Source organism: Paenibacillus sp. ISL-20 (genome assembly GCF_018613005.1).
Classification (GTDB): Bacteria; Bacillota; Bacilli; order Paenibacillales; family Paenibacillaceae; genus Paenibacillus_AQ.
Genome location: NZ_JAGGRD010000037.1, coordinates 1 through 56,851, shown reverse-complemented (window position 1 = coordinate 56,851; position 56,851 = coordinate 1). Strand labels below are relative to the sequence as shown.

The 56,851-nt window shown below is 51.5% G+C and carries 58 protein-coding genes, 1 pseudogene and 1 riboswitch (1 of these 60 cut by a window edge); of the genes and pseudogenes, 33 read left to right on the top strand and 26 right to left on the bottom strand.

Annotation, left to right across the window (positions count from 1 at the left end):
* The 4 genes and pseudogenes from J7E85_RS22555 to J7E85_RS22545 all read right to left on the bottom strand — a co-directional run.
* Window positions 1-652: the 5' end (the start) of a DUF4179 domain-containing protein gene (locus J7E85_RS22555; protein WP_215161711.1), read on the bottom strand. 995 nt of this gene lie to the left of the window's left edge; 652 of the gene's 1,647 nt are visible here — the first part of the coding sequence; its start codon is at window positions 650-652; its stop codon lies beyond the left edge, outside the window.
* Entirely contained in the window at window positions 639-1,172 is a 534-nt protein-coding gene (locus J7E85_RS22550) for an RNA polymerase sigma factor (RefSeq protein ID WP_215161709.1), read from the bottom strand. Before J7E85_RS22550 ends, J7E85_RS22555 begins: the two co-directional genes overlap by 14 nt.
* 272 nt (window positions 1,173-1,444) lie before the next feature.
* Window positions 1,445-1,735, bottom strand: coding sequence for a carbohydrate-binding protein (locus tag J7E85_RS34205; RefSeq protein ID WP_251035956.1), 291 nt, complete (start codon window positions 1,733-1,735; stop codon window positions 1,445-1,447).
* Window positions 1,719-3,020: pseudogene (locus J7E85_RS22545) on the bottom strand (glycoside hydrolase family 3 protein); the annotation flags it as partial. The gene J7E85_RS34205 and the pseudogene J7E85_RS22545, both read right to left, overlap by 17 nt.
* Window positions 3,021-3,347: 327 nt before the next feature.
* Here J7E85_RS22545 and J7E85_RS22540 point away from each other — a divergent pair.
* Window positions 3,348-3,863, top strand: a complete 516-nt coding sequence (locus J7E85_RS22540) for a hypothetical protein (RefSeq protein WP_215161707.1) — start codon at window positions 3,348-3,350, stop codon at window positions 3,861-3,863.
* Window positions 3,864-3,978: 115 nt separating this feature from the next.
* Here the strand turns inward: J7E85_RS22540 and J7E85_RS22535 are convergent, their stop codons facing one another.
* Together J7E85_RS22535 and J7E85_RS22530 are read right to left on the bottom strand one after the other, a co-directional pair.
* The gene (locus J7E85_RS22535; RefSeq protein WP_215161705.1) at window positions 3,979-4,728 is read right to left on the bottom strand and encodes a Crp/Fnr family transcriptional regulator; all 750 of its coding nucleotides are present in this window, start codon (window positions 4,726-4,728) and stop codon (window positions 3,979-3,981) included.
* Window positions 4,729-4,750: 22 nt separating this feature from the next.
* The gene (locus J7E85_RS22530; RefSeq protein WP_215161703.1) at window positions 4,751-5,815 is read right to left on the bottom strand and encodes an FAD:protein FMN transferase; all 1,065 of its coding nucleotides are present in this window, start codon (window positions 5,813-5,815) and stop codon (window positions 4,751-4,753) included.
* A 159-nt stretch (window positions 5,816-5,974) separates the two neighbouring features.
* Between J7E85_RS22530 and J7E85_RS22525 the strand changes: the two genes are divergently transcribed.
* Genes J7E85_RS22525 through J7E85_RS22505 form a run of 5 tightly spaced genes read left to right on the top strand, consistent with a single transcriptional unit; the run spans window position 5,975 to window position 9,410 of the window.
* Window positions 5,975-6,355 carry a NusG domain II-containing protein gene (locus tag J7E85_RS22525; protein WP_098741548.1) on the top strand — a complete coding sequence of 127 codons (381 nt, stop codon included), beginning with the start codon at window positions 5,975-5,977 and terminating at the stop codon, window positions 6,353-6,355.
* Window positions 6,339-6,884 carry a Gx transporter family protein gene (locus J7E85_RS22520; protein WP_098741549.1) on the top strand — a complete coding sequence of 182 codons (546 nt, stop codon included), beginning with the start codon at window positions 6,339-6,341 and terminating at the stop codon, window positions 6,882-6,884. Before J7E85_RS22525 ends, J7E85_RS22520 begins: the two co-directional genes overlap by 17 nt.
* Window positions 6,885-6,900: 16 nt before the next feature.
* The gene (locus J7E85_RS22515; RefSeq protein ID WP_215161701.1) at window positions 6,901-7,776 is read left to right on the top strand and encodes an energy-coupling factor transporter ATPase; all 876 of its coding nucleotides are present in this window, start codon (window positions 6,901-6,903) and stop codon (window positions 7,774-7,776) included.
* Entirely contained in the window at window positions 7,725-8,582 is an 858-nt protein-coding gene (locus J7E85_RS22510) for an ATP-binding cassette domain-containing protein (protein WP_215161700.1), read from the top strand. Before J7E85_RS22515 ends, J7E85_RS22510 begins: the two co-directional genes overlap by 52 nt.
* Window positions 8,583-8,618: 36 nt before the next feature.
* Entirely contained in the window at window positions 8,619-9,410 is a 792-nt protein-coding gene (locus tag J7E85_RS22505; protein ID WP_215161698.1) for an energy-coupling factor transporter transmembrane component T family protein, read from the top strand.
* Between the two features lie 63 nt (window positions 9,411-9,473).
* Here J7E85_RS22505 and J7E85_RS22500 read toward each other — a convergent pair whose 3' ends face one another.
* The 8 genes from J7E85_RS22500 to J7E85_RS22465 all read right to left on the bottom strand — a co-directional run bounded on the left by J7E85_RS22500 (window position 9,474) and on the right by J7E85_RS22465 (window position 16,608).
* Complete coding sequence (locus tag J7E85_RS22500; protein ID WP_353049548.1) at window positions 9,474-9,755, bottom strand: hypothetical protein; 282 nt, start codon at window positions 9,753-9,755, stop codon at window positions 9,474-9,476.
* Between the two features lie 183 nt (window positions 9,756-9,938).
* Window positions 9,939-10,241 carry a PCYCGC motif-containing (lipo)protein gene (locus J7E85_RS22495; RefSeq protein ID WP_251035955.1) on the bottom strand — a complete coding sequence of 101 codons (303 nt, stop codon included), beginning with the start codon at window positions 10,239-10,241 and terminating at the stop codon, window positions 9,939-9,941.
* 168 nt (window positions 10,242-10,409) lie between these two features.
* On the bottom strand, window positions 10,410-11,414 hold the full coding sequence (locus tag J7E85_RS22490; protein ID WP_215161697.1) for a polyprenyl synthetase family protein: 1,005 nt from the start codon (window positions 11,412-11,414) through the stop codon (window positions 10,410-10,412).
* A gap of 31 nt (window positions 11,415-11,445) precedes the next feature.
* The gene (locus J7E85_RS22485) at window positions 11,446-11,883 is read right to left on the bottom strand and encodes a hypothetical protein (protein WP_098741555.1); all 438 of its coding nucleotides are present in this window, start codon (window positions 11,881-11,883) and stop codon (window positions 11,446-11,448) included.
* Window positions 11,884-12,002: 119 nt separating this feature from the next.
* Entirely contained in the window at window positions 12,003-13,877 is a 1,875-nt protein-coding gene (locus tag J7E85_RS22480; RefSeq protein ID WP_215161695.1) for an FAD-dependent oxidoreductase, read from the bottom strand.
* Window positions 13,878-13,926: 49 nt separating this feature from the next.
* Entirely contained in the window at window positions 13,927-14,835 is a 909-nt protein-coding gene (locus J7E85_RS22475; RefSeq protein ID WP_215161693.1) for an FMN-binding protein, read from the bottom strand.
* Between the two features lie 158 nt (window positions 14,836-14,993).
* Window positions 14,994-15,926 carry a dihydroorotate dehydrogenase gene (locus J7E85_RS22470; RefSeq protein ID WP_215161691.1) on the bottom strand — a complete coding sequence of 311 codons (933 nt, stop codon included), beginning with the start codon at window positions 15,924-15,926 and terminating at the stop codon, window positions 14,994-14,996.
* Window positions 15,907-16,608, bottom strand: a complete 702-nt coding sequence (locus tag J7E85_RS22465; protein ID WP_215161689.1) for a dihydroorotate dehydrogenase electron transfer subunit — start codon at window positions 16,606-16,608, stop codon at window positions 15,907-15,909. The genes J7E85_RS22470 and J7E85_RS22465 overlap by 20 nt, the downstream gene beginning before the upstream one ends.
* Before the next feature lie 162 nt (window positions 16,609-16,770).
* Between J7E85_RS22465 and J7E85_RS22460 the strand changes: the two genes are divergently transcribed.
* From J7E85_RS22460 to J7E85_RS22450, 3 genes are all read left to right on the top strand, one after another.
* Complete coding sequence (locus J7E85_RS22460) at window positions 16,771-17,307, top strand: NAD(P)H-dependent oxidoreductase (RefSeq protein ID WP_215161687.1); 537 nt, start codon at window positions 16,771-16,773, stop codon at window positions 17,305-17,307.
* Between the two features lie 462 nt (window positions 17,308-17,769).
* Window positions 17,770-18,099, top strand: coding sequence for a PadR family transcriptional regulator (locus J7E85_RS22455; RefSeq protein WP_009595865.1), 330 nt, complete (start codon window positions 17,770-17,772; stop codon window positions 18,097-18,099).
* 1 nt (window position 18,100) lies between these two features.
* The gene (locus tag J7E85_RS22450) at window positions 18,101-19,420 is read left to right on the top strand and encodes an FtsW/RodA/SpoVE family cell cycle protein (protein WP_215161685.1); all 1,320 of its coding nucleotides are present in this window, start codon (window positions 18,101-18,103) and stop codon (window positions 19,418-19,420) included.
* A gap of 127 nt (window positions 19,421-19,547) precedes the next feature.
* Here J7E85_RS22450 and J7E85_RS22445 read toward each other — a convergent pair whose 3' ends face one another.
* The 4 genes from J7E85_RS22445 to nikC all read right to left on the bottom strand — a co-directional run bounded on the left by J7E85_RS22445 (window position 19,548) and on the right by nikC (window position 24,266).
* Window positions 19,548-20,552: an ABC transporter ATP-binding protein gene (locus J7E85_RS22445; protein WP_215161683.1), complete on the bottom strand. Its 1,005-nt coding sequence runs from the start codon at window positions 20,550-20,552 to the stop codon at window positions 19,548-19,550.
* Complete coding sequence (locus tag J7E85_RS22440; protein ID WP_215161681.1) at window positions 20,549-21,562, bottom strand: ABC transporter ATP-binding protein; 1,014 nt, start codon at window positions 21,560-21,562, stop codon at window positions 20,549-20,551. Before J7E85_RS22440 ends, J7E85_RS22445 begins: the two co-directional genes overlap by 4 nt.
* An 864-nt stretch (window positions 21,563-22,426) precedes the next feature.
* Window positions 22,427-23,350 (bottom strand): ABC transporter permease, encoded by a 924-nt coding sequence (locus J7E85_RS22435; RefSeq protein WP_215161679.1) that lies wholly within the window; start codon window positions 23,348-23,350, stop codon window positions 22,427-22,429.
* Window positions 23,351-23,369: 19 nt separating this feature from the next.
* Entirely contained in the window at window positions 23,370-24,266 is an 897-nt protein-coding gene (gene nikC / locus J7E85_RS22430; protein ID WP_215161677.1) for a nickel transporter permease, read from the bottom strand.
* A gap of 160 nt (window positions 24,267-24,426) precedes the next feature.
* Between nikC and J7E85_RS22425 the strand changes: the two genes are divergently transcribed.
* The 4 genes from J7E85_RS22425 to J7E85_RS22410 all read left to right on the top strand — a co-directional run bounded on the left by J7E85_RS22425 (window position 24,427) and on the right by J7E85_RS22410 (window position 28,126).
* Window positions 24,427-26,076, top strand: a complete 1,650-nt coding sequence (locus tag J7E85_RS22425) for a glutathione ABC transporter substrate-binding protein (protein WP_215161675.1) — start codon at window positions 24,427-24,429, stop codon at window positions 26,074-26,076.
* 293 nt (window positions 26,077-26,369) lie between these two features.
* On the top strand, window positions 26,370-26,702 hold the full coding sequence (locus tag J7E85_RS22420; RefSeq protein WP_076322685.1) for an ArsR/SmtB family transcription factor: 333 nt from the start codon (window positions 26,370-26,372) through the stop codon (window positions 26,700-26,702).
* A 75-nt stretch (window positions 26,703-26,777) separates the two neighbouring features.
* Window positions 26,778-27,284, top strand: a complete 507-nt coding sequence (locus tag J7E85_RS22415) for an SRPBCC family protein (RefSeq protein WP_215161673.1) — start codon at window positions 26,778-26,780, stop codon at window positions 27,282-27,284.
* A gap of 17 nt (window positions 27,285-27,301) precedes the next feature.
* Complete coding sequence (locus J7E85_RS22410; protein WP_215161670.1) at window positions 27,302-28,126, top strand: alpha/beta fold hydrolase; 825 nt, start codon at window positions 27,302-27,304, stop codon at window positions 28,124-28,126.
* A gap of 73 nt (window positions 28,127-28,199) precedes the next feature.
* Here the strand turns inward: J7E85_RS22410 and J7E85_RS22405 are convergent, their stop codons facing one another.
* The gene (locus J7E85_RS22405) at window positions 28,200-29,057 is read right to left on the bottom strand and encodes a LysR family transcriptional regulator (protein WP_215161668.1); all 858 of its coding nucleotides are present in this window, start codon (window positions 29,055-29,057) and stop codon (window positions 28,200-28,202) included.
* Between the two features lie 124 nt (window positions 29,058-29,181).
* Between J7E85_RS22405 and J7E85_RS34200 the strand changes: the two genes are divergently transcribed.
* The 8 genes from J7E85_RS34200 to J7E85_RS22370 all read left to right on the top strand — a co-directional run bounded on the left by J7E85_RS34200 (window position 29,182) and on the right by J7E85_RS22370 (window position 36,823).
* Complete coding sequence (locus J7E85_RS34200) at window positions 29,182-29,685, top strand: DMT family transporter (protein ID WP_251035954.1); 504 nt, start codon at window positions 29,182-29,184, stop codon at window positions 29,683-29,685.
* 15 nt (window positions 29,686-29,700) lie between these two features.
* Window positions 29,701-30,093, top strand: coding sequence for a DMT family transporter (locus tag J7E85_RS34195; RefSeq protein ID WP_353049547.1), 393 nt, complete (start codon window positions 29,701-29,703; stop codon window positions 30,091-30,093).
* A gap of 233 nt (window positions 30,094-30,326) precedes the next feature.
* Window positions 30,327-31,286: a LacI family DNA-binding transcriptional regulator gene (locus J7E85_RS22395; protein WP_215161666.1), complete on the top strand. Its 960-nt coding sequence runs from the start codon at window positions 30,327-30,329 to the stop codon at window positions 31,284-31,286.
* A gap of 164 nt (window positions 31,287-31,450) precedes the next feature.
* A complete protein-coding gene (locus J7E85_RS22390; protein ID WP_215161664.1) occupies window positions 31,451-32,704 on the top strand; it encodes an ABC transporter substrate-binding protein in 1,254 nt (417 codons plus the stop codon).
* A 162-nt stretch (window positions 32,705-32,866) separates the two neighbouring features.
* Window positions 32,867-33,742, top strand: a complete 876-nt coding sequence (locus J7E85_RS22385; RefSeq protein WP_215161662.1) for a carbohydrate ABC transporter permease — start codon at window positions 32,867-32,869, stop codon at window positions 33,740-33,742.
* The gene (locus J7E85_RS22380) at window positions 33,742-34,578 is read left to right on the top strand and encodes a carbohydrate ABC transporter permease (RefSeq protein WP_076322448.1); all 837 of its coding nucleotides are present in this window, start codon (window positions 33,742-33,744) and stop codon (window positions 34,576-34,578) included. The genes J7E85_RS22385 and J7E85_RS22380 overlap by 1 nt, the downstream gene beginning before the upstream one ends.
* Window positions 34,575-35,336, top strand: coding sequence for a polysaccharide deacetylase family protein (locus J7E85_RS22375; protein WP_215161660.1), 762 nt, complete (start codon window positions 34,575-34,577; stop codon window positions 35,334-35,336). The genes J7E85_RS22380 and J7E85_RS22375 overlap by 4 nt, the downstream gene beginning before the upstream one ends.
* A gap of 59 nt (window positions 35,337-35,395) precedes the next feature.
* Window positions 35,396-36,823, top strand: coding sequence for a serine hydrolase domain-containing protein (locus tag J7E85_RS22370; RefSeq protein ID WP_251035953.1), 1,428 nt, complete (start codon window positions 35,396-35,398; stop codon window positions 36,821-36,823).
* A gap of 72 nt (window positions 36,824-36,895) precedes the next feature.
* Here the strand turns inward: J7E85_RS22370 and pruA are convergent, their stop codons facing one another.
* Entirely contained in the window at window positions 36,896-38,443 is a 1,548-nt protein-coding gene (pruA, locus tag J7E85_RS22365; RefSeq protein ID WP_215161656.1) for an L-glutamate gamma-semialdehyde dehydrogenase, read from the bottom strand.
* A 202-nt stretch (window positions 38,444-38,645) separates the two neighbouring features.
* On the opposite strand from pruA, the gene J7E85_RS22360 reads away from it, so the two are divergent.
* A complete protein-coding gene (locus J7E85_RS22360) occupies window positions 38,646-39,566 on the top strand; it encodes a proline dehydrogenase family protein (protein WP_215161654.1) in 921 nt (306 codons plus the stop codon).
* Window positions 39,567-39,624: 58 nt separating this feature from the next.
* On the opposite strand, the gene J7E85_RS22355 is transcribed toward J7E85_RS22360, so the two are convergent.
* Window positions 39,625-40,089, bottom strand: a complete 465-nt coding sequence (locus J7E85_RS22355; protein ID WP_215161652.1) for a hypothetical protein — start codon at window positions 40,087-40,089, stop codon at window positions 39,625-39,627.
* 702 nt (window positions 40,090-40,791) lie between these two features.
* A riboswitch (cyclic di-AMP (ydaO/yuaA leader) is annotated at window positions 40,792-40,959 on the top strand.
* 130 nt (window positions 40,960-41,089) lie between these two features.
* Here J7E85_RS22355 and J7E85_RS22350 point away from each other — a divergent pair.
* The 6 genes from J7E85_RS22350 to J7E85_RS22325 all read left to right on the top strand — a co-directional run bounded on the left by J7E85_RS22350 (window position 41,090) and on the right by J7E85_RS22325 (window position 48,516).
* Window positions 41,090-41,500: a hypothetical protein gene (locus J7E85_RS22350; protein WP_215161651.1), complete on the top strand. Its 411-nt coding sequence runs from the start codon at window positions 41,090-41,092 to the stop codon at window positions 41,498-41,500.
* A gap of 150 nt (window positions 41,501-41,650) precedes the next feature.
* Window positions 41,651-41,728, top strand: a complete 78-nt coding sequence (locus J7E85_RS34905) for a potassium-transporting ATPase subunit F (protein ID WP_076322684.1) — start codon at window positions 41,651-41,653, stop codon at window positions 41,726-41,728.
* Between the two features lie 30 nt (window positions 41,729-41,758).
* On the top strand, window positions 41,759-43,438 hold the full coding sequence (gene kdpA / locus J7E85_RS22340) for a potassium-transporting ATPase subunit KdpA (RefSeq protein WP_215161649.1): 1,680 nt from the start codon (window positions 41,759-41,761) through the stop codon (window positions 43,436-43,438).
* A gap of 21 nt (window positions 43,439-43,459) precedes the next feature.
* On the top strand, window positions 43,460-45,493 hold the full coding sequence (gene kdpB / locus J7E85_RS22335; RefSeq protein WP_215161647.1) for a potassium-transporting ATPase subunit KdpB: 2,034 nt from the start codon (window positions 43,460-43,462) through the stop codon (window positions 45,491-45,493).
* 81 nt (window positions 45,494-45,574) lie between these two features.
* Window positions 45,575-46,201, top strand: coding sequence for a potassium-transporting ATPase subunit KdpC (gene kdpC, locus J7E85_RS22330; RefSeq protein ID WP_215161645.1), 627 nt, complete (start codon window positions 45,575-45,577; stop codon window positions 46,199-46,201).
* A 2-nt stretch (window positions 46,202-46,203) separates the two neighbouring features.
* A complete protein-coding gene (locus tag J7E85_RS22325; protein WP_215161643.1) occupies window positions 46,204-48,516 on the top strand; it encodes a histidine kinase in 2,313 nt (770 codons plus the stop codon).
* A 121-nt stretch (window positions 48,517-48,637) separates the two neighbouring features.
* Here J7E85_RS22325 and udk read toward each other — a convergent pair whose 3' ends face one another.
* Window positions 48,638-49,276 carry a uridine kinase gene (gene udk, locus J7E85_RS22320; protein ID WP_098741597.1) on the bottom strand — a complete coding sequence of 213 codons (639 nt, stop codon included), beginning with the start codon at window positions 49,274-49,276 and terminating at the stop codon, window positions 48,638-48,640.
* Window positions 49,277-49,474: 198 nt separating this feature from the next.
* Between udk and J7E85_RS22315 the strand changes: the two genes are divergently transcribed.
* From J7E85_RS22315 to comJ, 5 genes are all read left to right on the top strand, one after another.
* Window positions 49,475-50,110, top strand: a complete 636-nt coding sequence (locus tag J7E85_RS22315) for a carbohydrate-binding family 9-like protein (protein WP_215161641.1) — start codon at window positions 49,475-49,477, stop codon at window positions 50,108-50,110.
* 159 nt (window positions 50,111-50,269) lie between these two features.
* Complete coding sequence (locus tag J7E85_RS22310) at window positions 50,270-50,863, top strand: TetR/AcrR family transcriptional regulator (protein ID WP_215161639.1); 594 nt, start codon at window positions 50,270-50,272, stop codon at window positions 50,861-50,863.
* Window positions 50,853-51,932: a DUF418 domain-containing protein gene (locus J7E85_RS22305; protein ID WP_215161637.1), complete on the top strand. Its 1,080-nt coding sequence runs from the start codon at window positions 50,853-50,855 to the stop codon at window positions 51,930-51,932. Before J7E85_RS22310 ends, J7E85_RS22305 begins: the two co-directional genes overlap by 11 nt.
* A gap of 269 nt (window positions 51,933-52,201) precedes the next feature.
* Window positions 52,202-52,801: an SMI1/KNR4 family protein gene (locus J7E85_RS22300; RefSeq protein ID WP_215161635.1), complete on the top strand. Its 600-nt coding sequence runs from the start codon at window positions 52,202-52,204 to the stop codon at window positions 52,799-52,801.
* Window positions 52,802-52,903: 102 nt separating this feature from the next.
* Window positions 52,904-53,389 carry a competence protein ComJ gene (gene comJ, locus J7E85_RS22295; protein ID WP_215161633.1) on the top strand — a complete coding sequence of 162 codons (486 nt, stop codon included), beginning with the start codon at window positions 52,904-52,906 and terminating at the stop codon, window positions 53,387-53,389.
* Window positions 53,390-53,573: 184 nt separating this feature from the next.
* Here comJ and J7E85_RS22290 read toward each other — a convergent pair whose 3' ends face one another.
* The 4 genes from J7E85_RS22290 to J7E85_RS22275 all read right to left on the bottom strand — a co-directional run.
* Window positions 53,574-54,689: a DUF3298 domain-containing protein gene (locus tag J7E85_RS22290; RefSeq protein WP_215161631.1), complete on the bottom strand. Its 1,116-nt coding sequence runs from the start codon at window positions 54,687-54,689 to the stop codon at window positions 53,574-53,576.
* Between the two features lie 73 nt (window positions 54,690-54,762).
* Window positions 54,763-55,644 carry an anti-sigma-V factor RsiV gene (gene rsiV, locus J7E85_RS22285; RefSeq protein WP_215161624.1) on the bottom strand — a complete coding sequence of 294 codons (882 nt, stop codon included), beginning with the start codon at window positions 55,642-55,644 and terminating at the stop codon, window positions 54,763-54,765.
* Entirely contained in the window at window positions 55,644-56,156 is a 513-nt protein-coding gene (locus J7E85_RS22280; protein ID WP_215161623.1) for an RNA polymerase sigma factor SigV, read from the bottom strand. Before J7E85_RS22280 ends, rsiV begins: the two co-directional genes overlap by 1 nt.
* Before the next feature lie 311 nt (window positions 56,157-56,467).
* Window positions 56,468-56,851, bottom strand: a 384-nt coding sequence (locus J7E85_RS22275; RefSeq protein WP_215161621.1) for a transposase, incomplete at its 5' end; no start/stop codon positions are given.

Here is a 56,851-nt window from a genome sequence, read left to right as displayed (position 1 = left end):
CTTTCTGGATAGGGAATCCCTGTGTATTGGGGTTACTAGGGTCGTAGTTGAGGGACTGTGTGCCATCGCCGGTAAAATGGATATTCTCCATGGCAAACTCAATATTCGCTGTCTGGCCGTCAGCGACCCAATCGGTTTCAAAATACCCCTGGAATACGCCTAGCTCCTCATTCCACTGATGGGAATAACGGCCCTCGATGGAATGGCCCTCCTTATCTTTAAGCCCAATATGATCAAAGGCTAATTGCTCACCAGCCCGTGAGCCGGGATTCAAACTATAGAGCAGGAATGTCCGGTTCTCATCGATAAACGCCGTGTGCACCGTTAAGGTGATGCCGTCCCTCGTAACGGATTGTTCAATCGTCTGGCCAAGCCCCTGCTCCAATGCGGACTGGATACCGGCCCTGTAAGATAGAAGATTGGACCAATCATAGTTCAGGGCTGCATAGACCGGCGTTGCCATCAAGGCGACGGATATCCCCGTGATGATCGCAATCCGTTTTCGTCTGCGCGGACGAAGCGGAACCGATTCACCCCCGGCCACCTTCAATTCGTTCTGCTGAATGCTGCTCCACATGCGGTCAAAATCAGGATAAGACACGTTATTCGTTGTTTTCATCTGGTCCTTCAGACTGTTCTCAAAACGTTCCAAATTGTTTCTCTCCCTTCAGCCAAAAGCCGTTATTCTGTTCGAGCTTTTTTCGCATGATTTTCAATGCTTTGTGAAGCCTTGATTTAACCGTCCCGACGGGAATCTTCAGCGTTTCGGCAATTTCCGCCATCGACATCTCACCGATATAGCGGAGTGTGACAACGGCCATCAGCTTGTCCGGAAGCTGCCGCAGCAGTTTCTCCCATTCCGCCGCCGCTGCTTTTTCCAATACGATGGCGTCTACGGATTTAACCGATGCCGCGGTCTGCTCGTGGAGCCACTCGACCTGGCTTTGCTTGTCACGCTGGGTCTGATTTCTTCTAAGCAAGTTCAGGCAATGATTCATCGCGATGCGCATGATCCAGGCACGTGTATGCTCAACGCTTCTCCAATCCTGACGAAATACGGTGACAAATACGTCGTGGCAGAGATCTTCCGCATCTTGCGCGTTCCGCAGCATGTAGTAGCAGGTACGGTACACATCTTTGTTGTAAGTATCGAATAACTCGCGTTCCGTCAATCCAAGGCACTCCTTTCTTCGCGTTATGTCTACTAAACAAATGACCCTTGGAAAGGGTTCATCTTTTTTTGCTTCCGTAATGCAGCGAAGGTCTGAGTCCGTCTCCGTAACTGTTAATTGATTTCATTCTAACAAAAAAGAACATCTGCCCCACGATATAAAAAGAAGGGCAGATGTTCTATGAATATCTGTAAGTTTAGAAGCCGCTGACAGGCTCGTTAGAACCATCGATTAAGCATATTACAGAAGGTTATCACTGGATCGCTGGCATCTTAGGCTATGCGGAACCAGCTGATTTGCACTTCGCCTTTAATGATAAGGAAGACGTCGGCTCGTCCAGTTAATCCTGTCAGTTGAGCTTGAACCGTAGTCCAGGCTTGGCGTCCGCCGGTCGGCAGAATCTTGCAGCTTCCGGCAGCAGGACCATCGGGGCTGCCGGTCGTAATGGCGATTTCGCCGCCCTTAATATGCCCGCTCACCCTGGCTTCGAACGTTACCGAAGCGTCGCCGAGATCCACGTCATGGAAAGCGATCCATCCCGTTTCTTGCAAACAGCCCGCCATTCTCTTCCGAAGATAAGGCGATATATTTGCGGCTAACAGCAGAACGAAGACGTACCTGGTCTAATCCCGTATGAAAATGGACGCTGCGTTCCCCCATTTTCTCCTGCACGCCCTGAAGCGGCGTTATCCGGTATGGAGGCGTACCGCTGTACCAATCCGTAAATGCTTCGTTAGCCAGGGGACCGATGACAGCAGCGGACTTCAACTGATCACGCTTAAGGGGCAGTAATTCATCGTTTTTCAGGAGGACGATCGATTCCCGGGCGGCTCGAAGAGATAATTCGGCATGCTCGGGCGCGCATAGCTTCGACTCCGGCACATGGCTGTAAGGATTCCGTTCTTCCGGATCGAATTCGCCGAGACGGAACCGGACACGGAAGGAATTGCGGAGGGCGTGATTGAGATCCTGCTCTTCCAATAACCCTTGCTCCAATGCGTCACGGAGAGCGCGGAAGGAGATGTCCTGGTCGTCGGTGATGCTGTCGATTCCGGCTTTAACGGAGCCGGCCACAGCCTCTGCATAGGACGATACATATTGATGGTCCATGACAGTGCCGAGAACGTCACCCGCGTCCCCTACCACGAATCCGTCCATGCCCCATTCCCGTTTGACGATGTCGTTTACTTCATGGTTCAGGTTGCACGGCGTCCCGTTGATGCCGTTATACGCAGTCATCATGGAACCGGCTTTCCCTTTCCGGAACGGTGCCTCGAAAGCCTTCAGATAATACTCGCGTTTGTTTCTGGGATCGATGCTTACCGAGGCGCTGCCGCGGTCAACTTCGTTGTTATTGCCGTAGAAGTGCTTCAGGGTAGCTACCGTTTTGTAGTAGAAGGGATGGTCTCCCTGCATGCCCTTTACAAGCCCGGTGGAGAGTTCCCCGGTTAGGTGCGGGTCTTCCCCGTAGGCTTCTTCCGTGCGTCCCCAGCGAGGGTCCCGTTCCAGATCCACCGTGGGCGCCCAGATGGTCAGTCCGTTGATGGCCCGGTCGCGCTGGTAATAGACGCGGGCTTCCTCCGCGATGACCGATCCGATCTCCCGCATCAGCTCGGGATTCCAGGTACACGCAAGCCCGGTATTTTGCGGGAACACGGTCGCTTCGCCTAGCCATGCCACGCCGTGAGCCCCTTCGGTGCCATGCTTATATTTTTGCAGGCCGAGGCGGGGGATTTCCGACTGGTATTGGCACATTAATTCAATTTTCTCGTCCAAGGTCAATCGGGATACAAGATCTTTAACCCGTTCTTCCAACGGAAGATCCGGATTCTGGAATGGATATTTCATGGAGCAAAACCTCATTTCTATGCATAGTTGGAATGAAAACGCTCTCAGTTATACATGCGATAAGTTCATGCTTCTCTTAAAACGGTTAGTACAATTCCATCATAGCTTGCTAAGGGGAGTCGTAATACACCGAGAATTAGCGCAATTTTCATGTAAAAATTTCGATTCCTTCAGGACAGCTGATTTGACGATTTCATCGCCTCCGCTGGTAACCTGGTGTTTGATGATTGGGAAGAAGGTCAGGGAAGCTGAAGGATGAACGGGTTGCCGGTGATCTCCCTGTAACCCAGTTATTAGATCAAGCGTTTAGATTAATGAATGAAATGAATGGAGGAAACGAAAGAGAGGAGTGATTTTATTCCAAGAGAAAAGAAAATCATAATTACAATAGCAGTGGTGCTCCTAGCAGCTACTATGGCGATTATTTATTATTCTGTTCGATTGCCTTCTACAAGCGTCATTGCCCATTCTACTAAAATAGAAAAGATCTCTTTTCTATACCTGAAAGGAACTAACATGACACCTTACCTCATCGAATTCGAAGACCAAAATGAAGAGCTTAATCAATGGATGAGCATTTTTGACTCCGTGTCGTATACGAGGTCGCCGAGATCGTTTTTCAGCAAAAACATAAGAAATGATGGGGGGCCTACGTTTGCATTCATTATTTTTTACCGTGATCGTGATGGAGAAATAAATGATTATTTTTTGGATATCAATCAAAAAGGTTATGTTCTAAGGGGAGGAAAGAAAATATATAAAATGGTTGATCGGGAAGAGGAGGTCTTTGATCAGCTCTCCACATGGCTGTTTGAAAAGGCTGTTAGAATGCCAGTAACTTAAAAACTGAAAGAAATGAACCACGGAATAGAACGAGGGATTTATGAAACCTCTACGATGAAAGGGATGCTTAAGCGCCTCCGTTTCTTCGTGAGAGGTTTCTGTTTTCTTTCGTCCGTTACATTCTGCAAATCTCTTTGGGGCAGTCCTCGCAGTGGCAGATATTCCGTAAATAGTCGGGATCATTGAGAACGATGCGTCCCCGTTCGGTAGAAATCACGCCTAGATCCTTAAGCTCATTCAATATCCGGTTAACGCTTTCACGGGTGGAACCAATCATCTCCGCCATTTCCAAATTCGTAATCCGCTTGCCAATGATGGATCGCCCATCCTTGATTGTCCCACTCGTGCCGTACATATTGTACAGTCGCAGCAGCAGTGAGCACAGAGCGCCGGATTTACCATGCAGCAGAAGGTCGCGTAATTTGCTTTGCGCGGTGCGCTGCATGAGTGCCATCCAGCCCATATATTCCACGGCAAAGTCCCCGTTGGTGCGGATGACTTTATCCAGTTCGGCCTGCGGCACAATTCCGACTTCACTATCCTCCAAGGCTTTGGCTTCGAATTGATGAACGGCTCGTCCGAACGGATCGGGTTCACCGAACAGATCGCCGGGGATGTGAAGCGATAAGGTGGCCGACAATCCGTCTTCCAGCAGTTTGGATACCTTCAAGCTTCCACGGTTTACAAAGTACAGCCGATCCGCAGGATCATTCTCCTGGTATAGATAATCACCGGCAAACAAACGGACAGGTTCGGCCATCTCCCGGATCAGAGCGAGATGCGGTTGTGAATAGACAGAGGAAGTACCCGCTGGAAACAACCCTCCATTCCATGTTTCGGACCTTGCAGCTCGATTCTGTTTCATACGATCTTCTCCTTCCATAAGTTTATTCGGCAAGCTGATAATCGTCATTGGTCAGTTTGAATGCATGGGTCAGACCTGAGGTGAGATAGATTTGATGATCAGTGGTAACAAAAATAGCTTCGGCATCGTCGCGGCTCTCGACGAACTGCCGTCCTTCCGTTAGTCCAAGCGAGAAGACGGAAGTTGACATGGCGTCGGCGTCCATGGACGTGTCGGTCACAATCGTTACGCTGAGCAGGTCATTATCGACCGGATAACCGGTGAAGGGGCTCAGAATATGGTGATACACTTTTCCGTTTGCTTCGAAGAAGCGCTCGTACACGCCGGAGGTTACGATTGTCTTATTGACGACCTCCAGTGTTCCCAGATGCTGCCCGCGCTTTTCTCCGGGATCCTGGATGCCGATATTCCACGGTGAACCGTCCGGTTTCGATCCCATGGCAAGGATGTTGCCCCCAAGGTCGATGATGGCCGAATGGAAATCCTGCTGCTGCAAATAATCCGCAATGACGTCCGCCGCATATCCTTTGGCGATGGCCCCCAGATCCAGCGACATTCCTTCTTTCTTCAGCAGAATGGCATGGGATGCCGGATTCAAAATGACATCCTTATAGTTCATTCTCTTCATGGCTTCATCCAGCTCATCCTCTTCCGGCACAGCGGGGTGTTCACCGCCAATGCCCCAGAGGTCGACAAGCGGGCCTACGGTCGGTTCGAAATGTCCGCCGGAAGCCGCCGCGTAATCGATGGCGGTTTGGACAACCTTGAAGGTTTCCTCGGATACGCTCACTTCGGACTTGCCCGCCGCTTGATTGACCCGATCAATCTCGCTGTCCGCCAGCTGCCGGTTCATGCGTTGGTCGATCCGCTCCAGCAGTGCGCCTACCTCATCGAAATGCTGGGACGTCATCCGTTCATCGTAAACGCGGAGACTTACAATGGTATCGAATATAAAGTAACGTTCGGTTGCCGGTTCGTTGCTGGCGGCTACCTTCTGATCTGCTGTGGTTGTGCAGCCAATCGATCCCGTCATCAACAGGGTGAGCATGATCAACAGGTTGCTGTAGGAAAGAAGCTTCCTATACATGACAGTGCCTCCTCTTTTCAGTTCTGATGCTGTTCTCAATCGAGTTCCGATGATCTCAGCGTATCAGACCCTTCCCTTGCTGAATGTGAGAAAAATCATTTCTGGCACTTGGTGCAGCCCTGATAATGAAGATAAGCAAAGCGAAGTGGAGAGATGCTGATGAAACGCGGAGATATTGGAATAGCGCTCGTGCTGATAGCGGTTGTCGCCTGGTTTGGAATATCCAAGTTTATGGGAGAAGACGGAGCGGCGCAGGGAACCTATGCCATGATCGAGGTGAATGGAAAGCATTATGATACGGTGGCGCTTACGGAAGAGCCCCGAGATATAGAAATCCGGACAGAACGGGGATATAACCTCTTGAGGGTCTCCCGCGAGGGGATCGAGATGGTCGAGTCGGATTGTCCGGATCAGCTCTGCATTGGGTTCGGTCACGTTCACGATGTTCATGGCACCATTGTATGTTTGCCCAATCGGGTGTTTGTAGAAGTGACTGGAGATCAAGTTGAAGGAAGTGAGCCGGATGCCGTTGTCTCCTGATCCCCATGCACTCCGCAAGCTGGTCGTAATCGCCATCTGCGCCTCCTTATCGGTGGTGCTTGGCATTGTGGAGGCCCTGATTCCATTCGCGGTCACGATACCCGGTGCCAAGCTGGGACTAGGCAATATTTTGGTGCTGACCTGTCTAGTCTGCCTAGGGGGCAGAGATGCCCTGTGGCTTATCGTTTTAAAGACATTGCTGACGGCCTTTATACTCGGAAGCTTCTCGACCTTCCTGTTCAGTATGTTCGGCGCGCTGGCGAGTTTTCTGGTGATGTATGTCATGCTTAGGCTCGGGGGCCATAATTTCAGTTTAACCGGCGTGAGCATCGCAGGTGGCATTGCTCATAATATTGGCCAATTAACGGCAGCCTCGCTGGTATTGGGAACAACCAAAATTTATTATTACTTGCCATTTTTGCTCGGGGCGGGTGTAGTGACGGGGATATTTGTGGGATGGGCTGCAAAACATCTGATCGAATCCCTGCGACGTATCGATCCGTTTGGCATGTTTCACACGGAAAGTTAAGGAGGAGGCGCTAGGCATGGTGGACATAACCGATAAGTCAGAGCACGCGGTCCAACTCAAGCATGTATATTACGGTCAGGGCTGTACGAACGTGCTCAAGGACGTCTCGCTGGCGATCCCCCAAGGGCAGTGGGTATGCATCGCCGGAAGGAACGGGGCAGGCAAGTCCACGTTGATTCGCCTGTTAAACGGTCTTCTCCTCATGAGTCGGGGACGCATTCTTATTGATGGGCTGGAATTGAACGGCCGTACGCTGGGTGAAATTCGCCGTCATATTGGCATGGTGTTTGCCAACCCTGACGATCAGTTTGTCGGCCTCACCGTAGAGGATGATATTGCGTTTGGCCTGGAAAATCTGTGCCTGAGCCGGGAAGAGATGCTGCAGCGGATTCGGACCTATGCGGAGCGGCTGGATATCGTCCATCTGCTCCACCGCCATCCGGCTACTTTGTCCGGTGGACAGAAGCAGCGCGCTGCCATTGCCGCCGTGCTGGCGATGGAGCCTTCTATTATTGTCTTGGACGAGGCAGCTTCCATGCTGGATGAGAAGGCTAAGAATGAGCTGCTGGGTTTCATGAGAACCATGCATGCCGAAGGCCGATATACCATCATCTCCATCACCCATGACGTAGAGGAGATGGCCGAAGCAGACCGGATGATTGTGTTGGATGGCGGGATAGTGACGGCAGACGGAAGTCCAAGGGAGCTGCTGCTGCAGGAAGAGCTGCTCCAACGTTGCAGGCTAAAGGTTCCTTTTGCCCTCCAGCTATGCAGGGAGCTGAAGGCGCGGGGGATTGATATCGGTGAGCTGGTTAGGGAGAAGGAGGTGCTGGAGGCGTTATGGTCATATCATTCGAAGAGGTTTCTTACCGCTACCGGGACCGGGGGATGAGTCCTATTCTTGGACTCGACGGTCTTAATCTGGAACTGGAGGAAGGCAGAATGATTGCCGTCCTCGGTGCGCCGGGTTCAGGAAAATCAACACTTCTCCAGCATATGAACGGATTGATACGGGCAGATGAGGGCTTGATTCGCATATTGGATTTTCGCCTTGAATCGGGGGACAGCAAGAAAATCCCTGCCGGTCTGCGGCAACGCGTCGGCCTGGTGTTCCAATACCCGGAGCAGCAGCTGTTTGAAGAGACGGTGGAGAAAGATTTGCTGTTCGGGCCGCTTAATTTCGGGCGGAGTCCAGCCGAAGCTGCCGAGGCGGTCCGTAGAGCGGCTTCCTTCGTCGGATTAGACGAGGAGCTGCTGGCACAGAGTCCTTTCAAATTAAGCTCGGGCCAGATGCGAAAAGCGGCCGTAGCTGCCGTACTGGCGGCTGACCCCGACATTTTGGCTTTGGATGAGCCTACGGCCTCCCTCGATCCTGCCAGCCGTGAGGATTTGATGGAGCGGCTGCATGGATTAACGAGCACCCAAGGCAAGACGGTTCTCATCGTCACCCACCGGTTGGAGGAAGTCGTGGCCTATGCGGACGAGTTCGTTGTAATTAAAGATGGCAGCGTCGTATTTCAAGGAACGGCCAAAGAGTTGGTACACCGGCAGGAGGTGCTGGAGCAGGCGGGACTGATGGCTCCGTCGTCCGTGCGGATGGCGGGCAAGCTGGCAGCCCAGCTTGGAGTACAGCCTCCGGAGATGCCACCGGATGCGGCGGCGCTGGCGGATTGGTACGCAAGCCAGCTTGAAATATAGGGCAGGGCGAAGCAGAGGCGAAAGGAGGAAGCATGGATGAAACGAAAAATCATCCTGGGCCGATATATGGAAGGTGATTCATGGGTTCATCGTCTGGATCCGCGTGCCAAGACGGCTGCCATGCCGCTCTTTATGGTAGCCGTGTTCCTGGTAGACGGATATATGGGGGTGCTCGCGCTGCTGCTGTTCACTGCGGCGGTAATCCGGGCTACGAGAATCCCGTACCGTTATTTCATTATAGCCATGAAGCCGCTGATGTTCCTAATATTGTTCATCCTGGTATTTCACCTTCTTTATGACGCGGGAGGCGGGAAACTGCTGGATGTGGGTGCGTTCAAGGTGTATGCCGGCGGATTGGAAAAAGGCATCGTGTCCGCATCACGGATGGCGCTCTTCATCATGTTGGCGGCGGTGCTGACCTTCACGACCCAGCCGGAGCAGTTGGCCCAGGGGCTCGGCAGCCTCCTGCGGCCCCTGACCTATATCGGCGTGCCGACTGATCGGCTGGTGCTGATGCTCGGTATTGCCCTCCGGTTCATTCCGACCATCTTCGAGGAAGCGGAGCGGCTGTGGAAGGCACAGCAGTCCAGGGGACTGGACCTGTCGTCGCGGTCGCTAAAGGAGAAGGCACGGCTGATCATTGCCCTGCTGGTGCCTGTAACGACAGGCGCGTTCCGGCGAGCCATCGGGCTTGCCGATTCCATGGAAGCCAGAGGCTACCGGCTGGGTGCGCCGCGAAGCAGGTTCAGGGCCTTTGTATGGAAGCGGGCGGATACGCTGTTTGTCGCATTGTTCCTGCTGCCCGTGGCCGCAGCCGCGCTGCTGTAATTGGGGCTTGAAGGAAATGAAAACCGCAGGTCCTTAAGGACTGCGGTTTATTTTACTCGAATTTTATAGGGAAGGCTTCACAAACACTACAATTCTCATATCCTCAGGAAGCCTATCCGATATGTATTTGCCTGTGCCGGATCTTTGTCCATTGTACCAATCGCAGCTGTATACATTGGAAGGTCCCCATCTCATGGTGCCTTTCCCGTGGGGTTTGTTATTCTTCACTTCTCCGTAATAGGTTGCCCCGTTTGGGAGGGTCAAGCATACTTTTTGGTTTGAGGCCGCGGTCTCCTCTACATTTGAATCTTGTCGCTGATCCGTATCTTTATGTATACCATCCACGGATGACTTACCCGGTCAAATCATAGATGAGAATCATGTCAAACGTAAAGTTATAATATGTAATTGACTATGTGAATTGGCTATTTGGCCCATCTTTTTTTGTGAGCTTACAATACAGCTTGTAGAGAATGAAACTATAAAAAACACGGCTCCGAACAGGAGCGATGTTTTCTGTCATCCGCATTAATGCATCCGCATCGGCGTATTGGTCGGTTCGATCCCCTGGTAGGCCTGGTCCACGGACTGCCGGATTTCCTTCAGGCTAAGCCCTTGCTGTCTGCCGCCCAGGTACATGTTCGTAATGTCCAGGCAGGTTTGGCAGAACTTGGCGTGCGTGGTTGGCGTGAGCCGGCCATCGTCCTCTTGAGCATAGTAGCAATTGAGGTTACTGCTGTGGCCAGCATCCCCGCATCCGCAGAAGCAGGGCATATAGGCCAAGTGGCTGGCGTGGAGGATCGCTGCATTGTATTCCTTCACGCTAGACATGTGCGGAAGAGGCGCATCGGGATTCACCAGGTAGGCACTTTTTCCGTTGGATCGGCCTGCAAGCTTTTCCGCATATAGGACATGTTCTGCAATATCCTTTCATATCGAACAGGGATGCATCCATGATGGATGCATCCCTGTTCATTTTGAGTATATGGATTCATGTCTTTAGGGCAGAAAATAATGGAGCAGTACCTGCAAATCATGCTGGGCGGGATGATCTGTAAAGTCGCCGATCATCCGCTGAGCCTGTTCCGCATACGATCGGGCAAGCGCCTCGCTTTGCTCAATGGCGCTGCTTGCGGCAATGCGGTGGATGACTTCATCCATGTCAGCCGCTGCAGAGTGGGGGCCAAGCTGTCTGATTCCAGGTGCAAGGGCTGGATCGTTTAGGGCGTATATCACCGGCAGCGTAATGTTGCCGTTTCGCAGGTCTGCGCCAGCCGGCTTGCCGATGGCCTCCTTGGGCTTCGTGAAATCGAGCAGGTCATCCCGGATTTGAAATGCCATGCCGAGCGACTCCCCGAATTGAAACAGCCGTTCAGCGGTTCTCGCATCCGCTTTGGCTGCTTCCGCGCCCGCTTTCAGGCAGTGGGCCATCAGCAGGGCGGTTTTGCAGCGCGTTTTCTCCAAATACTGCGCCAGCCTCAGTTCATAGTTAAAGCGGTGGTGCAGCTGATCGTATTCTCCCATACAGAGCTCGGTTACCAGAGCCGCAAGTTCGGCTAACCGGTAAGCATCCTCCTCGGAGACATCTTCACTGCTCCTGTCTGACTCGTCATTCGGATTACCCGCAGCCCATTCGATGGCACGGGCAATCATGTAGTTGCCGATGTGCACGGCCGTCTGGACATCCGTGGTTTCATGCAGGGTCGGCATGCCTCGCCGCATATCGGATTGATCGATGATGTCATCGTGTACCAGCGAGGCCATGTGTAAATATTCAAGCAGCACGGCGGTTTTCATGACGGCCGGCTCATGCACGCTTTCCCCGAAACGGCTACCGAGCACGACCATGAGCGGACGCAGCCGCTTGCCGCCGGCGTCAATGAGATCTATGACGCTGCTCAGCACAACAGAGGGAGGAGTGAGGTCACGGTCTGAGGTGACCACCTCCCGGAGCAGGTTGTCGAAGGAAGCGAGATCCACTCCCATTTGGTTATGAATGTTCATTTGCATCATCGCTCCTTTCCCAGATGGCTCCTTACGCGCTCCGTTGCTCCAGATAGCTGCGGATTTCGCGCTTCAGCTCTTTAAGCAGGATTTCGGGTGAAACGTTCTTCATTAGATTCAGCTGCATGCGTTTATGGAAGGGGAGAAGCCGGGACAGCAGCTTCCATTCCTTCCGTTTGACGGCAATCCGGTACATAAGCCCGGTTAAATAATCGCCGTCCAGCAGCATGCGCGTCAATCTCTCGTTATCCTGTGCCTGCAGCTTGCCGTGCTTGCTTAGCGCGGAATGAATCAGGATGCAGCATGCCAGCACCGTCATTTTCCGGGAATAGGCCAGTTCATAAGCGTTGAGCATATCGGCAATGTCCCTCACCGGCCTGTTATCCATCTCCATCCAATCGATATCCGTTCCGGAATCGATATGCGACCGAAGCAGGTCGATCGTATCCTGTAATAGCTTCATATCCATCGTTATTGACTCCTTCCGGAAGGCTCGTGTTGATTAAGAGTGTGAATGACGGCATAACGGCCTATGAACCGAATCGGCAAGCGTGATAAGGCAAGCCGATTCTCTCGAACGGTGAAAGATTAGTCCGTATACACGTACCATCGCCTTACGATCGGAATTCGTTTCCATACCTTCTTCAGCCAAGGATATACATAGTAGTCAAGTCCGAACGTGCTGCCCGATCCGCCGATTAAGGCGATCCCAGCTGCTAAATACCACAGCATTTCGTTAGGTGCCATACCTGATACCCAAACCATCGCGCCCATGGCAACGCTAGCTACGGCTGCAGGTGCCGTGAACAATCCGACGATCAGCAGGATGCCGACGATCAGCTCAGCCAGGACCATCGAGGTCTGAAACACATAGGCGAGCGAAGTATAACCACCGTCGCCGGTGTAAAACATCAGGTCCATCGACCAATCGACAATGGATTTCATGAAACCCGGAACCGGCAGGGCGGATACCGCTTCTGCGGTATAAGCGGAGGCGGCGGAGACCGCGTCAGCCGCTCCAGCTCCGGCAGCATCGGCGCCGGCAGCAGACGCTGCGCTTACGCCATCGGCTACTTTGGCAGGAATAAGGAACACCTTATTCGGATCCTCAATAATCTTGTGGATTTTATCCCATCCCTGAGAGAGCCACATCCATCCGGCAAAAATCCGCAGCGGAACGAGCCAGAAATTCGGAGACCGTTTGGCAAAATGTCCCCCCACGAAGCTGCGATTGTTCCGAACATGGAAGAATTCATGCAGCAGGTAATGGTATACCTTGTTGAAGCCGCAAACCTGGAACAGATAGAGCATATTGATCATATGTTTGACCAGCATAGCCATGAAGCCGCTGAGCCTGAACATGTGGCCAGGAACACCCACGTTAGCTACTCCGTAGCGGCTGCCGATACACACCATCGTCCCGTGGAACGTCGGTTTGTAGGATTTCATCGGTTTGTTCAATAGTTCAGCCACAATGTTATGTGCGATGACTGGGGCTGCGAGTTCCGCATTTTCTACCATTTGAGGTACGGGTGCAGCCGCGCCCTCAGGAATGTAGAAAATATTGTCCCCGACGACATAAACGTTCGGATGGGCAGGAACTTGAAGCTTGTCGTTGGTCAAAATACGCTTGCGGCCTTTTTGCTCGACATCCATATTGCCAACTACGTCGGAACCCTCAACCCCCGCGGTCCAGATAACCGTACGGGATTTGATGTCATTGCCGCCGACGGTAACGCCGTCCGGTTTAACTTCTGTAATCTTCGAGCCTGTGATGATATTGACGTCCATTTTGCGCAGCCGTTTCTCGGCTTTGCGGATTAACGGTTCGGGCAGGATCGGCAGGATCTTGTCGACCATGTCGGCGACATGAAGTGTAACCTCGCTTGGATCGACGTAGAACTCTTTACATAATTGTTGAGTGAATTCGGCCAGCTCGCCGATCATTTCGACCCCGGTGAATCCACCGCCGACCACAACAAAGGTCAGCATTTCTTTGCGGACCTGCGGGTCGCGCTCCAGCACAGCTTTTCGGAACATATTCAGGGTGTGTTCCTTCAAGCGGACCGCATCATCATACGACCATAAGGTAAAGGCGTGTTGATCTGCGCCCGGTATGCCGAAGAAGGTTGGCTTGCTGCCTGTCCCGATGACCAGATAATCATAGTTATAAGTTTGTTTCTCTCCACGGAGTGTTTGACCGTCAAAGTCAATGCCGCCGATTTCATCCAGCACCACGTCTACATTGCGGAATCCGGAGAACACTTTTTTTAGATCGATTTTGATGGAATCTTCTTCGACCCGATTCGCGGCCACTTCATGCAGCTCGGTCAGCAGTGTATGATACGGCTTGCGGTCGATGAGTGTTATCCGCAAATCTTTCTGTTTGCGCAGTCGTTTAGCCAGCTTCTTGGCGGTAAGTATACCGCCATATCCGCCGCCCAGCACGATAATCTGTTTCATGCGAATCTCCCCTCAAGGAATAGTTGTCTTATATCTATCGCTCTTGTGCTTATTTGGCGCCTTCGAGTGCTTTCGTTGCCAGCTCTACAAATCCGCTGACGTGGATCGACACACCGGAGATGGCATCGGTTTTGCCGTCTTCAGCCGTTACGATTGCTTGCGGATCTTGCTTTTCAATCAAATACTGCTCGGCTTGATACGCCTGTTCATGCCATTCGGATTGAGCTCCGCCGTTCTTCATGCCGTACTCTCCGGATTTGGAACGGGTAACTTTATCGGTACCGCCGTCTTTGTGAACGCCGTTCCAGCTAACCGTGGCAATCTTGCCGTTAATAACGGTAACGTCGACGGTTTCTTTCCAGCCGGAATTAGTGTCGAAATCTGCCGCTTCTGCGTGATAGCTGCCGTCTTTGTATGGTCCTGCTTCAACAGGTCCCGCCGCCAGCGCTTTTGCTGCCAGTTCCGTAAATCCGTTGACATGGATCGATACTCCGGACACGGCATCCGTGCGGCCTTCATCGTTCAAGGTCAAGCCTTCAACCGACTGCTGAGCCACCAGGTATTCCTCCATTTTAGCTGCCTGCTCATGCCATTCTGCTTGAGCGCCGCCTTTTTCCTTCATGCCGTAGAAGCCTTTTTCGGAAAATGTCTTTTTGTCCAAGCCGCCGTCCTTATGAATCCCGTTCCAGTTGGCGCTGACGATCTTGCCGCCTTCGACCTTAATCGCAACGAGTTCTTTCCAGCCGGAGTCTTCGGCAAACTCGCCTTCAGCGTAATATAAGCCGTCCTGCAGGGTTCCTTCTTGTGCAGGCTGTTCCGCATTACTTGTGTTATCCGTGTTTTGGCTCTCTGCTGATTTGTCCGTATTAACGGGCTCATTGTCACCGTTGCCTCCGCAGCCGACAAGCAGCGCAAACATCAACATGACGGAGAGGGATAGAGAGAGTGTCCTTTTCATTCTGGTTTCCTCCTATGATTTTGTGAATTACTTCACAAATATTGTTCTTGAGTTCATTTTATTCTTAAAAAGAATAGTTATCGGTGAAAAAAATCACAAATAGTGTCGGTGCTTCATGTTCGAGGTCATCCTGTTGATTATCTATGAAGGATCATAGGTCAGATAATGCCTCGAATGTCATCCAGTGAATAGATGCCTTCACTTTCCATCAATTCAATCAATTCTTCGGCCAGGGTATCGCCGGCCCGCAAGTTGATGAAGTTGTAGGTTCCGATCTGTACTGCAGCCGCGCCTGCCATGGTGAATTCGAGGATATCCTCGGCGCTGCTGATGCCGCCGATTCCAACGACCGGGATGGATACCGACCGGGCCACCTGATGGACCATGCGGAGCGCGATCGGTTTAATTGCCGGCCCGGACAGCCCGGCGTAGGCTCTGTCAAAAACGCTTCGCCGTTCCCGAATATCAATCGCCATCGCTTGGATTGTATTGATGAGCGAAAGACCATCAGCACCTTCAGCTTCACACATGCGTGCCATTTCCTTCAAATCCCTTGCACCGGGAGAGAGCTTGACGAGCAGAGGCAGCGTGGTCGCTTTCCGGACTGCGCGAACTACCTCTTGAGCCTGCTCATTCTCAACACCGAAGGCCAGCCCGCCTTCCTTGATGTTGGGGCAGGAGATGTTGAGCTCAATTATGTCGACAGCTCGTTTGCCGGATGACCGTAACTTGAGGCTGGCTTCGGTAAGCAGCTCGGCGCCCTCCGTATATTCCTGTATGGTGCTGCCGCCAAGATTGACGATGACCGCAGTCCCGTGTGAGGTCATCTCGGATAATTCATGCTCCAGAAAAGCGTGGATGCCCGGATTCTCAAGGCCAATGCTGTTCATGATGCCGGATGGCGTTTCGTAAAGCCTTGTTCCAGAATTGCCGATTCGTGGGGTCAGGGTCAGTCCCTTGGACACAATGCCTCCAAGCTTGCGAAGCGCATACAGATCCGCATACGGTTTGCCGAATCCGAACGTGCCCGATGCCGCCAAAATCGGATTCGCCAGCGGGACGCCCGCCAGTTCACAATCGATGGAGATCATTCCAGTTCACCTCCTTCGCCGGAAATACGGGGCCATCGGTGCATACCTTGCGGCTTGAGCCAGCGGAGGTTAACGTGCAGCTGTTGCATGCCCCGATGCCGCAGCCCATTCGCTTCTCGATGGAGACGTGAAGCTTGGCGTTAGTACTCTCCGTTTTTTGGGCCAGACTGTGCATCATGCCAACCGGTCCGCATGCGAATATCGTGTCATAGCGGCTTGGGTCCACTGCATCTACAATGGTTCCGCCGGATTTGACGGTGACATTGCGGCTGATCTCGTGGAATCCGGTGACTCCGAAAGGTACGCTGGTGTATCCCAGATATACGTTGGCCTCGGGTATTTCCTTAGCTGCCAGCAGCAGCGGGGCTACACCAATGCCGTCTCCTACCAGTGCCGTCCGGCCTTGGGGCTCAGGGAATCCTTGTCCAAAAGGTCCCTCCAGCTGAATCTTGTCACCCGCTTGAAGCGCCGATAGCAGCCATGTGCCTGTTCCATGCACGCGATACAAGAAGGAAACGGAGTCCTCCGTCAGGTTATGAACGCTGATCGGTCGTGACAGCACGGGATAGGTATCCCAGCAGCGAAGCATGAAGAACTGCCCCATTCGTGCCGAATAGCTGCCTTGAACGGTAAGTCGATAGATGCGATGAGCCAGTCTGACATTTTGAATAACAAGGGCCACGTTCTTATTCTCCTCCCTTGGCGTACTTTTTCCGCCCGCTATGTTCCTTGCTACAGTATCACAGACCGATAACGCTACCTGTGACATTTCTCATATTCGGGCGTTATTCGGGCTTGATACCTTTTGTATACATACACGAGACAAAAAAGGTGGGGATCATACATGAGAACACTGGTGATTGTTGCACATCCGGGTCTGCATGAGAGGTCACGGATCAATCGCGAACTAACCGAGACGGTGAGAGATAATCATGAGGTGACAGTGCATGACCTCTATCAGCGTTATCCGGATGGACATATCGATATCGAGGCCGAACATCAATTGCTGCTCCAGCATGACCGTATCGTGTTTCAATTCCCTTTCTGGTGGTACAGTTCACCGCCCCTTTTGAAGCATTGGTTCGACGAGGTGCTAACCTTCGGATGGGCGTATGGTCCGGGCGGAGACAAACTCCAGGGAAAAGAGTGGGGCGTAGCCATTACGACCGGCGGAGCTGCGGAGGCCTACGGCAGCGAAGGATACAACCGCTACACGGTGGAAGAGCTAACCCGGCCCTATGAGGTGACGGCCAGCCTGGTAGGCGCGATTTACTTGCCGGTATTTACTGTTCATAATGCCATGCAGCTAACGGATGAAGAGCTGCGGCGTCATGCGGAGGATTTTGCGTTGCACGTTACAGGAGTGGTGAGATCCAGGTAAGGGTTGCTATTGAAAGCGTGCAGCTGCTGAAGTGATGGTTCGAATTAATATTCACGAATTCGGCCGTTTTCCAGAGGCATGTTGTTCCACGCGAAAATCATGAACGAATCAAGCGTGTTTATCCATTCGTGAAAAGGAAAAACTGAATTGCTGATAAATTAGCCTGGCGGCAGAAGCTGCCGGGCTTTTCGGTGTACTGGCAAATTTCCGCAGATTCCGGCATATTCCGAGCGATCCAGGGGAGATTCTTCTGGGAATGCTGCACATCTGTTTATAGGCTGGGATGCTGTTCTTATAGAAAGGGAGGTGCGACGAACGCCACGATTTGTTGATTAGAAGGCAGATGTGACGGAGCGCCCGATAATTCGAAAACATTCGTTGCATTGTGAAGACTCTTATTTTATACTCGTATACATAGATTTACGATACATAGATTATCTAGGTATTGGAGTGATAGGGCGAATGGGCATTAACAAGGAGCTGCTGAAAGGCAGTACCGTCATTTTATTGCTTACCGTATTAAACAAGCGGGAAATGTACGGGTACGAGCTGATCAAGGAGATTGAGCAAAGCTCGGATGGGGTGTTCCTGATGAAGGAAGGCACGTTATACCCGATTCTGCACACGCTGGAGGCGGAAGGTTGGCTGGATTCCTCCTGGAGCCAGCATGATGGACGCAAACGGAAATATTACCGGATTACCGAGCGCGGCAGGGAGCAGCTCCATGAGAAGACCAAGGAGTGGGTCAAATTCCGTACGGCGGTGGATACGGTCATCGGGGAGGGAAGCTAGCGTGCGACCGGTTGAAGAATACAAGGTTGTTCAAGACTTCCTGGCCCGGGTGTGCAAGCAGGTACGCGCAAGAGCCATGCATCCGGAAATCCGCGAAGAGCTGCTCGGCCATATCGAGGAGCGGACGGAGCTTCTGATGCTGGAGGGCAATTCGGAGGAGCCGGCGGTGCAGGAAGCGGTGAAACAGATGGGTGATCCGGGGGATATCGGCAAAAGCCTGCATTTGGCTCATCGGCCTCAGTTGGATTGGAAGCTGCTTGTCCTGCTGGCCCTGTTCTTAATCATTGGACTGGTTGGCATGGTGAGTGTTTATTACGCGGATGAAAGGTATTCCGTTAGCCTAGTCGAGAGGAAGTCGTTTTACTTCGGAATCGGAGTTTTATTCCTTATTGGTTTTTATTTTCTGGATTATCGGAAGCTGAAGAAATACTCGGCCCCTGTGTTTTTCTTTATCGTTATTCTAATGGTCATTTCATTAGTGTATGGACAGTTGTACGATATAAGCCCGGTCTATGTCAAAGTTGGCCACACTGGAGTCAATATGATCACTTTCTCCTTGATACCGCTTCTGCTCGCTTTGGCAGGGGCGAAGCCTGCCAGCCAATGGGGACGGTGGGAGACGGTATTGAACATCCTCTATCGAGGAGTACTGCCTGTGGTCCTCTATAGCATAAGCAGCTCTATTATCTACACGTACATCTATGTGATTGGGTTCCTGGTTTTGACATGGAGAACAAGTAAAAGTATGAAACAATTTGCTATGATCGCGGCGCTGCCTCTTGTCGTAGTAGCTATTTTTCTCAGCACCCGGACAGATCATTTACTGCTCCGGTGGAGAGAATTTATGAACCCTTCAGCCAAAGAAATGTGGTATATGGGGAATAACGCAGATGCCATCCAAGCAGCAGGCTGGTTTGGGCAAGGTTTTGGTCAAGCTACACCGAAGATCCCATATGTCCTTTATGATAACGTGTTTCCATACCTCATCTATTGCTTCGGCTGGTTGTTCGGGATCGTAGTTGGCGTACTGATTCTGCTGTTTCTCGTTAGAATATGGAGTATTTCTACGGTCCACAGGGATTCTTATGCGAAGTATATCGCTGCATTACTCATCGTTGTTTTTGGATTTCGGCTGCTATGGCCGCTGCTCATGGGGCTCGGCATTCTTCCAAGGGTTACATTGGATCCACCCTTCTTCTCTTACAGCGGGATGAACCAAATCCTGGACATGGCAGCAGTCGGCCTGCTCCTCTCCATCTACAGACGCAAAAACATGATCCCAAGCGAGGTGGGAGAAGCGGCTCCTATGAAGGTGGCCTAGTTGAGGCTGAAGATCATCTTTCAATTCCGGTTAGCAGGATAAAGTTTTGCAAAAGAAAAAGCGAGAGCTTGATTCTCGCTTTTTTCCGTTTTTAGAAAGGTGCCTTATCCGTTCGGTGGCGTATAAACTACATCTTTACCAGCGCATCGGCCGCGATTTCCTCGATATAGTGGCAGGCCGCCTGATGGCCTCCGCGCTCATCGACTTCCCGAAGCAACGGGGCCTCGGATCGGCAGAAATCCGTGGCATACATGCAGCGGGTATGAAACCGGCAGCCGGAAGGCGGATTGATCGGGGACGGAACATCCCCCTTGAGAATGATGCGTTCCTTCTTGCGCTCGGGATCTAGTGTCGGGATGGCCGACAGCAGAGCGCGGGTGTAAGGGTGCTGTGGGTGCCGGAAGAGGGAGTGCTTATCCGCGATTTCCACAATCGTCCCCAGATACATCACGATAATCCGGTCGGAAATATGCCGAACGACCCCGAGATCATGGGAGATAAACAGATAGGTCAGCTTGAATTCGGTTTGCAATGATTTCATCAGATTGAGCACCTGTGCCTGGATGGATACGTCAAGCGCAGAGACCGCTTCATCGCTGATGATCAGCTTGGGATTTACGGACAAGGCGCGAGCAATTCCGATCCGCTGCCGCTGCCCGCCGCTGAATTCATGCGGGTACCGATTGGCTTGATAGGCGGCCAGGCCGACCGTTTCCAGAAGCTCGATGGCCCGTCCCCGCCGCTCCTTTTTAGGAACAACGTTCTGAATGTCCATCGCTTCTTCAAGCACTTGGAGTGCCGTTTTTCTAGGATTCAAGGAAGCGTAGGGGTCCTGAAAAATCATCTGCAGGTCTTTACGCCTTCGGTTCATCTGCGCTTTATTTAGGGAAAGCAGATCGGTGCCTTCGAACACCACCTCGCCAGCGGTTGGTTCGTCCAGCCTCAGGATGGCCCGGCCCGTGGTTGATTTGCCACAGCCGGATTCGCCCACGATACTAACGGTTTCCCCCTCATGTACGGAGAACGAAATATCATCCACGGCTTTTACGACGTTGACGGTACGGCCCAGGATGCCGCCCCTGATTGGAAAATACTGCTTGAGATTCTTTACTGTTAACAGCTCTTTGCTCATAGCAGAACGTTCACCTCGCTTTCCGGCTCCCATTGATCGGTGTATTTCCAGCACCTGACTTGCTGGTTATCATCCAGTGCCTGAAGCTCCGGCAGTTTGTCATAGCACAGCTTGGCTGCATGGGGACAGCGGGGGGCGAAGCGGCAGCCCTCCTGCGGATCATAGGGGCTTGGAACCGAGCCCTTAATCGGCTCCAGTGTTTCCTTATCGATATCATGTCGCGGCAGCGAGTTCATCAGGCCAATGGTGTAGGGGTGCTTCGGATGTTTGAATAGGGTCCGCACATCGGTATATTCCACGACCTTCCCGCAGTACATAACCGCAACGTCATCACAGGTTTCCGCGACGATGCCCAGATCATGGGTGATAAAAATAATCGACATCTGCAGCTTCCGCTGCAGTTCCTTCATCAGCTCCAGAATTTGAGCCTGAATGGTCACGTCAAGCGCTGTGGTCGGCTCGTCTGCAATGAGCAGATCCGGATTGCATGCCAGCGCCATGGCAATCATGACACGTTGGCGCATACCGCCGGACAGCTGGAAGGGGTACTGTCGGACCCTTTTTTCCGGGGAAGGGATGCCGACCAGTTTTAACATCTCGATGGCTTTGTCCATCGCTTGTTTTTTGCTCAGATTCTCATGGATTTGGTAGGCCTCCGCGATCTGATCGCCGACGGTGAAGACCGGATTGAGCGATGTCATCGGCTCCTGGAAGATCATCGAGATCTGATTGCCCCTTATTTTGCGCATCTGCCGGTCCGTTTGTTCGAGCAGATTCAGACCGTTATATAGGATTTGGCCACCGACGATTCGTCCCGGATGAAAGATCAGCCGCAGGATGGACAGGGACAGTATGCTTTTTCCTGAACCGGATTCGCCCACGATGCCGAGCGTCTGCCCCTTGCGTACGGTAAGGCTAATATCATCCACAGCTTTCACTTCGCCCAGTTCGGTGAAAAAAGAGGTTCGCAGGTTCTTGATCGTAAGCAAATTTGATGCGTGCTGTTCCATCTTGTCTAAGCTCCCTTCGCCTTCAATTGGTCTTGGAATCATGTGTCCGCATGGACTCCAAAATGGATCGATTCGTCTGGATTAGCGATGTATGAGGACAGTAGTTCCGCTATTACTTTATTTTCTGCATGTTAGTGGAAGTACGAGGACATGAGATCCGCTATTGCGAGAAATAGTTGGCTAAATTCGTGATTTTGGGTACATTAACGGATCATGTGTCCGCATGGACTCCAAAATGGATCGATTTTCGGTAAATAGTGGATCGTCTGTCCGCGTGGCTCTCAAATAGCTCGTTTTTGAAGAAACAGTGGATCCTCTGACCGCACGGGCCCCAAAACAGCTCGATTCGCCTCGGCTAGCGATGTATGAGGACTGTAGTTCCGCTATTAGTTTATTTTCTGCATGTTAGTGGAAGTACGAGGACATGAGATCCGCTATTGCGAGAAATAGTTGGCTAAATTCGTGATTCTGAGTACATTAACGGATCGTATGTCCGGATTGGCTCCCAAATAGCTCGATTTTCGGTAAATAGCGGATCGTGTGTCCGTATGAACCACACTAGTAATCACACTAAATCCACACACTGTTTGCCACACAATGTAGGGTTCACACTATTGACCACATGCGATAAACAACACATTAATGGCCGTACTAAAGACTACACATATTCCGCTATAGATCCCGCTGTAGATCTCCCTATTGACCAAACTAATGACCAAACTAACGACCAAACTAATGATCACCCACGATGACCACACTGTAGATCCCCCTAATGATCACGCGATAGACCGCAAACTGTAGATCACACAAATAGCCGCCACACTAATCGCACATAAAGCCCACACCACAGTTGGATCTCGTCAATCAATCGAAATCAATGCGCTTGTTGAAGTATCGGTAGGAGATGTCCACGAGCAGGTTCATGAGCACGAACATGACCGAGAGCACAAGCACGGTTGCCTGTACAACCGGGAAATCCCTCGCCCTGATTGAGTCGATGACGTATCGGCCCATGCCGTTCACGGCGAATACGGACTCGGTCAGCACCGCCCCGCCCAGCAGACCTCCAAATTCCAGGCCGATGACGGTTATAACGGGAATCATGGCATTTTTCAAGGCATGCCGGTAGATGATGACACGCTCTCGGACGCCCTTGGCTTGAGCGGTGCGGATGTAATCCTGACCGATGACCTCCAGCATGCTGGAACGGGTCATTCTGGCGATGATCGCGGCGCCGCCTGTCCCGAGCGTGATCACGGGCAGAACGGTTTGCGACCACGTGCCCCAGCCGGAGGGACGGAACCAGCCCAGATCCACGGCAAAATATTGGATCAGCATAAGCCCCAGCCAGAAATTCGGCATCGATAGTCCGAACAGGGCAATGAACATGACGCCGATATCGGCGGGCGAGCTTTTTTTGACGGCGGAGATGATGCCCGCCAGAATGCCGAGAAATACAGCCAGGATCGTAGAGTATACGGCAAGCTCGACGGTGATCCAGAACCGGCTTTTGAATATTTCATCGGCGATGGGGCGGCTGCTGCGGATCGAATCTCCCAAATCTCCCTGCAGTAAACCGCTGACGTAGTTCCAATACTGAAGCGGCAGCGGATCGTTCAATCCCAGGTTCTCGCGGATCTTCTCCACCTGCTCCTTGGGCGCTCCTTCCCCGATAATGACCTGCGCCGCATCTCCCGGAATGAGGTGCATCAGCAGGAAGACGACAATGGTTACACCAATGACAACAGGTATCGTCTGAATTAGCCTTCGAATGGAATAGATGAGCATGGCCCGGCAGCTCCCTTCATTATTTTTTCATCTTCGGGTCAAGGACATCCCGCAAGCCGTCACCCAGCAAATTAAATGCGATGACCACGAACACGATCGACAGGCCGGGGAACAGGGCAACATGGGGGTGATCCATAATATAGTTGCGCCCATCATTCAGCATGGCTCCCCACTCCGGCGTCGGCGGCTGTGCGCCAAGACCGAGGAAGGACAAGCCGCTAGCGGTCAGGATAGCAACAGCGATCCGCAGCGTAGCCTGCACGATGATAGGGGATGTGATATTAGGCAAAATATGCCCGAAGATGATTCGTCCATCGCTCGCGCCCAGCGAACGCATGGCATCAATATATTCGAGCTTGCGGACGGCCAGCGTCGAGCCGCGCACGACTCTGGCAAAGGTGGGAATCGAGAAGATGCTGACGGCAATAATCACATTGAACAGATTTTTTCCAAGAACGCTGACAACCGCCAATGCCAGCAAAATGCCGGGAAACGCCAGCATGACATCGGTCATTCTCATAATGAGTGCATCCCATTTACCTCCGTAATAGCCGGATATGATTCCGAGTACGACACCAAAGGCTGCCCCGATAATGACCGAGATAAAACCGACCGAGAGCGTAAGACGCATGCCATGGATAATCCTGGTGAAAATATCTCGCCCGTTGTGGTCCGTACCAAACCAATGGTCAGCGGACGGCTTCAGCAGTTTCGTAGAATAATCCACTTTGGTCGGATCATACTGGGTGAGCAGGGGGCCAATGATCGCGACAAGAATCATCAGCAGGAGAAAATAACCCCCGAATAAGGCCGCTTTGTTCTTCTTCAGACGGTGGTAGAAAGATTTCCATTGTACGAGGCGGGTTCCACTAGGGAGCGATTCTTGTGTTCTGGCATCAGCGGTCATGTTAGGCACGTGAAATCATCCTTTCTCCAAGTTTGGATGTCAGCATGGGTGTCGTAGAAACGTGAGGTAAATCTGGCTTCTACTGGTATAAATATCAAATAGTAAAATATATGTTAACTGTGTATAAAATATTTTCCTATTTTGATTGAGAAGGGGGAGTTTGTTTCACATGACAGGTAATAGAAGATTAAAGTGGCTTGTCTGCATCCTGGTCATGCTCACCGTAATAATCTCGGCGTGCGGCAGTCCAAGCAAGAGCAGTAACCCCGAAACGCCGCCAAACGGCAGTAATACGCCAGCTCCGGAGCCGGGGGCCAAGGATCCTCCCAAAGGAACGGACGATACCGGTGCAAATGAGCTTGTGATTGCCTGGCTTTCTGATCCGCCATCCATGGACCCTCATATGTCGACGGACCAGCAAACGAGCGTAATGACAACGCATATTTATGATACATTGGTGATTCATGATAAGGATCTGAATATTCAGCCGGGGCTCGCGGAGAGCTGGAAAGCGATCGATGAATTGACCTGGGAGTTCAAGCTGAGACAAGGCGTGAAGTTTACGGACGGCTCTCCATTCAATGCAGAGGTGGTCAAAGCCAACATTGATCGTATGCAGGATCCGGAGGTTGCTTCCCCGCGCGCATCGCTTGTCGGCATGATTAAAGAGGTTAAAGTCGTTGACGAATACACGGTGCAGCTCGTGACCGAGTATGCTTTCTCGCCGCTGCTTGCCCATCTGGCCCATTCTGCGGTGGGCATGATTAGTGCCGAAGCCATCAAGCTGGATTACGAGAAGGTGAAGGCAGGCGAGAAGGGAGGCGCATATCTGGCGCAGAACCCTGTAGGCACAGGCGTATTCAAATTAGAGAGCTGGAACCCCGGACAGGAAGTGAAGCTGGTTGCGAATGCCGATTATTGGGGAGATAAAGCGAAGGTTGAACGGGTCACGTTCAAGGTCGTAAGCGAAGAGGGAACGCGGATCGCGGAGCTTGAAACCGGCTACGCGCATATTATCGATCCGGTGTCGCCGAGCAGCATCAGCCGCATTGAGAGCACGGACGGCATGTCTCTGAACCGTCAGGCTTCGCTGAGCCTGTCTTATATCGGGTTTAACAACGACAAAAAGCCGTTTAACGATGTACGGGTACGGCAGGCCTTGTCGATGGCCATCAATAAAGACGAGATTATCTCGGGCATCTATGAAGGTACGGGCATTCCTGCCGTCGGACCTCTGGCACCGGACGTGAACGGCTATGATGCTACCGTAAAGCCGATCGAGCATAACATCGACAAAGCGAAAGAGCTGTTGAAGGAGGCCGGCTACGAGGGCGGCTTTTCAACGACCATCTGGACCAATGACAATCCGGAACGGATTAAAGTCGCCGAGTATGTACAATCCAAGCTGAAGGAATTGAACGTCGAAGTCAAAATCGAAGTGGTCGAGTGGGGCGCATATCTGGCTCAAACCGCAGAAGGCAAGCATGATATGTTTATCCTTGGTTGGTCTACGGTAACGGCTGATGCCGACTATGGAATGTATGAGTTATTCCATTCCAAGAATGTAGGAGAGCCGGGTAACCGTACCTTCACGAAGGATCCGGAACTGGATAAGCTGCTGGACGCAGGACGCAAAGAGAACGACCCGGAACAACGCAAGCTCATCTATAAGCAGGCGCAAGAGATGCTGGTTGAGTTAGCGCCGATGCTGTATATCCATCATCAGGAGTATTTAAACGGAGTCAGCAGCAAGGTGGAGGGCTTCTGGAGGCATCCGAACGGTATCATGCAGCTGCATCAAGTGTCCATTCAGCCATAAGGATGTCCTGAAAGCTTTATTGCCTTTGAATGATCGTAAAATTAATAGAGTAGTTTATAGCAAAGAGGCCGCTTATACTTGGGCCTCTTTTGTGATGTTGTTAGAGTGCCGGGACAGGTGAATAGGACGCCCAATAGATTATAAGCTGTGTTCGTTGGGCATCTGAATAGATTATGCAGCATGTCCGAGTGGATGGAATTGAGGTGACGTCACATTTTTTGCGTCAAAAGAATGCTGAAAAGAATATAATATATACGTTGACGAGTATATACACTTTAGCGTATATTTAATCCATGAATACTTCAGCTATGCAATTAACCCTGTTCACGATCTCGGAGCCGAACCGCTTCAACATCATTGAACTCTTAAAGCAAGGGTCGAGATCGGTCAGCGACATCGTAGAGATTCTGGGAATCGGCCAGCCCCAAGTATCCCGCCATCTGCGGATACTGAGCGAGGCCGGGCTGGTGAAAGTCCGTAAGAACGCACAGCAGCGCATTTATAGTCTTGAAGCCCAGCCGTTTCAGGAGCTGGACGTCTGGTTCGATTCTTTCAGTCGATTGTGGGAAGAGCGACTCGACAAGTTCGAAGACTATATGAGCGACTTCAACGGAAAGGAGAGTTAGACCCATTTTTTACCATAACCACAGGAAGATACGGCTCTGCACGCAGAGCCGACTTCATCGACAGGAGGAATTCACTTGAGCAGGAAGACCATTGTCAAGAAAGACCGGGAGCAGCGAAGGCTGACCGTGGAACGTGTCGTATCCATACCTTTGAAGCTGTCCTGGCAGGGGTGGACTAAGCCGGAACACATTGAACGCTGGTGGGGGCCAAGGAACTGGAATGCCACGGTATATGAGATGGATGTCAGACCGGGTGGCGTATGGCGCTACAGGTTGGCTCCTGATAAGGCAGGAGAAGGGGAAGAAGCCTTTTGCAAGGCGACCTACTCCGAAGTGATGGAGTTATCAAGGCTCGTATATACGGACACATTCACGGATCCGAACTGGAACCCCGTGGAAGGCAGCGACATGTTTACCTCGGTTACGTTTGAAGGGGTCGGGGAAGGGACCAGGCTATGCATTATTACCCATTTCGCGAGTGCAGAGGAACTGGAAGCTGCGGAAGGCATGGGAATGGTGGAAGGATACACGGATACGCTGGAACGGTTTGAGAATGAAATCAGCTTGTACATAACAGGATAATAAAAGGAGAGATGACCATGAGCTATGCAATGTCGAATGACGGTACCCGAATTTTTTATGAAAAGAAAGGGACTGGTCCAGCTATTATTCTTGTAGCTGCTGCAGCTTCGGATCACAACGATACAACGCGTCTTGGGGAGTTTCTGTCTGAACAATTCACCGTCTACAATTATGACCGGCGGGGACGGGGCAGCAGTACGGATACGGCTCCGTATGCCGTTGATCGTGAGGTTGAAGATATCGATGCCCTGATTCAGGAGGCGGGCGGCAGCGCGTATGTATTCGGAGGTTCTTCGGGCGCTGTTCTGGCTCTGGATGCGGCGAGCAGACTCGGAAGCGGTAAAGTTAGAAAACTATTTCTATATGAGCCGCCGTTTATCATTGAGGATAGCCGTGAACCCGTACCGGCGGAATACGTGCAGCATTTGAATGCGCTGATGGCCGAGAGCAGGCGCAGCGAAGCCGTAGAATATTTCATGACAGCAGCGCTGGGGATCCCCGCGGAATATATCGAATTCATGAAGGCAGATCCTTCTTGGCAGGTCATGGAGGGCATGGCGCATACATTGGCCTATGACGGCATGATTATGGGGAGCACGCAATCCGGTCAACCGCTGCCAACGGATCGCTGGGATGTCGATGTTCCGGTCATGGTGATGACGGGCGAGAATAGCGGAGCTATGTTCCATGGGGCCGCTAGCGCATTGGTTGACTTGCTCCCTCAGTGCAAGCACCGGATGCTGCCTGGTCAGGACCATTCTGCCGTAGTGATGGCACCGGAAGTGCTGGCTCCTGAGGTGTCGGGTTTTCTGCAGCCTTCGGCAGACCAAATACCGAGATAATTGTGCTTGGCTCATAAAGAAACCGTGGCCCTTAGGGTCACGGTTTCTTTGTTTCCCGTTCCGGTTGAAGCATTCATTCGGACTTCTGAAACGGCTCGATAAATTGATTAAAGGCGCTGGTGCGAAACAGGTCGCGCCGGAATACAAAATGGACCTTGGAGCTGCGATAACGCCCGGGGATTTGGAAAGCCTGCAATTTCCCGGCATCCACCCAGTCCTTAACGGAAGAACGCGTTAGCAGCGAGATACCCAGCCCGGCGGCCACACCGCCCATGATGGCTTCCAACGTACCAAACTCCATAATATTCATGGGCCCCACGTTCTCTTCATGAAGCCATTGCTCCAACCGTTCACGGTGGTAGCAGCCCTTGCCAAAGAACAGCAGCGGTTTGGTGAGCAAATCGCGAAGCGCAGCCTCCGTCGGTTCCGAGATGAGGACAAGCTCCTCGTCAAAGGCCCGGAATTCGTCAAAGTCCGGGTAATCCAGAGGTCCGCTGATAAACGCCCCATCCAGTTCATATTCGTTCAGGGCTCGAATCAAGTCAGCTCTATGGCCTGTAATTAATGACAGTTTCACGTCAGGATACCGTCTATGATAATCCAGCATGATGCCGGGTAGATGTACTGCGGCTGTGGTTTCCGATGAGCCGATTCGCAGCGGACCCGACGGTTCTTCCGAGAATTGGGTCGATTTCACGGCTTCGTCAAGCAAACGCATAATCTGATCGGCATACTTGAGCAGATTACAGCCGGCCGAAGTTAAGGCAACGCCGCGGCTGAGCCGATAGAACAGAGGCGTGTTCAGCTCGGATTCAAGCTGCCGGATTCTAGCAGTCACGTTCGATTGCACGTAACCAAGGCTGGCGGCAGCCTTGGTTATATTTCCTTCACGGGCAACAGCCTGGAATATCTTCAGATCCCCACTCTCCACCTTAGGAGCCTCCTTTTATCCATCATTCACAGTGATGGCTCGAATCTCATTTAATTATTTTACATGATATGAAGGGCGGAATAAACTGAGGATACACTTGGTTAAGGAGAGGGGAATTCATGGCATGAGCAAACCGCGTATGCTGTTTCTGACGATATTTACGATGCTGGTTGCGGGACTTAACTTCCCGATCGGCAAAATTGCGCTGTCCTTCGGTTCTCCATTCGTGCTGCTGGCGATCCGGTTTGTGGGAGCGGGCCTTCTGATGCTGCCCTTTATTGTAAAACGGCCCCATCCCAGAAGCGGCGCTGCCTGGCTGAAGCTGGCAACGATCGGTCTGTTTCAATCGGCACTCGTGATGAGTGGCATCTACCTGAGCATGCAAACGATTTCCTCCGGCAGCTCCTCGGTTTTGTCCTCCAGCAACCCGATCTGGTTCATCGTGTTCAGCTTCCTGATTTTCGGTATGAGGTACCGTCTTCTTCAGTGGGCGGGCGTGATCATCGGTTTTATCGGCGTGTTCATTACGCAAGGCCTGGAGATGCAGATGCAGAGCGGATTCTGGTTTGCGCTGGGCGCAGGGATGGCCTGGGGCATGGCGACGCTGCTAAGTTCCCGTTTGGGTTAGGAGTTTGACGCTTGGGTGATGGCTGCCTATCAGATGCTGATCGGCGGCATCCTTCTGCTCATCGCAAGTCCGCTGCTGGAACAGCCGCATTTTGTATGGGATTTGTCCCAGATCGTGAAGGAACTCTTTGTTCTGGGCTGGATGATTCTGATGAGCTCGATTGCCCAGTTCGTCACCTGGTATTTTGTGCTGCGCAATAGCGATCCCAATAAAGCCAACGTGTATCTGTTCCTCATTCCCGTGTTCGGTGTATTATCCGGATGGCTTATACTAGGCGAGCAGCTGCATTGGTATACCTTGGCCGGCACAGTGTGTATCGGGCTTGGCATTTATCTAGTGAATCGGCCTAGACGAGTAGACAAAACAAAAGATCCATTCACGATCAGGGAGCGGTGCGGTACCGTATAAAGGGCAAGAAAACTAATAAATTCGGATTTAGCAGGTCACAGCGAATGATTCGCGTGGCCTGCTTTTTTGCTATGGCGAACAAAGGTTTTCTCGTCTGAACAGGTATCATGAGAAGCAATGACAAGGATGATGTTCCAAGGAAAATCTTGTCGAAGCAAAATAAGTAAATTTTATTAAAAATAAATCCATGTTATATTAAATTTACTAACGCCTTTGGAGAGGGGATAGGATTCATGAGTGGTTTGAAGGAAATTGCAAAGCTCGCGGATGTCTCGGTGTCTACAGTGTCCAACGTGCTGAACGGGCGTAAGAACGTGGGGCGGGAGACGAGGGAGCGGGTGCTGAGATTATGCTCGGAGCACGGCTATTTTCCGCATAAGTCAACCAAATCCGATAAAAGCAACACGATTATATTTGTCTTCAGCGACTTTGATCGCGATTATTATTTAAAGATCATCAAGGGGATCAGCCATTGCCTGACGGAGAATGGATACGATCTTATCATCTGTACGAATAAATCCAGCACCAATTTTATGCGCAGTAAATTTGCAAGCGGTACCATAAGTCTGGATCGGAACATGACGGACGAATATTTAGTCTCGGTAGCCACGCCGCAGTTCCCTGTCGTTCTCATGGATCGGATTATTGATAATGAGTACGCCAACACCAAAAGCGTGATCGTGGACAACTACCCCGTGATGTGTGAAATGGTCCAGGCCTTGGTGGATAAACAGTTTACGAACTTTGGATACATTGGCGGTTTGGAATTTACCCTGGATCACAAGGAGCGGTTCGCCGGATTTATGGATACGCTTGCGAAGAATGGCATCGTGTTTGACCGCCGCAATTACTTCCATGGCGATTACAGCGAGGAAAGCGGATATCAGGCGGCCAAAATTCTGATCTTGAGCAACGCCTTGCCGGAAGTGCTGGTCTGTGCGAATGACAATATGGCTCTCGGCGCGATCAAAGCTTTGGAAGAGAACGGAATACGGGTCCCGGAGGATATCTCGATCACCGGATTCGATAATTCGGATGCGGCGGCGATGGCCGGTTTGACCACGATTGCAATCCCGCGTTATGAAAGCGGTTATTTGGCGGCGAAGGAGCTGCTCGAGATGATCAAGGGCACAACTGGCAAGGAGCCCTTTAAGCTGAATGCCACTATTCAGTGGAGAAAAACGGTGAGATAAACTTTATGAGTACAACTAGTAAAATATCAAGAATTTTACTAGTTTTTTTACTTATTATTTTTATGAAAACGCGTACAATTTTTATTGACATTCTAGGTAAACCGCCCTATGATGGGTTTGTAAACGTTTTACTTTATAGAGTCCTTAAGGGGGAGGCGTGTCACTTGAAAAAAGTAAAAAAGGTATTAAGCATACTAACAGCAACGGCTTTGGTTGCGACACTTGCAGCCTGTGGTGGTACATCTGACAAAGATTCTGGAGCAGCATCCGGGGGAGATAAGCTGAAGAAAATTACGCTCTTCCAATCGAAAGTTGAAATTACAGAACCTCTTGAAGCTTTGGTTAAAACCTATAAAGAAGAAACCGGCAATGAGGTTGAGGTATGGGGTGCCGCGGGTGACGCTTATTCGCAGCAGCTGGTAGCGAAGCTCAGCAGCAACCAGGGACCGACTATATTCAGCGTAGCTCCAGGGCCCGAGTCCGAGAAGCTGAAATCCTATTTCTCCGATTTGAGCGGTGAAGAGTATGTTAAGAACATTGCGCCTGACATGGAATTGAAGGTCGAAGATAAAACCGTTGGCGTTCCATACGGCGTAGAAGGTTTCGGTCTTGTGTATAACAAAGATTTGGTAGATCCGGCTAACATGAAAGATCTGGATTCCTTCACCAAGACGCTGGAGCAGCTGAAAGCCGACGGCAAGAACGGTTTGAGTTTGTCCCAGGAGGCTTACTTCTTAATCGGACACATCATCAACACGCCGTTTGCGCTTCAATCCGATCCGCTGGCCTTTATCGAGCAGCTGAACAAAGGCGAAGTGAAGATGGCGGATACGAAGGAGTTCCAAGAGTGGGCGAAATTCATGGACGTGATCAAAGCGAATTCCAAGAATCCGCTGGAAGTGAAATATGATAGCCAGATGGGTGACTTTGCAACGGAAAAAACGGCTATGGTGCATCAAGGCAACTGGAGTTATTCCATGCTTGCGGACTTCGGTGATTTCGGCTCCAAAGTCGGCATGATGCCATTCCCGCTCGCCGGCAATGACAAAATCGCCGTAGGCGTGGCCAGCTACTGGGTCGTAAACAATCAGGCGGATGCTGAGGAAGTCAAAGCTGCGAACGCTTTCCTGAACTGGCTCTTTACTAGCGACAGCGGCAAGAAAGCCATCGTGGACGATTTCAAATTCATCCCGGCTTTAACGAATATTGAAGCAGGCGATCTGGATCCTTTGTCTCAAGCGGTGCACGAAGCAACAACGAAGGGTGAGACGATCACTTGGGCGTTGAACTACTTCCCATCGGGAATCATCACCAATGACCTGGCTCCGGCTACGCAGGAGTACTTCATGAATCCGAGCATGACAGGAGAACAGTTCCTGCAGAAGCTGGATGAAGTATGGGCGAAAGCATCGAAATAATCGAGGCGGGCGACCATCATCTGATATTACAATTCCATGAAAACGAAAGCCTAGCCTCAGACGTTCTGATGATGAGCGTTAGGCTTTTGTTTTTTCTAACACGACTTCAAGGTTTGATGCCGCCTTGCGGGAATCATCCGGAACGGAAAGAAGGTATGGATTATGAGCAAAAGAAAGGATAAAGCCTGGTTTGCCCTGTTTACGGTGCCGCTTCTGTTTATTTTCACGACCGTGGTCATCATCCCGTTCATTATCGGGATCGTGTACTCCTTCGTTAATTGGGACGGCATTCCGGCGAATCCTAAAGTATTCGTAGGGTTCGACAATTACGTTCAGCTGTTCCAGGACGACCGATTCCTGACATCGGCTTGGCATACGGTTCAATTCACGCTGCTCGCTCTGGTATGCGTCAACGTTCTGGGACTGGGCTTTGCGCTGCTGGTGACGACAAAGCTCCGCTCGAGAAATGCGGCACGGACGATGTTTTTCATGCCGAACCTCATCGGCGGCCTGATTCTGGGTTACATCTGGCAGTTTATTTTTACGGATGCCTTCAGCTTCCTGGGCGAGAAGACCGGATTTGACAGCGTGTTCTTTAACTGGCTGCTGCATCCGCAGTTTGCACTGTACGCCATCGTCGCCGTATTCACCTGGCAGCTGGCGGGTTATACGATGATCATCTACATCGCGGGCATCCAGGGGATCCCGGATGAGCTGATGGAGGCGGCCAAAGTCGATGGCGCCAACATGTGGCAGCGACTGAAGAGCATTGTGTTCCCGCTGTTAATGCCTTCGTTCACGATCTGTCTGTTTCTGACACTGTCCGGGGCGTTCAAAATCTATGACGTGAACCTGTCGTTGACCAAGGGCGGACCGAGCAATGCGACGGAGATGTTTGCGATGAATATTTTCAACGAGATTTTTGCTTACGGTAATTATGGTTTAGGTCAGGCGAAAGCGATCATCTTCTTCCTGATTGTTGCCGGACTTACGCTGACGCAAGTTATCATCACGAAGAGAAGAGAGGTGCAGATGTAATGAAGAAATCAGGGAAATGGCTGCTCGACATCCTGCTGTTCCTCGTTGCACTGGTCTTCTTGTCTCCGGTCTTCATCATGCTGATTAACTCGTTCAAGGATCGTGCGGAGCTGTATGAGAATGCACTCGCGCTGCCTTCCTCCTTCAGCTTTGAGTATTATAAATTGGCGATGGAGAAGATGAATTTCTTCACCGCTCTGGGTAACTCGCTCTATGTCACCGTCATCTCGGTGATCATTGTCATCGTGCTCGCCTCCATGACGGCATGGATGCTGGTGCGGACGGATAATAAGCTGAGTAAAATCATTTTCTTCACGTTTGTAGCGACCATGCTGATTCCATTCCAGACGCTCATGATGCCGCTGATGCAGGTGATGGACTGGATTCGCAGCAATCTGCACATTCCAATGCTCAATACCCATGAGGGCTTGATCTATATGAACGTCGGCTTTACGTCCAGTATGGCGGTTTTCCTGTACCACGGATTCATCAAATCCGTGCCGGTTGCGCTGGAGGAGGCGGCAACGCTAGATGGCTGCTCCAAGCTGGGCGTGTTCTGGAGAATCGTATTCCCGCTGCTGAAGAACATCAGCGTGACCATCGCGATTCTGAACGTCATTGCGTTGTGGAACGACTACCTGCTCCCATCGCTGACGCTGTCGGATAAAGGGCTGCGGACGATTCCGCTCTCGACCTTCTATTTCTTCGGGGAGTTCACGATTGTGTGGAACCAGGCGATGGCCGGTCTGACGCTAACGATCATCCCGGTTGTCATTTTCTATATTTTCGCTCAGAAATACATCATCAAGGGGATTGCGGCAGGTGCGGTAAAATGAGGCGAATCATTACGAGAGCCGACGATTATGCTTCCAGCCATTCCGCCAATCTAGCGATTACCCGGACGGTAGAGGCCGGATTCATCAAAAATGTGTCCATCATGGCGCCCGGCCCTTATCTTACCGAGGCCGCGCAGCTGTTGGCGCATCGCAAGGACATCTGCTTCGGCTTCCATATGACGCTGAATGCGGAATGGGATAACGTACGCTGGGGACCTGTTGCCGCGAAGGAACAGGTTCCTTCGCTTGTCGATCGGGCCGGATATTTCTATCAGGACCCGATCCTGTTTCAGGATCATCCGCCTTCGCTGCAGGAGATCCTTGTAGAGTGCGAAGCGCAGCTTAATAAACTGACCGCAGCAGGCTTCAATATTTCTTATGTCGATTCTCATATGCTGCCGGAGCGCTTCATACCCGGGCTGCAAGAAGAGCTGGACCGCTGGATTGAAGCGAAGGGGCTAATCAACCATCGCGATTACTATAACTTTTTCCCGGGCGGCGTTCCGGACGGGGTCGAGTCGTTTGAAAGGGTGCTTGGCGGCCTGACGGAAGACCAGTACTTCTTCCTGTCCCATCCAGCCCTATATTCGAAGGAAATGGTGCAGTGCGGCAATGCTCAAGTGGATGGGGAAGAGCTGGCGCGCGGACGCGATCAGGAGGCTTCTTTTCTTGCACGGGAGGACTTAAATGAGATTAGTGAGCGACTGGGTTTCCGCGCTATACGTTATGATGAAGCGGTACCATTACCTGGTGTATAATGGAAGGGCCATAATGAATTTATCTTATGGATACCGGGAGAGGCGAAAGGAAGATGAACATGAAAATGGTTCAATTATTGCCAAGAAGCACCCCCGAAAATCAAGGAATCTCATCGCAGTCTATCGAACGCTTTATCCGATCGATTCAGGAAAAGGAGCTGGAACTCCACAGCTTCATGCTGGTACGGCATGGACATGTCGTAGCGGAAGGCTGGTGGAAGCCGTATCAAGCGGACAAACCGCATATGCTGTTCTCGCTAAGTAAGAGCTTTACCTCTACCGCGATTGGACTTCTGGTCCAGGAAGGCCGGATTACGCTGGAGGATCGGGTGATCGACTTCTTTCCGGAATACGCTCCTGAAGATCCCTCGCCGAATCTATCCGCGATGACGATTCGCGATTTGTTGATTATGGGAACGGGGCACGATCAGGAGCCTGCCATGCAGTCCGATATTTGGGTGGCCGATTTTTTTAAACAAGCGGTTGAGCATGAACCCGGGACCCACTTTGTATATAACAGCGCAGCGACTTACATGCTCTCGGCCATTCTGCAGAAGGTCACTGGCATCACGCTGCTGGATTATTTGCAGCCCCGTCTGTTTGAGCCGCTCGGCATCCACGGAGCCACCTGGGAAAGCTGTCCGCAGGGGATTAACACCGGCGGATGGGGACTTAAGCTGAAGACGGAGGACATTGCCAAATTCGGTCAGCTTTATCTTCAGAAGGGGGTATGGGAAGGCCAGCGTCTGATCCCGGAAGCGTGGATTGAAGAGGCAACCTCCAAGCAGATATCCAACGGACCTGCGGATTCCTCTTCGGATTGGACCGAAGGGTACGGCTATCAATTCTGGATGTGCCGCCACGGGGCCTACCGCGGCGACGGTGCCTTTGGACAATTCTGCGTTGTTTTCCCGGAACAGGATGCGGTGATTGCGATTACCTCTGGCCTTGGAGACATGCAGGCCGTGCTGAATGAGGTATGGGAGCATCTGCAGCCAGCGATGGGATTGGATACACTGCCGGTCGACACCGGAGCGGAGGCTTCTTTTACTAGAACGCTGCAAGAGCTTAAGCTGGATCCGCCAATCGAAGAGGCGGTATCCCCAATCGAGAAGGACGTCTCCGGGATCGTCTATGATCTCGAAGAGAATGAGGAGAAGCTGCGTTCATTTTCCGTTCGCTTTGAGGAAGATGGCGCGGTCATGGAGCTTCAGGGGGAACACGGCGTCAATTCGGTTGTCTGTGGTCGTAACGCGTGGAAGTCGGGAACTGCCAAGCTGATGATGATGACGGATAACGAATATGCTGCCTCCATGACCTGGAAGGATGATCGGACGTTGAAGCTGACCATTCGGCTGACGGAGACGCCATTCTACTTAACCAAGGAATGCACCTTCGATGAGGAAAGCATTCATCTTGCGTACTGGATGAATCAATCGTTCGAGGGCAAGGTAGTCCAGGAGATTAAGGGTAAGGTTAAGGCATAGAGCCAGTAAAATAAGCAGCGGTACATAAAAAACCTCTCCATCGTCATGGAGAGGTTTTTATGCATGCCGTAATCAGAATCGCTCTGACACCGCCTTCGCCTGCGTGAACAGGAGCAGGTAATCGCGCCCGCCGGCTTTGGAATCGGTCCCGGACATATTGAAGCCTCCGAATGGGTGGGTGCCCACCGAGGCACCGGTGCATTTCCGGTTCAAATACAGGTTGCCGACATGGAAATCGCGCCGCGCCTGCTCTAGATGCGCGCGGTTGTTCGAGATCACCGCGCCGGTCAGCCCGTAGTCGGTGTTGTTGGCGATTTGGATCGCTTCGTCGAAGGAGGCGGCCTTCGTGAAGGCCACCACCGGGCCGAAGATTTCCTCTTGGGAAATGCGGGCGGTACTGGCAACGTCCGCGAAGATTGTCGGCTGGATGAAATACCCCTCTGGATCGCCCGGAAATCCGCCGAGTACCAGCGTGCCTTCGCCTTTCCCGATTTCGATATAGTCCAGAATTTTACGGTAGGCCTTATCGTCGATGACAGGCCCTACCTGCACCTCGGCGTGTAACGGACTGCCGATCACCAGCTTCTTGGAGCGGTCGATAACCTTCTGCAGCACGGTATCATAGACGTCCTCATGCACGATGGCCCTGGAGCAGGCGGAGCATTTTTGGCCGGAGAAGCCGAATGCGGAGGCGGTGATCGCGTCTGCCGCGAGATCCAGATCGGCCTCGTTGTCTACGATAATGGCGTCTTTTCCGCCCATTTCGGCAATGACGCGTTTGATCCATTGTTGCCCCGGCTGCGTCTTGGCCGCGCGTTCCTGAATCCGCAGTCCGACGTCGCGGGATCCCGTAAAGCTGATAAACCTGGTCAGCGGATGATCCACCAGATAGTCGCCCACTTCCTGGCCCGGTCCCGGCAGGAAGTTAACGACGCCCGGAGGCAGGCTGACTTCTTCCAGTAGCTCCACGAATTTGGCGGCAATGACCTGCGTGGTGCTCGCCGGTTTCAGCACAACGGTGTTGCCCGAGACGATGGCCGCCGTGGTCATGCCTGCCATAATCGCGAGCGGAAAGTTCCACGGCGGAATGACGATGCCGACGCCGAGTGGAATGTAATAGAGATGATTTTCTTCCTCCTCATGAACCGTTAGCGGCTGGGGCGCGCTCAGGCGCTGCATTTCGCGTGCATAGAATTCCATGAAATCGATCGCTTCGGCCGTATCCGCATCCGCTTCGGCACGCGTTTTGCCGGCTTCCAGCGTCATCAGTGCGGAGAATTCAAACTTGCGTCGCCGCATGATTGCTGCAGCCTTGTACAAATATCGTGCCCGTTCGCTCGGCGCGGTGTGTTTCCACGTCTCAAAAGTCCGTGCGGCTGTCTGAATGGCTTGTTCCGCAAGTTCGGTATCGGCTTGGGATACAATGCCGATGACCTGACGTTTACGGGACGGATTGACCGACTTTAGGGTACGCTCCGTATGGATTTGGGCACCGCCGATAACCAGAGGGTACGTCTTGCCGAGTTCGGCTTCGACCGCGGATAGCGCAGCATCGTATAACTTGTTGTTCAACTCGTTCTTGAAGTCCAGAAATGGTTCATTCCGAAAAGGTACTCGCATGGAAGGCCCCTCCTTAACATGATATGATTCGGAGCTTTAGGTTTATGGTCCAGCTGCTGAATGCGTCATGGTGGGGTGTTAGAATCTCTTGGTGAAAAGCTCGATGTTAGATATGTATGTCTTTCTGCATGCCGTCATGATTTTTGCATATGAGTTAAGATAGAGTGCATTTTGGTTTGCCTTTTGCAAAGGGGGAGCTCGCATGGATGGAACCGAACTTTACCGTAAAGTGATCCTGACGGTGTCCGGTAATAAATTCGTGAAGTGGTTGTCGATCAAGTACGGCCGAAAACTGGCGGGCAGATTCATAGCCGGCGATACCTTGGACGAGGCGCTGGATGAAATTGAGAGGCTGAATGAGAAGGGCATTCTCGTCACGCTCGATCATTTGGGGGAGGGTATCACGACGCTGGACGAAGCGGCCGGGTACCGGGAGGAGTATTTAAAGCTTGTAGAAGGGATTGCCAACCGGGGAGTGAAATCGAACGTTTCGCTGAAGCCGACGCAGATGGGCATGGCACTGGACCCCGAGAAGGCTTACGAGAATATCAAGCTGGTGGCGAAAAAGGCGAAAGAGCACCGCAACTTCGTTCGTCTGGATATGGAGGATTCGCCGTATACCCAGGCGACGATAGATATGACGCTGCGGCTCCATAAGGAGGGGCTGACCAATGTGGGGACCGTGATGCAGGCCTACTTGTTCCGTACGGAGGAGGACGTCAAGAATTTAATCAATGCCGGTGTTAATCTGCGGCTCGTGAAGGGGGCGTACAAAGAGCCGAGAACGATCGCTTTTCAGCAGAAGCGGGAGGTCATTGACAACTATAAGAAATTGATCAAAATGCATTTTGATCAGGGTGCCTACGTTGCGATTGCTTCGCATGATGACAACATCATCGACTGGGTGAAGGTGTTTGCCGAGCAGAGTCACATAGACAAACAGGAATTTGAGTTTCAGATGCTGTACGGGCTGCGGATGAACGATCAGGCAGCGCTTGCACAGGACGGCTACCGCATTCGGTGTTATATGCCCTACGGAACGATGTGGTACCCGTATTTTACGCGGCGGCTGGCGGAGAAGCCGGCCAACCTGATGATGGTGCTCAAAAATATGTTCAAGTGAGCGGGGGAAAACAATCAATTGAAAGCGAAGCGAGGACGGTAGCTCTCTAGCTACTGTCCTAGAAGAAATAATACGCCTCCGAGCAGTCCATCAGGAAGGAACGCTCCAGCGGCAAGCTGCCTAACCGCTTACGGGTGATGTGCTGTTGCAGATTGGTCTCCAGATCGGCGAGGGCCGATACGGCGAGCTGCATCCGGGCGGATCCCCACTGGTGCTGCTTCTGGGCATAGCGAACCGCCTCGGTTACGGGCATGCCCCTCAGCCTTGTAAAGACGGATGCCCAGCGGACCAGATCCGTGAATTGCCTGTTGCTTGGCAGCGCATATTCGGCATACCCGGCCGCGTCATTGCAGCTGATTTTGAACAAACCGCAGTTCCAATCTCGGTCGCTCCAGGGGATAAAGCGTTCAGCTGAGCCCTGGTCGAAACGAAATATCTCCATATGGCGGATGGGCTCTACACTTAATGCGGGAACTCCGGTTTCGATAACGGGTGCCAGTGCAGCCTCAATGAATTTCGTCATGATCTACGCTCCTTTATAGGAATGTTATATGCGCGGCAAATAGGCCTGGTGAGCAGAGACCCCCCGCTCTCCAGGCCTATGTATCGTTAGAGGCCCTGCTCCATTGGCGATTTTGGTTCCCCCGTCTCCCCATCTGTCGGGAGCTCAGCGTATAACGAATGTTTCGAATAGATGGATGAATCATACGCCGGAGGAAACTAAAAGTAAATGATCATATGGGACGGATACATTCCGAAAATCGATGAAAACCGTATAAGAAAACGTGTACATTCAGTCGTGTCATCGATTATCATGGCAAAATCTCGGTATCTCGATAGATTGCGATAAATACAAGAAAACAAGAGAAATACATAGTATAGAGTAGTATTCGGGAGATAATGAAGCGATACTGGTCAGTTCCTGTTCGACATAACGCCACATGTGTTTTTGCTCACATTTACTTCCTGCAGGGCCAGACGTATGATACGAACTATGAATTGACGGACATCAGCGACAGGCAAACGGGCAGCCGTTCCATGAAGGCCTACAGACAGTGTGAGAGCTCAGTTGGGCTCTTTTATGGATCGAATCTCGGGCGAAGGCGCCATGGGCCTTCGCTGAAATTGCAGGATGATGCGACTCTCACCGCTCGAACCTGATGCTGTGTTGTTTTGCCGGACCTGGATGTTTAGTCAATGGCTAATAGAATAACATGCTACTCGTTTTCAATTTTCGCTGAGTCCTTGAATGGAAAAGGAACGGGGGAACCAGTCGGGAGATGAATCTATCTCTCAGGGGTGAATCCCATGGACAAGATAACGGTCTATGGGTAGGGCGACTCTCACGCCCGAATCCGTCAGCTAACCTCGTAAGCGTATCGAGAGAGGCAACGATTGTCGTGGACTTGGGCCACGGTGTATTTCACCGTGTCCTATTAAGGAGCCTGCGGGAAGAGTTCTTCTCTTTCCACAGGCTTCTTTGTTGTTGTCTTCTCTTTCCGAACTTAGGAGGAGAACAAAAGATGGAGAAATCGCAGGAGTTTATCCTGGTATCCGCACCGAACAAGGCCGGGGAAGAATTTATCCGCCAGCTGATCTTTAAGCGCATTTCGTTTGTGGCTATAGCCAACAACCGGGTTGAACAGGAGAGGCTGCATGAGCTGGGCTGCACCAACATGATACTAATCGATACAAGGGACGAGCAAACCTGGATCATTCCCGAGTTTCCCGTCAGCAAGGTGTTTCTGTTCGAGAGCAGCTTGAATCTATGCTGCCGCTATTTACGGATTTGCCGGACCTGGACCACGGAGTCGATTTATGTGATTACCCACTCCAGCAATCCGCGATTGATATACAAAGGGCTGGGTGCCGATGTGGTGCTTCATACGAACCATCACCAGGTATCCTTCCTGATTTCGCCCATTGTCAGCTAAGGCCTTGGCTGATATCCCAACGATGTTTTAGGAGGTTATATTCATGCAGGATTTATATATGGTGCTCATATTGGGAGGAACCTACGGACTGCTCATGCTGTTTATGTCTTGGTGCGGGCGCGTGGTTTCGGAACCGGAGGCGGATTAACCATGATGATCATTTTGGTATGCACGCTTTTTATTTTTCTGTACTTGATTTATGCGCTGATTCACCCTGAAAAATTCTAGGGAGACCGCTGAAGGAGGAAGGCATTCGCCATGGGCATTTTACAAATTGCCATCGTTATACTCGTTCTGGTGCTGCTGGTAAAGCCGCTCGGAACTTATCTATATCAGGTGTTTCGCAATGAAGGCAATGGAACGGACAGATGGTTCTCCTGGGCGGAGAAACCGATCTTCGCACTGATTGGCTTGAAAGAACGCAAGGGAATGACGTGGAAAGGGTATGCCATCAGCTTTGTGATGACGAATATCGTTCTGGTCGCAGCTGGGTATTTGATTCTGCGGTTGCAGAGAGTGCTGCCCTTCAACCCGAATGGCATCGATAATATGGAATCGACCTTGTCGTTCTCTACGATCATCAGCTTTATGACCAATACGAATCTTCAGCATTATAGCGGGGAGTCGGGGTTATCCTATATGGTCCAGATGGCTGTCATTACGATGATGATGTTCACGTCTGCGGCAACCGGGCTCTGCGTGGCGATTGCTTTTATCCGGGCGGTGACTAGCAAGGGCTCAACCGTCGGTAATTTTTTTGAGGACTTCGTCAAAGCTCACACCCGGGTGTTCATCCCGGCTGCGTTCATCATTGCAATGATACTGGTTGCGCTGCAGGTGCCGCAGACCTTGAAGCCTACGCTCAGCGTCACGACGCTGGAAGGTGGCGAGCAGCAAATAGCTGTAGGGCCAGTAGCTGCGCTTGAATCGATCAAGCATCTGGGCACTAACGGCGGCGGGTTTATGGGGGTGAACTCGGCACATCCGTTAGAGAACCCGTCCCCGCTAACCAATGTCATCGAAATCCTGTCCATGTGGAGTCTCGGGGCGGCACTTCCGTATACGTTCGGTTTATTCGCCAAGAGCCGCAAACAGGGCTGGATTATTTTCTCGGTGATGATGACCTTGTTTATCGCTTTCCTGTCGCTGAACTATGCCGCTGAAACCAATGGCAATCCGGCGCTGAACCGCTTAGGCATCGATGCCTCGCAAGGCAGCATGGAGGGCAAGGAGGTCCGGTTCGGGGTTGCTCAATCTTCTCTGTTCACCACGGTGACGACCGCGGCCACGACCGGATCGGTCAACAACATGCATGATACACTCACGCCGCTTGGAGGGATTACGCCGCTGTCCCTGATGATGCTGAACTCTGTTTTTGGCGGAAAGGGCGTTGGGCTGATGAATATGCTCATGTACGCGATATTGGCGGTGTTCCTGGCCGGTCTTATGGTTGGTCGAACCCCCGAATTTCTAGGCAGAAAAATCGAGGCGCGGGAGATGAAGCTGATTGCGATTGTTATCCTGGTGCATCCATTTATCATCCTGACTCCGACCGCCCTTGCGCTGATGACGGATGCAGGGCAGGCAGGCATTACCAATGCGGGCTTTCATGGCATCTCGCAAGTATTGTACGAATACACGTCTTCCGCTGCCAATAACGGTTCCGGATTTGAGGGTCTGTCAGATAACACACCGTTCTGGAACATTACAACAGGACTGGTCATGCTCTTCGGCCGTTACATTTCGATGATTGCCCTGTTGGCGGTGGGCGGCTCGCTGATGCGGAAGCAATGGGTTCCCGAGACGCTTGGGACGTTCCGGACAGATAATAAGCTGTTTGCCGGCATTCTCATTGCGGTGGTTCTGATTATCGGTGCATTGACCTTCCTGCCTGTACTTGTGCTTGGTCCGATTGCTGAGCATCTGACGATCCGTTAATAGAAAAGGTGGCCTATTACCATGAATAATACGAGAAAAAAAGTGATGTCCAAAGAGATGGTTCGTCAGGCGCTCAAGGAGAGTTTCACGAAGCTGAACCCCGTCCTGATGATGAGAAATCCGGTCATGTTTGTGGTGGAGGCCGGCACCCTGGTTGTTTTGCTGATGCCGTTATTTCCGTCCTATTTCGGGACAGAGGGCAGTATCGGATTTAATCTGACGGTGTTTGTGATTTTGCTGTTGACGCTGCTGTTCGCTAACTTCGCAGAGGCGCTTGCCGAAGGACGCGGGAAGGCGCAGGCCGATTCCCTTAAGCAATCCAAGCAGGAAATGACGGCCCATAAAGTGATGGAGAACGGAGGGGTACAATCCGTACCGTCCACGGATCTTCGCAAAGGAGATATCGTGGTCGTTACGCAGGGCGAGATGATTCCCGGGGACGGGGAAGTCATTGTGGGCCTTGCGTCCGTTGACGAATCGGCGATTACCGGCGAGTCCGCACCCGTCATTAAAGAAGCTGGTGGCGATTTCAGCTCGGTCACCGGGGGCACCCGGGTTGTCAGCGATACGATCAAAATCCGGATTACGAGCGATCCGGGGGAATCGTTTATCGACCGGATGATTTCGCTTGTTGAAGGAGCCTCCCGCCAGAAGACGCCGAATGAAATTGCGCTGAACACGTTGTTGATCGTCTTAACGCTGATTTTCCTGATCGTTGTCGTTACGCTCGCACCGATTGCGAAGTATCTTGGCATCGAGCTGTCTGTTCCGGTACTGATCTCGCTGCTGGTATGTCTCATCCCGACCACGATCGGGGGCTTGCTGTCGGCGATCGGGATTGCCGGCATGGACCGGGTGACGCAGTTCAATGTGCTGGCGATGTCGGGCAAGGCGGTGGAGGCCGCCGGTGACATCAATACGATGATTCTAGATAAGACGGGTACCATTACGTTCGGGAACCGGATGGCCAGCCAGTTGATTCCCGTCGGCGGTGAATCGCTTGCCTCGGTTTCCCAGTGGGCAGCCGTGAGCTCGCTGCAAGACGAGACGCCGGAAGGACGCTCGGTATTGGAGCTGCTGAAGAAGGAAGGACTCGAAGTGGATGAAAGCATGGCGGCTGGGGCGGAATTCATCGAATTTAAGGCTGAGACCCGGATGAGCGGCATGGATCTGCAGGATGGACGGAAAGTCCGCAAGGGCGCGGTGGATGCCGTCAAGGCGTGGGTCCTGTTGCAAGCAGGCTCCATCCCTTCGGATTTGACGCCAAACCGTGACGCCATCGCGACAGAGGGCGGAACTCCGCTCGCTGTCGCCGTGGATAACCGCATCTATGGTCTGATCTACCTGAAGGATACCGTGAAGCCGGGCATGAAGGAACGGTTTGACCAGCTGCGCCGGATGGGCATCAAGACGATCATGTGCACGGGCGACAATCCGCTCACCGCGGCGACGATTGCCCGTGAAGCGGGCGTCGATGATTATATCGCCGAGAGCAAGCCCGAGGATAAGATTGCCGTTATCCGCCGAGAACAAGCCGAAGGGAAGTTAGTAGCGATGACCGGTGACGGTACGAACGACGCCCCGGCGCTGGCGCAGGCCGATGTGGGGCTGGCGATGAACAGCGGTACCACCGCAGCCAAGGAAGCGGCTAATATGGTGGATCTGGATTCAGATCCATCGAAGATTATCGAGGTGGTTGCCATCGGCAAGCAGCTGCTGATGACGCGGGGCGCGCTGACCACGTTCAGCGTCGCGAACGATGTCGCCAAATATTTTGCCATCATACCGGCGATGTTTGCAGCCGCTATACCAAGCATGAATGTTCTCAACGTCATGGGACTGGGTTCTCCCATGTCGGCGATTCTGTCGGCGCTGATCTTTAATGCCATCATTATCCCACTGCTGATACCGCTTGCGATGAAGGGCGTAGCCTATAAGCCAATGAGTTCGTCGAAGCTGCTTCAGCGCAATGTGCTGATCTATGGCTTAGGTGGCGTAATCGTACCCTTTATCGGGATTAAGCTGATCGACATGATCGTCCATCTGTGGATTTAGATATGATCATCGTAGCGGGCATATCGGGATAACTCGAAGATTGCTTTACGTGGAAGATATCAAGGGAAGGATTGAGAAATTATGAATAATCCATTGCAGCAATCATCACCGGCGCCTCATACTAAGGCGGGTTCCGCCCGTGTCTCCCTGGGCATTGCCGTAAGAACGAGTCTTGTATTTATCGTGTTATGTGGAGTTCTCTATCCGCTGGTTACGACAGGAGCGGCGCAGCTGCTCATGCCGAAGCAAGCTGGCGGCAGCTTGGTCGCGGATCGGAGCGGAAAGGTGGTTGGTTCCGAATTGATCGGCCAGAACTTTACGGAACCTCAATATTTTCACGGCAGGGTGTCCAGCATTGAATACAACGGCGCCGGATCAGGCAGCAATAACTATGCACCTTCCAACCCGGACCTGATCGAACGAACGAAGGCTTCGATTGAAGCATGGAAGGAGAACAATCCGGACGTTCCGGTGAGCGAGGTGCCGATGGATCTGGTAACGAATTCCGGCTCCGGATTGGATCCTCACATATCGCCTCAGGCAGCGGATATTCAGATTCCGCGGATCAGCAAGCTGACCGGAATTGCGGAGGCAGAGCTTGATCAGCTGGTAAAGGAACATACGGAGGGACGGGATTTGGGTGTGTTCGGTGAACCGCGCGTCAATGTGTTGAAGCTGAACCTGGCTCTTGCCGAGCTTCTTGATTGATTATGGACCCATTTCGGAGAAAATCGCCGGAGGAAATCCTAAGGTCGATTGCGAAGCTCCATCATGGAAGGCTCAAGGTATATATCGGGGCTGTGAGCGGTTCGGGAAAAACCTATCATATGCTTCGCGAAGGACAGACTCTGAGGCTGCAAGGCATCGATGTCGTCATATGTGCCGTATCCACGATGCAGCGTCCGGAAACGGTGGAGCAGGTCCGGAATCTGGAGCGGGTGCCCAGCATTCATTGGGTGGAGGACGGCGTAGAGAAGAAGGATCTTGATCTGGATCTGCTGGTGCAGCGCAACCCGGAGGTGGTGCTTGTTGATGGGCTTGCCCATCGGAACCGGAAGGGAGCGCGGCATGCCACGCGGCTGGATGACATCCGATTCCTGTTAAGTCGGGGGATCAGCGTCATCACGACGGTCAACGTGTATGAGCTGGAGGACGTGCAGGGCATTGCCTCCAAGCTGACGGGCATTAAAGCCAGCCATACGGTACCGGCCGATACGCTGGAGAGCGCCGATGAGGTGGTGCTCATTGACGTAACACCCGAAACGATGCTGGAACGGGCACAGGATGGCCTGCTTGGAGGCGGCAGCGTATGGAAGCAGGGCAATTTGGCCGTGCTCCGGGAGTTGACGCTCCGTCTTGTTGCTGAAGGAGTGAGCCATTCGCTGGAGCGGTACCGCAAGGAGCATGGACTCGTTGGTCCATCTGGAGCCCTTGAGCGAATACTGGTGTCCACCCAGTACCATTGGAACGGGTCTATCTATATGCGGCGCGGGCAGCAGATCGCGAAGCGATTAAACGGCGAGCTGTTGGCCATCACGTTTGTGAAACCGGGATTAGAGCTTACCAAAGAACAGGCTGCCTTTAAGCGTTCCATGGTTAAGCTCGCGGTGCGGATTGGCGCCGAGCTGGAGGAACTGCCCCTCCGTTCCCGGAGGAAGCTGGCTGACGTGCTTGTTCAGTATGCGCTGGAGCACCATGTTACACGCATTGTTCTTGGCCATTCGAAGCAGACGCGCATGCAAGAGCTGTGGCAGGGCTCGATCCTTCAGGATCTGCTGAAGAAGACGCGCGGGATGGATATTTTTATGGTGGCGGATCGGGCAGCACATGACGGAGAGCGGATCATCCCGGCTCGGCTCCATCCGCAGCGGCTCCCTTTCGAATCGTTCCATCGCTTGAATGAACAAGAGTTGGACCGGAAGATGGAGCAGGTCAAGCGGGGGCGGTTTAAAGTCTACATCGGGGCTGCCCCGGGTGTGGGCAAGACGTATGCGATGCTGCGCGAAGGCAATGATCTGCTAAAGAAGGAATTGACGGTTCTTACCGGACTGTTGGAGACGCACGGCCGGAAGGATACGCAGTCACAGATCGGCGAACTCGAAGTTCTTCCGCGCAAAGAGATGAACTACCAGGGATCACGCCTTGAGGAGATGGATACCGATGAAATCATTCGACGCAGGCCGGACGTGGTTCTTGTGGATGAGCTGGCGCATACGAATGTTCCCGGAAGCAAGCACAAGAAACGGTATGAAGACGTGCTGGATATTCTGTCGGCCGGCATCTCTGTCATTACAACCGTGAATGTGCAGCATCTGGAGAGCTTGAATGATGCCGTTGAGCAAATGACCGGTGTTCGTGTCCGCGAGACGGTGCCGGACCATATTCTGCAATTGGCCGATGAGGTTCAGCTCATCGACGTGACGCCGGAGTCGCTGCGGCAGCGGATGAAGGACGGGAAAATCTATGCGCCGGAGAAAATCCCGCAGGCGCTCGGCCATTTTTTTAAGACGGGAAACCTCATTGCTTTAAGAGAGCTTGCCTTAAGAGAAATCGCGGATGATGTGGACGAGAGGCTGGAGTTATGGCAGCGCAGCAGCTCGCTTCGAGGACCGTGGCGGCGCGAGGAGGTTATCTATGTCATAGTTGGCAGCGGCCCACAGGCTGAGCGGCTCATTCGCCGCGGCTTCCGGATCGCCCATCGGCTGAAGGCTGCCTGGTATGTGGCATTTCCATTCCCAAGGGTGTGTCAACTTCATCTATCCCATGACGACCGCCAGCGCTTGACGGCTCTTGAGACGTTAACGGACCGCCTCGGAGGAACGTTCACCGTGCTGCCGTTAAAAAAGGGGCCAGCACGCGCCATCTCCTCTCAATTGGTCGCCGCGGCAGATGAGGCCAAGGCCACCCAGTTGATTATCGGACAGCCGCAGATGGCCGGATGGAAGCTGTACGCCCAGCGGAAAATGATCCGGAGCCTGCTGCGATGTGCAAGGCATATGGATGTGCTAGTGGTTGCGGATTAGGCAATACTAGCGCAAGCGACACGGATAACACCAAAAAGCAAGCCCACAGACCTGTAATTACAGATCCGCGGGCTTTTTTCCTTGCTGCCAAACTGCCAAATGGCTGATACGCAGGCTTGTCCTATTGTTCACCTGACAATGTGCGGTCGCCGGTCAAATATTTCTCGGTTAAGATGGAGAGCAGGCGAATGCCAACTTCATTCTCTCCGCCTTCGGGAATGATCAGGTCGGCGTATTTCTTGGAGGGTTCAATGAACGCCTCATGCATTGGCTTGACGGTAGTCAGATACTGATTGTGAATCGACTGGATGGTCCGGCCGCGGTCTTCGATATCGCGTACGACCCGGCGAAGCAGGCGTACATCGGGATCGGTATCCACAAACACTTTAATGTGAAGCAGCTTGCGCAGATTCTCATCAGACAGCACGTGAAGGCCTTCAATGATGACGATGTTGTTCGGCTTCAGTTCGAGGGTCTGATCCGTGAAGCGGGCATGGGCAGTAAAATCATACACTGGTGCGAATGCAGGTTGTCCGCTTTTTAAAATGCCGAGATGTTCGACGAGCAGCTCGTTGTCAAAGGCGAACGGATGATCATAGTTAATCGCTTCGCGTTCTTCGAAACTGAGTTCCTTATGATCCTTGTAATAGTTATCCTGCGAAATGAAAGTCACTTTATCTGAACCAAGACGGTCAATGACAGAGCGGGCAACCGTCGTTTTGCCCGATCCGGTGCCGCCGGCGATACCAATTATGAGCATGGCGAATCCATAACCCTCCCTAGAGTTTGCAATTTTATTATTGTAGCACAGCATGCGCTTATTTTCACTATGGGGACATAGAGCAAAAGATGGGATTTCCCGTACTTTCTTTATTCTTACCATGGAATAGCGAACTGAATCTGTATGTCTTATCATAGAGGATAGATTTAACTATTGAATTTTTTCGGAGGGATAATCATGCATTATACTGCAATTTACCCGTGCAAGCCCGTTATATACATTCAGCAGGGAGAGCGTCAGGGGAGCGTCGATTGGGACCGTTATGGAGCGGTGGCCTTAAGTGATACCGTGACCGGGCTTGCTACGAATGAAGCGACCGAGGTTCGCGCCTGCTGGAGCTCCGAATGCTTCTATGTACGGTTTGTTTGCCAAGATTCTCATATCGTATCGGAGTATCAGCATCGGGATGATCCGCTGTATGAACAGGATGTCGTGGAACTGTTTATCGACGAAGCAGGAACGGGAATGGAATATATCGAGCTTGAGGTTAGCCCGAACAATATTATATTTGACGCCCTGATCCGTAACGACGGACATAAGTCGATCGCGAGCAGCGATATAAAGTGGGATTTTGCCGGTCTTCAGACTTCGGTAGAGCATGACGGCAAGGGGAATTTGATTTATGAAATTCGTATTCCGGCTGCGAATTTCAAGAATCCACCGCAAGCGGGACGAAGCTGGAACGTGAATTTTTACCGCATTGACGAGGACACCCAAGGAAATCGGGAATATCAGGCATGGAGCCCGACCGGTGAGGTGAATTACCATATTCCTTCGCGTTTTGGGAAATTGGATTTTGTCGATGTCATCTAGCATATCAATGTAACCGGAATGCCGCATCGGTGGATTTTCATATCCGCTGTGCGGCATTCTTGTGTTTGCGAAGAGAATCATGTTGCAAATAAGATCATCCTGTACTATCATCTACTTACCGACCGGTAAGTAGAATTATGAGGAGTTGTTTAGATCAAGATGAGTAATCCATCAACGTACGAGGTTATTTTAGATACAAGCTATCGCTTGTTTGCTGAACAAGGTTTTGAGAAAACGAGCATGGCGATGATCGCCAAGGAACTGGATGTATCTAAGCCTGCGCTTTATTATCACTTTTCTTCGAAGGAAGCTCTTATTGACAAACTTTTTGAAGAGATTTACCGCAGCATCGGTTTTCATGTTTATTTTCAACTGGAGAATTATACGGTGGAGAATTTCGGCGCGAGGCTTACCTCTGACGGATTGAACATGGTCCATACGCAACAGGAAGATGAACACTACACTCGAATTATGAATCAGTATCAGGCCTTGGGTTACCGCAATCCTAAATATGCACGGCGGCTAATCGGCATTCTGGAAGGGTTCACTTCCGGCTTTACGGAGCTGCTGAAGTATGGAGTTTCCATTGGAGCTCTGCCGGAGGGCAATATGGGAGTTCAGGCACAGATGCTGACGATGATCATTGACAGCATGGATAATTTTATGAGTTACGGTCTTGAGTACGACTATGAGGCGATCTGGACGCAAGCGGTCAACCAAGTGATGTCAGGAGCTGAGGGAAATGAGCTCTAAGACAACGCGTTTAACCGCACTCGATTATGCTCGCGCCTGGGCCATCTTCGGCATGATTATTGTCAATTATAAACTTGCCATGGAGGTGGGGGATCATGGAGCAAATTGGCTGCAAACCATCGCCGGTCTGTTTGAAGGAAGAGCTTCTGCATTGTTCGTGGTGCTGGCTGGCATCGGTGTATCCTTAATGACTGCGAAGGCTAGTGTTTCCCGGGACCCACACATGATTCGAGAGAATCAGAAGACATTGGTGAGGAGAGCCGTATTCTTGTTCATAGCCGGGACACTTCTGCTGCTGACCGGATGGAGCGCCGATATATTGCACTATTATGCGGTATTTTTACTTCTGGCCGCGGTACTTATAACGGTATCGGACAGAACGCTCCTAATCCTGACCGAACTCGTTCTGATCGTATCATCATCCATGTTGATCCTGATGGACTACAGCAAGGGGTGGGACTCTGGTTTTCATCGATATACGGGCTTTTGGACCGGGGAAGGATTCATCCGTAATTTGATGTTCAACGGATATCATCCCCTTTTTCCATGGAGCAGCTTTTTCTTCATCGGCATGTGGCTTGGAAGAAAGGGCTGGTGGGGCGGCAGCCACAGACGGAAGCTCATGATTTATTCATTGTCCGGAGCGGTTATATTTGAGCTGTTATCCTATTTCCTCATTCGCTGGACGTCCCCGTGGCTTGATGCCGATTCGGCGAGTTATCTGTTTACCACCAAGCCGATGCCACCCACGCTGCTCTATGTATGTTCTGCCGCTTGTCTGGCTGTTGCCGTGATTACGATCTGTTTTTATATCGTTGAGCGTTTGGAGAAGAACCGTCTGACAGGGTGGCTTATATGGACCGGGCAGCTCTCGCTCTCCCATTATCTCGGTCATATCTTCATTGGATTGGGACTGTTGGAAGCGATCGGGTATTTGAACCATGGCAATCTGGGCCTTGCGGTTGCTTACGGCTGCGGTTACTTTGTGATGGCTGTCATCTTCTCTTGGGCATGGAGAAAGCGAGTGAAGCGAGGTCCCATGGAGCTGCTTATGCGAAAATGGTGTTAACTCTCCGGTAGGAGAGCGGGCTATCTCTATCCCACTTATCCCTGGTATCGAATGAACTGATACCGCCATGAAATAGCTGCGCTTCAGCAGCCAGAAATTCCCCAGGCTGTTTTCATAAAAGAACCAAAACCAACATCTCAAGGGGGATTTTGTCCCTTTTTTAACATGCCGTAGGACATGTTGTTTTCATTGCAGCGTTCTATATACTTTTAGTAAAGGGAAGCACCCCGCTTGGAGTAAGTGGACATGTAATAAACGGAGGTTATTGTATGAATGCTGTCATTGATGGACTGATGCTCGAGCTGGAGCAGCAATTGGAGGAGAAGGTCACCGAAGATCTTCGGGATCTGCTGGAGGAATATAAACAATTGGAGGGGGCTGCTCCTGCCCAGTTGCAGCTTTTCGAAGCGGAGTTCGGGATCAAGTTGCCGCAGGACTTTCGTTCGTTTTACAGTAAGAAGAACGGCAGCGGATACGGGTTTCACGTGCTCTATCCCGGTAACGAGGGGGATGGAGAATACCCGCCGTTTTACCTGATGAGCCTGGAAGAGATGAAGGAAGTCAAATCTTATTTTTGCGAGCGGGATGAACCACTGGATGCGTATTACAGTTCGGAGGAAATACAGCAGCTGGATCCGAAGATTAAACCGTATCTGTTTCACAAGGCTTGGTATCCGTTTGCCACGATGGCAGGCGGGTCGCTGTATCTAATGCTGGATTTCGATCCGGCGGAGCCGGGAACGTCCGGGCAGATCATCATGTACGTGCATGATCCTGACTTTGTGTATTATATCGCGCCTTCCTTCACGGAGCTGCTTCAGGCGTCCAATCGCAATCTGCGCACCGACATTGAAGAGGTGGACTACTGATGGCAGGGCGGGTTCAGGTGGATAAGGAACGCAGGCTGGCCACGATCTATATGGGGCGGCTTAATTAGAATGCAGATATCCAAAAAGCGAGGTGCTATACATATGCAGCATACAAAAATGACCCAAGAGGTGGACCTTACCATCTCGCACCATCAGATACAAGTCCGCTCACGGGACTTTGATGAGGATTTGTGCCAATGGGGAGAAATCAATATCAAACAGGGCGTTGTTATTCATCCCGGTTATCTCACCTTTGATCCCATCCCTGACGATGCTTTCGGCGCCTGGGTGAAACTGGCCTTGAAAGAGGCGTTCATCGAAGATCCGAACGCGCAGCGGCGGATGGTCGTGCCGTTTGACGTTCTCGATCCCGAGAAGCTGGAGTTGTTGTCCGTCATGTCGGACGCCGTTATTGAGCTTCCGCTGCAAAAGGGGCGATACGCACTGTATTTTGAGATTTGCGAGGATGAAGAAGTGTATTATCGTTTCACTTTTGTACATGAGGGAGAAGGGATTCATGCCCGGTATCTGATGGATGATGAATGGGGCGGCAAGGCTGGAGAAGCATTGTCGTTGGGGTATTGCTGACGGAATTTTGCGTTATAACAGGGACAAGGAAGGCCTAGTTAAGGTAAATGTTCTTAAGTTAATATGAAAATAAGAAGAGGCCGTCTCCGTTTTGGAGAGGGCCTCTTCTTTACCGCATGCTGTGCTGTCCCCTGCTTTGAAAGATGGTGTGCAGGAGGCACAGACTTTGAATGGAGTGGATCTATTATTTTGCAGCGGTCACCGTAATCTGACCATGCTTGCTGTGATCTGCATTCAGGTTCAGAACGTCTGTCAGGAAAGCAAGCGGAACATAGATGTGGCCCTTTTTCATTACAGGAGCCGAGCCCAGCGAACGTGGTGCCATTTTACCCAATGTGTAAGCATCCTTGTTCAGCTTCACCGCGCTCCAGACAGCTCCTTTGGAGATTTCGGTGGTTTTGCTCTTGCCGTTCCACTTGACATTGAATTGCAGCTGGCGCAGCACGGATACCTGAACCATGATCTTGCCGTTTTTATCTTTGTAATAAGCGCCTGATTTCACTACGGCTGCAGCAGGCTTTTTGTCTGATCCTTTACCCGGCAGCTTTATGGCAAATTCCGGTGTACCTGTGGATCCAGGGGCGATGCTGTATTTTTGGAATACGATATAGGCTTTTCCGTCCGCGACATAGAAGGATTGCTCCGCGTCTATGCTTTGAAATCCGTCTTCGTTCGCGAAGTATTGGTCCTGATCCGCGGCAATCGCGGTTTTGACAGCTTTATCCACGATAGATTTGTAATCTTTACCGAACAGGTCTTCAAGCGTCACGCGCTGTGCTTCGACTTCGTTCGTGAAGTTGTACGTATCCACACGAGGATCACCATTGTTCATTCCGATGCCTTCGGTGATGACCTTAAGGGAAATCAAGCTGTCGTCTTTACCATCCGATGTGAGCTCATAATTAATGGTCAGCTGATAAGGGTGCATGGTATAGCCATTCTTTTGTGCATTTGCAGCCGCTTCCGCCGCTTCTTTCTCCCATTTGTCCATATCCTTGGAAGCATGGGATTCGATAATGTCATTCAACTGGTCTTGATATTTGGTGTCAGTCAGACCTTGGAATACAGGGATCTTAATATTGGTTTCCAGCCATTTTTCCTTGGATTGCAGTGTTTTGGATGTTACCAGTTGCGGGGCAACGGTTGGAGCGGTCACCCGATTTGTGCTTGCTGCAGCTTTGGTTTCCGCATGGACATGAGCGGATGGCAGACCCGAAGCGGAGATCATCAGGATGCCCGCCAATCCGGCAGCCGCCAGGGTTTTGGTTATTGGGGTTGTTGTTTTCATTGTTTTTTTCATTATATATTACCTCCAGATTTAGGGTTTGATATCTACAATTTGTGATCTGCATTCGTAGTGATGAACGGTCAATCTATCGGATGTATTCGCTGCTGACGAGCTGGTCTGCGATCACTTCCGTTGGGATCGTAAATTCCACGACGCCCATATAGCCGGGTGCAACATCGTATTCATTAAAGCTGATGACCAGTTTGCCGTTTTGGTTGATGTAGAAGTTTTGGTCCTTGGCGATCGTTTGGAACAGATCCTCCGGTACATCGGACTCCACACCAGGCTGCTCCACCCAGTAGATGTTGTCCGGATTATTCTGCATCTGCTGGCGCATCTGCTCCTTGATATTGTCACTGATGACCTGGATATAACGATCATCCTTGAACAGACTTGGCAGTGTGATCACCATCTGGTTCTTCTTGTCGATCGTATCGTATTTTCTGGATTCGGCAGAGCTTCCAGCAGATTCGACAATATAGCGCGAAAGTGTCAACAGCTGTTCATTGTCGGTGATCACTTCATAACCGCTATCGAGACTCAGATGGGCGCCGCCTTCTTTATTTAGCAGGGCGACTTCGTCTTTGAAGTTCTCATACAGCTTTTTATTTTCTTCCAGGTATTTGTTATTCAGGGTTTGCTCAAGCTCTGTATTTCCTAAGTTGGCAATGCCGGGTGTTTCAATATGCACTTCCGTGTTATCGTCTAACTCGGCATATTCACGGATGGTGATCACCTTGATGATATGGCCCAGAACCGGCACATCGGACATGGCCTGGGCAAAGGCAGGGCTGGTATTCACTCCGGCGAACAGTAGCATGCATGCAGCTGCGCTACTAGCGAGCCAGGGCAGCGCTCTATTTTTTTTTCTTCTGGTTGCTATGGTCTTGTTGACAATCGAGCTTAGTTCGTCAGGAATAGGAGTGCTCTCGTACTGCTCTTTTATCCTATTCAGCTTGTCATGCATTATCGTTGTGCCTCCTCTTGATCTTCCTCGCTTAAGTTCACCCGCAGTCTCTGTAGTCCTTGGTATAATCTCGTTTTCACCGTGCTGACATTCTCGTGGAGCACTTCGGCAATTTCGTCAATCTTCATATCTTCAAAAAATCGGAGTATGATGACGACCCGATACTTGTCGGGTAATTCCTCCAAAGATTGGGCCAGATCCAGATTCGGATAGTGATCATGGCTGCCGGGTAACACAACCTCCAGGTTCTCGTCATCCATGACTTGGACTTTTTTCTGTTTTCTAATGAAATCCAGGGAGGTTGTTACAATAATTCGGAAAAACCAGCTTTTTATTGAACCCGTCTGCTTCAGCTTTTCCATGGATAAAAATGCTTTGTGGATCGCGTCCTGAACGATATCGAGGGCATCCTCTTTATTTCTAACGTAGCTGTATGCCAGCCGGTAGGCGCTGTCCTGATTTTCGGTTATACATTGAATAAGAAGCTTCTCAAGCTTCCGGCCGCCACTCATGTAAATATGACACTCCTTTGGGCCCGCGCGGGTAACCATCAATTGCAATTGACTTACGGAAGCAAGACGTGCGAGTTTTGCAAAAAGTTTGATTCTGCGAAAAAAAATTTAAAAAGTGTTTCTGTCTCATTATTCAGCCCATTCTTCAACGATCGCAACAAGAAAAAGACCCCAGTTTTCACGAGGCCACTGAAGAACTTGCGTTTTTCTTCGGAGGCGGTGCAAATAGTGTAAAAAGAAGACATTCACCCCGCGTTTTGGAGATGAATGTCTTCTTTTTGTCTTCATAATGCTGTATTCACCAGTAGTTCTTAGTCTACTAATTTCAGTATTCGCTTGAGATTTACAGCGAATATGGCCATCGCCCCTTGTAGTTGCATGCCAAGCAGACCCGAGGATGTGGCTACATCATATCCGTGTCCATGTTTGAGTTCACTGTTCTTTGCTTCAATTTTGTAGCGTTCCTTAGATTTTGCCTTGAAATATTCTGTATCCTGGAACGCCATCTGTTCCGAATGTTCATCGGATTTTACCGTCACGGAATACGTCTTGCTCTTGGCTCCTTCTTTGTAACAGCCTTCCTTAAACGGACAGCGTTTGCAGATCTCCACATCGAAAAAATAGGTGTCTTGCTGGTTTTTACTGACGCCTTTTTTCCCCTGTCGTGCTTTTCGGATCGCCATGTGTCCGGCTGG

Bases quoted from the DNA above. Each gene is read 5' to 3' on its own strand.
- J7E85_RS22475 (WP_215161693.1), bottom strand. From the start codon at position 14,835: ATGAAAAGGACACTCTCTCTATCCCTCTCCGTCATGTTGATGTTTGCG.
- J7E85_RS22455 (WP_009595865.1), top strand. From the start codon at position 17,770: ATGGGCATTAACAAGGAGCTGCTGAAAGGCAGTACCGTCATTTTATTG.
- kdpC (WP_215161645.1), top strand. From the start codon at position 45,575: ATGAATAATCCATTGCAGCAATCATCACCGGCGCCTCATACTAAGGCG.
- kdpB (WP_215161647.1), top strand. From the start codon at position 43,460: ATGAATAATACGAGAAAAAAAGTGATGTCCAAAGAGATGGTTCGTCAG.
- J7E85_RS34205 (WP_251035956.1), bottom strand. From the start codon at position 1,735: ATGGCGGGCTGTTTGCAAGAAACGGGATGGATCGCTTTCCATGACGTG.
- J7E85_RS22395 (WP_215161666.1), top strand. From the start codon at position 30,327: ATGAGTGGTTTGAAGGAAATTGCAAAGCTCGCGGATGTCTCGGTGTCT.
- J7E85_RS22385 (WP_215161662.1), top strand. From the start codon at position 32,867: ATGAGCAAAAGAAAGGATAAAGCCTGGTTTGCCCTGTTTACGGTGCCG.
- kdpA (WP_215161649.1), top strand. From the start codon at position 41,759: ATGGGCATTTTACAAATTGCCATCGTTATACTCGTTCTGGTGCTGCTG.
- J7E85_RS22280 (WP_215161623.1), bottom strand. From the start codon at position 56,156: ATGAGTGGCGGCCGGAAGCTTGAGAAGCTTCTTATTCAATGTATAACC.
- J7E85_RS22485 (WP_098741555.1), bottom strand. From the start codon at position 11,883: ATGGATATGAAGCTATTACAGGATACGATCGACCTGCTTCGGTCGCAT.
- J7E85_RS22305 (WP_215161637.1), top strand. From the start codon at position 50,853: ATGAGCTCTAAGACAACGCGTTTAACCGCACTCGATTATGCTCGCGCC.
- udk (WP_098741597.1), bottom strand. From the start codon at position 49,276: ATGCTCATAATTGGTATCGCCGGCGGCACCGGATCGGGCAAAACGACG.
- pruA (WP_215161656.1), bottom strand. From the start codon at position 38,443: ATGCGAGTACCTTTTCGGAATGAACCATTTCTGGACTTCAAGAACGAG.
- J7E85_RS22445 (WP_215161683.1), bottom strand. From the start codon at position 20,552: ATGAGCAAAGAGCTGTTAACAGTAAAGAATCTCAAGCAGTATTTTCCA.
- J7E85_RS22410 (WP_215161670.1), top strand. From the start codon at position 27,302: ATGAGCTATGCAATGTCGAATGACGGTACCCGAATTTTTTATGAAAAG.
- J7E85_RS22425 (WP_215161675.1), top strand. From the start codon at position 24,427: ATGACAGGTAATAGAAGATTAAAGTGGCTTGTCTGCATCCTGGTCATG.
- J7E85_RS34200 (WP_251035954.1), top strand. From the start codon at position 29,182: ATGAGCAAACCGCGTATGCTGTTTCTGACGATATTTACGATGCTGGTT.
- J7E85_RS22420 (WP_076322685.1), top strand. From the start codon at position 26,370: ATGAATACTTCAGCTATGCAATTAACCCTGTTCACGATCTCGGAGCCG.
- J7E85_RS22375 (WP_215161660.1), top strand. From the start codon at position 34,575: ATGAGGCGAATCATTACGAGAGCCGACGATTATGCTTCCAGCCATTCC.
- J7E85_RS22370 (WP_251035953.1), top strand. From the start codon at position 35,396: ATGAAAATGGTTCAATTATTGCCAAGAAGCACCCCCGAAAATCAAGGA.
- J7E85_RS22435 (WP_215161679.1), bottom strand. From the start codon at position 23,350: ATGCTCATCTATTCCATTCGAAGGCTAATTCAGACGATACCTGTTGTC.
- J7E85_RS22520 (WP_098741549.1), top strand. From the start codon at position 6,339: ATGCCGTTGTCTCCTGATCCCCATGCACTCCGCAAGCTGGTCGTAATC.
- J7E85_RS22505 (WP_215161698.1), top strand. From the start codon at position 8,619: ATGAAACGAAAAATCATCCTGGGCCGATATATGGAAGGTGATTCATGG.
- J7E85_RS22535 (WP_215161705.1), bottom strand. From the start codon at position 4,728: ATGAAACAGAATCGAGCTGCAAGGTCCGAAACATGGAATGGAGGGTTG.
- J7E85_RS22310 (WP_215161639.1), top strand. From the start codon at position 50,270: ATGAGTAATCCATCAACGTACGAGGTTATTTTAGATACAAGCTATCGC.
- J7E85_RS22325 (WP_215161643.1), top strand. From the start codon at position 46,204: ATGGACCCATTTCGGAGAAAATCGCCGGAGGAAATCCTAAGGTCGATT.
- J7E85_RS22470 (WP_215161691.1), bottom strand. From the start codon at position 15,926: ATGATCTCCATCGATTGTGAACTGGCGGGCGTCCCGCTGGCGAATCCG.
- J7E85_RS22480 (WP_215161695.1), bottom strand. From the start codon at position 13,877: ATGAAACAGATTATCGTGCTGGGCGGCGGATATGGCGGTATACTTACC.
- J7E85_RS22530 (WP_215161703.1), bottom strand. From the start codon at position 5,815: ATGTATAGGAAGCTTCTTTCCTACAGCAACCTGTTGATCATGCTCACC.
- J7E85_RS22290 (WP_215161631.1), bottom strand. From the start codon at position 54,689: ATGAAAAAAACAATGAAAACAACAACCCCAATAACCAAAACCCTGGCG.
- J7E85_RS22440 (WP_215161681.1), bottom strand. From the start codon at position 21,562: ATGGAACAGCACGCATCAAATTTGCTTACGATCAAGAACCTGCGAACC.
- J7E85_RS22510 (WP_215161700.1), top strand. From the start codon at position 7,725: ATGGTCATATCATTCGAAGAGGTTTCTTACCGCTACCGGGACCGGGGG.
- J7E85_RS22495 (WP_251035955.1), bottom strand. From the start codon at position 10,241: ATGTCTAGCGTGAAGGAATACAATGCAGCGATCCTCCACGCCAGCCAC.
- J7E85_RS22315 (WP_215161641.1), top strand. From the start codon at position 49,475: ATGCATTATACTGCAATTTACCCGTGCAAGCCCGTTATATACATTCAG.
- J7E85_RS22525 (WP_098741548.1), top strand. From the start codon at position 5,975: ATGAAACGCGGAGATATTGGAATAGCGCTCGTGCTGATAGCGGTTGTC.
- J7E85_RS22490 (WP_215161697.1), bottom strand. From the start codon at position 11,414: ATGAACATTCATAACCAAATGGGAGTGGATCTCGCTTCCTTCGACAAC.
- rsiV (WP_215161624.1), bottom strand. From the start codon at position 55,644: ATGCATGACAAGCTGAATAGGATAAAAGAGCAGTACGAGAGCACTCCT.
- J7E85_RS22350 (WP_215161651.1), top strand. From the start codon at position 41,090: ATGGAGAAATCGCAGGAGTTTATCCTGGTATCCGCACCGAACAAGGCC.
- J7E85_RS22540 (WP_215161707.1), top strand. From the start codon at position 3,348: ATGGAGGAAACGAAAGAGAGGAGTGATTTTATTCCAAGAGAAAAGAAA.
- comJ (WP_215161633.1), top strand. From the start codon at position 52,904: ATGCAGCATACAAAAATGACCCAAGAGGTGGACCTTACCATCTCGCAC.
- J7E85_RS34905 (WP_076322684.1), top strand. From the start codon at position 41,651: ATGATGATCATTTTGGTATGCACGCTTTTTATTTTTCTGTACTTGATT.
- J7E85_RS22380 (WP_076322448.1), top strand. From the start codon at position 33,742: ATGAAGAAATCAGGGAAATGGCTGCTCGACATCCTGCTGTTCCTCGTT.
- J7E85_RS22460 (WP_215161687.1), top strand. From the start codon at position 16,771: ATGAGAACACTGGTGATTGTTGCACATCCGGGTCTGCATGAGAGGTCA.
- J7E85_RS22360 (WP_215161654.1), top strand. From the start codon at position 38,646: ATGGATGGAACCGAACTTTACCGTAAAGTGATCCTGACGGTGTCCGGT.
- J7E85_RS22300 (WP_215161635.1), top strand. From the start codon at position 52,202: ATGAATGCTGTCATTGATGGACTGATGCTCGAGCTGGAGCAGCAATTG.
- J7E85_RS22515 (WP_215161701.1), top strand. From the start codon at position 6,901: ATGGTGGACATAACCGATAAGTCAGAGCACGCGGTCCAACTCAAGCAT.
- J7E85_RS22355 (WP_215161652.1), bottom strand. From the start codon at position 40,089: ATGACGAAATTCATTGAGGCTGCACTGGCACCCGTTATCGAAACCGGA.